55 protein-coding genes and 1 pseudogene are annotated in these 56,098 nt (G+C 62.5%); 12 read left to right on the plus strand and 44 right to left on the minus strand.

Annotated features, from left to right (window positions below; all coding sequences use genetic code 11):
- Positions 1 to 1,385: NAD(P)(+) transhydrogenase (Re/Si-specific) subunit beta (locus tag AACY13_RS12100; RefSeq protein ID WP_339461832.1), on the plus strand; the 1,385-nt coding region annotated here is incomplete at its 5' end.
- A 271-nt stretch (positions 1,386 to 1,656) separates the two neighbouring features.
- Positions 1,657 to 3,693 carry an NADPH-dependent 2,4-dienoyl-CoA reductase gene (locus tag AACY13_RS12105; protein WP_339461834.1) on the plus strand — a complete coding sequence of 679 codons (2,037 nt, stop codon included), beginning with the start codon at positions 1,657 to 1,659 and terminating at the stop codon, positions 3,691 to 3,693.
- Positions 3,694 to 4,249: 556 nt separating this feature from the next.
- Here the strand turns inward: AACY13_RS12105 and AACY13_RS12110 are convergent.
- From AACY13_RS12110 to AACY13_RS12120, 3 genes and pseudogenes are all read right to left on the minus strand, one after another.
- Positions 4,250 to 4,366: pseudogene (locus tag AACY13_RS12110) on the minus strand (radical SAM protein); the annotation flags it as partial.
- A gap of 27 nt (positions 4,367 to 4,393) precedes the next feature.
- Positions 4,394 to 5,362, minus strand: a complete 969-nt coding sequence (locus tag AACY13_RS12115) for a GTP 3',8-cyclase MoaA (RefSeq protein ID WP_339461836.1) — start codon at positions 5,360 to 5,362, stop codon at positions 4,394 to 4,396.
- Between the two features lie 79 nt (positions 5,363 to 5,441).
- A complete protein-coding gene (locus AACY13_RS12120; protein ID WP_339461838.1) occupies positions 5,442 to 6,080 on the minus strand; it encodes a TetR/AcrR family transcriptional regulator in 639 nt (212 codons plus the stop codon).
- Between the two features lie 75 nt (positions 6,081 to 6,155).
- Here AACY13_RS12120 and AACY13_RS12125 point away from each other — a divergent pair, with 75 nt between their 5' ends.
- On the plus strand, positions 6,156 to 7,289 hold the full coding sequence (locus AACY13_RS12125; protein WP_339461839.1) for an aminotransferase class V-fold PLP-dependent enzyme: 1,134 nt from the start codon (positions 6,156 to 6,158) through the stop codon (positions 7,287 to 7,289).
- A 244-nt stretch (positions 7,290 to 7,533) separates the two neighbouring features.
- On the opposite strand, the gene AACY13_RS12130 is transcribed toward AACY13_RS12125, so the two are convergent.
- From AACY13_RS12130 to AACY13_RS12190, 13 genes are all read right to left on the minus strand, one after another.
- On the minus strand, positions 7,534 to 8,316 hold the full coding sequence (locus tag AACY13_RS12130; RefSeq protein ID WP_339461841.1) for a TatD family hydrolase: 783 nt from the start codon (positions 8,314 to 8,316) through the stop codon (positions 7,534 to 7,536).
- Between the two features lie 92 nt (positions 8,317 to 8,408).
- On the minus strand, positions 8,409 to 8,765 hold the full coding sequence (locus AACY13_RS12135; protein ID WP_325510092.1) for a PilZ domain-containing protein: 357 nt from the start codon (positions 8,763 to 8,765) through the stop codon (positions 8,409 to 8,411).
- 35 nt (positions 8,766 to 8,800) lie between these two features.
- Positions 8,801 to 9,787, minus strand: a complete 987-nt coding sequence (locus AACY13_RS12140; RefSeq protein WP_339461845.1) for a DNA polymerase III subunit delta' — start codon at positions 9,785 to 9,787, stop codon at positions 8,801 to 8,803.
- The gene (gene tmk, locus AACY13_RS12145) at positions 9,780 to 10,415 is read right to left on the minus strand and encodes a dTMP kinase (protein ID WP_339461846.1); all 636 of its coding nucleotides are present in this window, start codon (positions 10,413 to 10,415) and stop codon (positions 9,780 to 9,782) included. The genes AACY13_RS12140 and tmk overlap by 8 nt, the downstream gene beginning before the upstream one ends.
- A 9-nt stretch (positions 10,416 to 10,424) precedes the next feature.
- Positions 10,425 to 11,477, minus strand: a complete 1,053-nt coding sequence (gene mltG, locus AACY13_RS12150) for an endolytic transglycosylase MltG (RefSeq protein ID WP_339461847.1) — start codon at positions 11,475 to 11,477, stop codon at positions 10,425 to 10,427.
- Positions 11,478 to 11,480: 3 nt separating this feature from the next.
- Positions 11,481 to 12,296, minus strand: a complete 816-nt coding sequence (gene pabC / locus AACY13_RS12155; RefSeq protein WP_339461848.1) for an aminodeoxychorismate lyase — start codon at positions 12,294 to 12,296, stop codon at positions 11,481 to 11,483.
- On the minus strand, positions 12,296 to 13,540 hold the full coding sequence (gene fabF, locus AACY13_RS12160) for a beta-ketoacyl-ACP synthase II (RefSeq protein ID WP_339461849.1): 1,245 nt from the start codon (positions 13,538 to 13,540) through the stop codon (positions 12,296 to 12,298). Before fabF ends, pabC begins: the two co-directional genes overlap by 1 nt.
- A 106-nt stretch (positions 13,541 to 13,646) precedes the next feature.
- The gene (gene acpP / locus AACY13_RS12165) at positions 13,647 to 13,880 is read right to left on the minus strand and encodes an acyl carrier protein (protein WP_058066290.1); all 234 of its coding nucleotides are present in this window, start codon (positions 13,878 to 13,880) and stop codon (positions 13,647 to 13,649) included.
- A gap of 197 nt (positions 13,881 to 14,077) precedes the next feature.
- On the minus strand, positions 14,078 to 14,821 hold the full coding sequence (gene fabG / locus AACY13_RS12170) for a 3-oxoacyl-ACP reductase FabG (protein WP_339461850.1): 744 nt from the start codon (positions 14,819 to 14,821) through the stop codon (positions 14,078 to 14,080).
- A gap of 15 nt (positions 14,822 to 14,836) precedes the next feature.
- On the minus strand, positions 14,837 to 15,775 hold the full coding sequence (gene fabD, locus AACY13_RS12175) for an ACP S-malonyltransferase (RefSeq protein WP_339461851.1): 939 nt from the start codon (positions 15,773 to 15,775) through the stop codon (positions 14,837 to 14,839).
- Between the two features lie 104 nt (positions 15,776 to 15,879).
- Complete coding sequence (gene plsX, locus AACY13_RS12180; protein ID WP_339461852.1) at positions 15,880 to 16,890, minus strand: phosphate acyltransferase PlsX; 1,011 nt, start codon at positions 16,888 to 16,890, stop codon at positions 15,880 to 15,882.
- Positions 16,891 to 16,893: 3 nt separating this feature from the next.
- Entirely contained in the window at positions 16,894 to 17,076 is a 183-nt protein-coding gene (gene rpmF / locus AACY13_RS12185; RefSeq protein ID WP_305624858.1) for a 50S ribosomal protein L32, read from the minus strand.
- Positions 17,077 to 17,089: 13 nt separating this feature from the next.
- Positions 17,090 to 17,617, minus strand: coding sequence for a YceD family protein (locus AACY13_RS12190; protein WP_339461853.1), 528 nt, complete (start codon positions 17,615 to 17,617; stop codon positions 17,090 to 17,092).
- 205 nt (positions 17,618 to 17,822) lie between these two features.
- Here AACY13_RS12190 and AACY13_RS12195 point away from each other — a divergent pair, with 205 nt between their 5' ends.
- The gene (locus tag AACY13_RS12195) at positions 17,823 to 18,401 is read left to right on the plus strand and encodes a Maf family protein (RefSeq protein ID WP_339461854.1); all 579 of its coding nucleotides are present in this window, start codon (positions 17,823 to 17,825) and stop codon (positions 18,399 to 18,401) included.
- A gap of 49 nt (positions 18,402 to 18,450) precedes the next feature.
- Here the strand turns inward: AACY13_RS12195 and AACY13_RS12200 are convergent, their stop codons facing one another.
- From AACY13_RS12200 to rluC, 3 genes are read right to left on the minus strand one after another with little or no spacing between them, the layout of a single operon-like run.
- The gene (locus tag AACY13_RS12200; protein WP_339461855.1) at positions 18,451 to 19,431 is read right to left on the minus strand and encodes a S49 family peptidase; all 981 of its coding nucleotides are present in this window, start codon (positions 19,429 to 19,431) and stop codon (positions 18,451 to 18,453) included.
- A complete protein-coding gene (locus AACY13_RS12205; protein ID WP_339461856.1) occupies positions 19,421 to 20,116 on the minus strand; it encodes an HAD-IA family hydrolase in 696 nt (231 codons plus the stop codon). The genes AACY13_RS12200 and AACY13_RS12205 overlap by 11 nt, the downstream gene beginning before the upstream one ends.
- Positions 20,109 to 21,062 (minus strand): 23S rRNA pseudouridine(955/2504/2580) synthase RluC, encoded by a 954-nt coding sequence (rluC, locus tag AACY13_RS12210; protein WP_339461857.1) that lies wholly within the window; start codon positions 21,060 to 21,062, stop codon positions 20,109 to 20,111. Before rluC ends, AACY13_RS12205 begins: the two co-directional genes overlap by 8 nt.
- Before the next feature lie 576 nt (positions 21,063 to 21,638).
- On the opposite strand from rluC, the gene rne reads away from it, so the two are divergent.
- Positions 21,639 to 24,788 (plus strand): ribonuclease E, encoded by a 3,150-nt coding sequence (gene rne, locus AACY13_RS12215; RefSeq protein WP_339461858.1) that lies wholly within the window; start codon positions 21,639 to 21,641, stop codon positions 24,786 to 24,788.
- A gap of 99 nt (positions 24,789 to 24,887) precedes the next feature.
- Here the strand turns inward: rne and murB are convergent, their stop codons facing one another.
- From murB to AACY13_RS12255, 8 genes are all read right to left on the minus strand, one after another.
- Entirely contained in the window at positions 24,888 to 25,907 is a 1,020-nt protein-coding gene (murB, locus tag AACY13_RS12220; protein WP_339461859.1) for a UDP-N-acetylmuramate dehydrogenase, read from the minus strand.
- Positions 25,904 to 26,368 (minus strand): low molecular weight protein-tyrosine-phosphatase, encoded by a 465-nt coding sequence (locus AACY13_RS12225; protein ID WP_339461860.1) that lies wholly within the window; start codon positions 26,366 to 26,368, stop codon positions 25,904 to 25,906. The genes murB and AACY13_RS12225 overlap by 4 nt, the downstream gene beginning before the upstream one ends.
- On the minus strand, positions 26,368 to 27,132 hold the full coding sequence (gene kdsB, locus AACY13_RS12230; protein WP_339461861.1) for a 3-deoxy-manno-octulosonate cytidylyltransferase: 765 nt from the start codon (positions 27,130 to 27,132) through the stop codon (positions 26,368 to 26,370). Before kdsB ends, AACY13_RS12225 begins: the two co-directional genes overlap by 1 nt.
- A complete protein-coding gene (locus tag AACY13_RS12235; protein WP_339461862.1) occupies positions 27,133 to 27,318 on the minus strand; it encodes a Trm112 family protein in 186 nt (61 codons plus the stop codon).
- Positions 27,319 to 27,341: 23 nt separating this feature from the next.
- Complete coding sequence (gene lpxK, locus AACY13_RS12240) at positions 27,342 to 28,382, minus strand: tetraacyldisaccharide 4'-kinase (protein ID WP_339461863.1); 1,041 nt, start codon at positions 28,380 to 28,382, stop codon at positions 27,342 to 27,344.
- Positions 28,383 to 28,395: 13 nt separating this feature from the next.
- Positions 28,396 to 28,824, minus strand: coding sequence for an ExbD/TolR family protein (locus AACY13_RS12245; protein WP_339461864.1), 429 nt, complete (start codon positions 28,822 to 28,824; stop codon positions 28,396 to 28,398).
- A complete protein-coding gene (locus tag AACY13_RS12250; protein WP_339461865.1) occupies positions 28,821 to 29,453 on the minus strand; it encodes a MotA/TolQ/ExbB proton channel family protein in 633 nt (210 codons plus the stop codon). Before AACY13_RS12250 ends, AACY13_RS12245 begins: the two co-directional genes overlap by 4 nt.
- A gap of 72 nt (positions 29,454 to 29,525) precedes the next feature.
- Positions 29,526 to 31,751, minus strand: a complete 2,226-nt coding sequence (locus AACY13_RS12255) for a DNA internalization-related competence protein ComEC/Rec2 (RefSeq protein WP_339461866.1) — start codon at positions 31,749 to 31,751, stop codon at positions 29,526 to 29,528.
- A 135-nt stretch (positions 31,752 to 31,886) separates the two neighbouring features.
- Between AACY13_RS12255 and AACY13_RS12260 the strand changes: the two genes are divergently transcribed.
- On the plus strand, positions 31,887 to 32,420 hold the full coding sequence (locus tag AACY13_RS12260; RefSeq protein ID WP_339461867.1) for a DUF2062 domain-containing protein: 534 nt from the start codon (positions 31,887 to 31,889) through the stop codon (positions 32,418 to 32,420).
- 51 nt (positions 32,421 to 32,471) lie between these two features.
- Here AACY13_RS12260 and AACY13_RS12265 read toward each other — a convergent pair whose 3' ends face one another.
- Genes AACY13_RS12265 through AACY13_RS12275 form a run of 3 tightly spaced genes read right to left on the minus strand, consistent with a single transcriptional unit; the run spans position 32,472 to position 35,657 of the window.
- Positions 32,472 to 33,716 carry a lipoprotein-releasing ABC transporter permease subunit gene (locus tag AACY13_RS12265; protein WP_339461868.1) on the minus strand — a complete coding sequence of 415 codons (1,245 nt, stop codon included), beginning with the start codon at positions 33,714 to 33,716 and terminating at the stop codon, positions 32,472 to 32,474.
- On the minus strand, positions 33,716 to 34,399 hold the full coding sequence (gene lolD / locus AACY13_RS12270; protein ID WP_339462338.1) for a lipoprotein-releasing ABC transporter ATP-binding protein LolD: 684 nt from the start codon (positions 34,397 to 34,399) through the stop codon (positions 33,716 to 33,718). Before lolD ends, AACY13_RS12265 begins: the two co-directional genes overlap by 1 nt.
- A gap of 7 nt (positions 34,400 to 34,406) precedes the next feature.
- On the minus strand, positions 34,407 to 35,657 hold the full coding sequence (locus AACY13_RS12275) for a lipoprotein-releasing ABC transporter permease subunit (protein ID WP_339461869.1): 1,251 nt from the start codon (positions 35,655 to 35,657) through the stop codon (positions 34,407 to 34,409).
- 94 nt (positions 35,658 to 35,751) lie between these two features.
- Between AACY13_RS12275 and AACY13_RS12280 the strand changes: the two genes are divergently transcribed.
- The 3 genes from AACY13_RS12280 to AACY13_RS12290 are packed head-to-tail and all read left to right on the plus strand — an operon-like array spanning position 35,752 to position 37,363.
- Positions 35,752 to 36,333: a PilZ domain-containing protein gene (locus AACY13_RS12280; protein ID WP_339461870.1), complete on the plus strand. Its 582-nt coding sequence runs from the start codon at positions 35,752 to 35,754 to the stop codon at positions 36,331 to 36,333.
- On the plus strand, positions 36,333 to 36,647 hold the full coding sequence (locus tag AACY13_RS12285) for a phosphodiesterase (protein ID WP_445262575.1): 315 nt from the start codon (positions 36,333 to 36,335) through the stop codon (positions 36,645 to 36,647). Before AACY13_RS12280 ends, AACY13_RS12285 begins: the two co-directional genes overlap by 1 nt.
- The gene (locus AACY13_RS12290) at positions 36,644 to 37,363 is read left to right on the plus strand and encodes a glycerophosphodiester phosphodiesterase (protein ID WP_339461871.1); all 720 of its coding nucleotides are present in this window, start codon (positions 36,644 to 36,646) and stop codon (positions 37,361 to 37,363) included. The genes AACY13_RS12285 and AACY13_RS12290 overlap by 4 nt, the downstream gene beginning before the upstream one ends.
- A gap of 212 nt (positions 37,364 to 37,575) precedes the next feature.
- On the opposite strand, the gene sthA is transcribed toward AACY13_RS12290, so the two are convergent.
- The 9 genes from sthA to AACY13_RS12335 form a co-directional block, all read right to left on the minus strand.
- Positions 37,576 to 38,970: a Si-specific NAD(P)(+) transhydrogenase gene (gene sthA / locus AACY13_RS12295; RefSeq protein ID WP_339461872.1), complete on the minus strand. Its 1,395-nt coding sequence runs from the start codon at positions 38,968 to 38,970 to the stop codon at positions 37,576 to 37,578.
- 126 nt (positions 38,971 to 39,096) lie between these two features.
- The gene (gene nqrM, locus AACY13_RS12300; RefSeq protein ID WP_339461873.1) at positions 39,097 to 39,327 is read right to left on the minus strand and encodes a (Na+)-NQR maturation NqrM; all 231 of its coding nucleotides are present in this window, start codon (positions 39,325 to 39,327) and stop codon (positions 39,097 to 39,099) included.
- On the minus strand, positions 39,324 to 40,349 hold the full coding sequence (locus AACY13_RS12305) for an FAD:protein FMN transferase (protein WP_339461874.1): 1,026 nt from the start codon (positions 40,347 to 40,349) through the stop codon (positions 39,324 to 39,326). The genes nqrM and AACY13_RS12305 overlap by 4 nt, the downstream gene beginning before the upstream one ends.
- Positions 40,350 to 40,351: 2 nt before the next feature.
- On the minus strand, positions 40,352 to 41,578 hold the full coding sequence (nqrF, locus tag AACY13_RS12310; RefSeq protein WP_339461875.1) for an NADH:ubiquinone reductase (Na(+)-transporting) subunit F: 1,227 nt from the start codon (positions 41,576 to 41,578) through the stop codon (positions 40,352 to 40,354).
- 15 nt (positions 41,579 to 41,593) lie between these two features.
- Positions 41,594 to 42,202, minus strand: a complete 609-nt coding sequence (nqrE, locus tag AACY13_RS12315; RefSeq protein ID WP_318949225.1) for an NADH:ubiquinone reductase (Na(+)-transporting) subunit E — start codon at positions 42,200 to 42,202, stop codon at positions 41,594 to 41,596.
- Positions 42,202 to 42,876, minus strand: coding sequence for an NADH:ubiquinone reductase (Na(+)-transporting) subunit D (locus AACY13_RS12320; RefSeq protein ID WP_339461876.1), 675 nt, complete (start codon positions 42,874 to 42,876; stop codon positions 42,202 to 42,204). Before AACY13_RS12320 ends, nqrE begins: the two co-directional genes overlap by 1 nt.
- Positions 42,873 to 43,661 (minus strand): Na(+)-translocating NADH-quinone reductase subunit C, encoded by a 789-nt coding sequence (locus tag AACY13_RS12325; RefSeq protein ID WP_339461877.1) that lies wholly within the window; start codon positions 43,659 to 43,661, stop codon positions 42,873 to 42,875. Before AACY13_RS12325 ends, AACY13_RS12320 begins: the two co-directional genes overlap by 4 nt.
- Positions 43,654 to 44,865 carry an NADH:ubiquinone reductase (Na(+)-transporting) subunit B gene (locus tag AACY13_RS12330; protein ID WP_339461878.1) on the minus strand — a complete coding sequence of 404 codons (1,212 nt, stop codon included), beginning with the start codon at positions 44,863 to 44,865 and terminating at the stop codon, positions 43,654 to 43,656. The genes AACY13_RS12325 and AACY13_RS12330 overlap by 8 nt, the downstream gene beginning before the upstream one ends.
- Positions 44,866 to 44,868: 3 nt before the next feature.
- A complete protein-coding gene (locus AACY13_RS12335; RefSeq protein WP_339461879.1) occupies positions 44,869 to 46,206 on the minus strand; it encodes a Na(+)-translocating NADH-quinone reductase subunit A in 1,338 nt (445 codons plus the stop codon).
- 272 nt (positions 46,207 to 46,478) lie between these two features.
- Here AACY13_RS12335 and AACY13_RS12340 point away from each other — a divergent pair, with 272 nt between their 5' ends.
- Positions 46,479 to 47,039 (plus strand): chalcone isomerase family protein, encoded by a 561-nt coding sequence (locus AACY13_RS12340; protein ID WP_339461880.1) that lies wholly within the window; start codon positions 46,479 to 46,481, stop codon positions 47,037 to 47,039.
- 95 nt (positions 47,040 to 47,134) lie between these two features.
- Here AACY13_RS12340 and AACY13_RS12345 read toward each other — a convergent pair whose 3' ends face one another.
- A complete protein-coding gene (locus tag AACY13_RS12345; RefSeq protein WP_339461881.1) occupies positions 47,135 to 48,601 on the minus strand; it encodes a glyceraldehyde-3-phosphate dehydrogenase in 1,467 nt (488 codons plus the stop codon).
- Between the two features lie 146 nt (positions 48,602 to 48,747).
- Between AACY13_RS12345 and mfd the strand changes: the two genes are divergently transcribed.
- On the plus strand, positions 48,748 to 52,185 hold the full coding sequence (gene mfd, locus AACY13_RS12350; RefSeq protein ID WP_339462340.1) for a transcription-repair coupling factor: 3,438 nt from the start codon (positions 48,748 to 48,750) through the stop codon (positions 52,183 to 52,185).
- Positions 52,186 to 52,196: 11 nt separating this feature from the next.
- Positions 52,197 to 52,736, plus strand: coding sequence for a CsiV family protein (locus tag AACY13_RS12355; RefSeq protein ID WP_339461882.1), 540 nt, complete (start codon positions 52,197 to 52,199; stop codon positions 52,734 to 52,736).
- A gap of 54 nt (positions 52,737 to 52,790) precedes the next feature.
- On the opposite strand, the gene AACY13_RS12360 is transcribed toward AACY13_RS12355, so the two are convergent.
- From AACY13_RS12360 to AACY13_RS12375, 4 genes are all read right to left on the minus strand, one after another.
- Positions 52,791 to 53,528, minus strand: a complete 738-nt coding sequence (locus AACY13_RS12360) for an S-methyl-5'-thioinosine phosphorylase (protein WP_339461883.1) — start codon at positions 53,526 to 53,528, stop codon at positions 52,791 to 52,793.
- Positions 53,529 to 53,538: 10 nt separating this feature from the next.
- Entirely contained in the window at positions 53,539 to 54,537 is a 999-nt protein-coding gene (nagZ, locus tag AACY13_RS12365; RefSeq protein WP_339461884.1) for a beta-N-acetylhexosaminidase, read from the minus strand.
- A 21-nt stretch (positions 54,538 to 54,558) separates the two neighbouring features.
- On the minus strand, positions 54,559 to 55,083 hold the full coding sequence (locus tag AACY13_RS12370) for a L,D-transpeptidase (protein WP_339461885.1): 525 nt from the start codon (positions 55,081 to 55,083) through the stop codon (positions 54,559 to 54,561).
- A gap of 95 nt (positions 55,084 to 55,178) precedes the next feature.
- Entirely contained in the window at positions 55,179 to 55,886 is a 708-nt protein-coding gene (locus AACY13_RS12375) for a TetR/AcrR family transcriptional regulator (protein WP_339461886.1), read from the minus strand.
- Between the last annotated feature and the right edge of the window lie 212 nt (positions 55,887 to 56,098).

The following is a 56,098-nucleotide window of genomic DNA, read 5'->3' on the forward strand; positions in this document are numbered from 1 at the left end:
TCCAGGCGCTCAAGGGCCTGTCGCACCCGACCTCGTCGCGGCGCGGCAACCTGTTCGGCATGCTCGGCATGGGCCTGGCGATCATCACCACCGTCGGCCTGGTGTACAAACTGGGCAGCGAGCTGGCCACCCAGGGCCTGGGCTTCGTCATCCTCGGCCTGCTGGTCGGCGGTAGCGTCGGCACCGTGATGGCCAAGCGCGTGGAAATGACCAAGATGCCCGAACTGGTCGCCTTCATGCACAGCATGATCGGACTGGCGGCGGTGTTTATCGCCATCGCCGCGGTGGTCGAGCCGCAGTCCCTGGGCATAGTCGCCAGCCTCGGCGATGCCATTCCGGCCGGTAACCGCCTGGAGCTGTTCCTCGGTGCCGCCATCGGTGCCATTACCTTCTCCGGTTCGGTGATCGCCTTCGGCAAACTCTCGGGCAAGTACAAGTTCCGCCTGTTCCAGGGCGCACCGGTACAGTTCAAGGGCCAGCACTGGCTCAACCTGGCGATCGGCCTGGCCATCCTCGGTCTGGGTCTGGTGTACACCTTCACCGGTGACCTCAGCGCCTTCGCTATCCTCCTGGCCCTGGCCTTCGTCATCGGCGTGCTGATCATCATCCCCATCGGCGGCGCGGACATGCCGGTGGTGGTGTCGATGCTCAACAGCTACTCGGGCTGGGCGGCGGCCGGTATCGGCTTCTCGCTGAACAACTCGATGTTGATCATCGCCGGTTCCCTGGTGGGTTCGAGTGGCGCGATCCTCTCCTACATCATGTGCAAGGCGATGAACCGCTCGTTCTTCAACGTCATCCTCGGTGGTTTCGGTGGCGCAACTGACGCGGCCGGCCCGGCTGGCGCTCAGGAAGCCCGTCCGGTCAAGTCCGGCTCGAGCGACGACGCGGCCTTCCTGCTGACCAACGCCGACACCGTGATCATCGTTCCGGGCTACGGCCTGGCGGTGGCCCGTGCCCAGCACGCGCTGATGGAGCTGGCGGAGAAGCTGACCCACCGTGGTGTCACTGTGAAGTACGCGATCCACCCGGTTGCCGGGCGTATGCCGGGCCATATGAACGTGCTGCTGGCCGAGGCCGAAGTGCCTTACGAGCAGGTGTTCGAGATGGAAGACATCAACTCCGAGTTCGGCCAGGCCGACGTGGTGCTGGTGCTGGGGGCCAACGACGTGGTCAACCCGGCGGCGAAGAACGATCCGAAGTCGCCAATCGCCGGCATGCCGATCCTCGAGGCCTACAAAGCCAAGACCGTTATCGTCAACAAGCGCTCGATGGCCAGCGGCTACGCCGGCCTGGATAACGAACTGTTCTATATGGACAAGACCATGATGGTCTTCGGCGACGCCAAGAAGGTCATCGAAGATATGGTCAAGGCCGTCGAATGACGGCAGTAGCTCACACTCAGAGCAATAGTTACGTTTATGTGTCGCTCACGAGCAGCGCGATATTGAGGGCTGCTAAGAAGTAGGCGCTTCCCCCATTGCATCGTTAGCAGCGGCCTGCAGCCCTGAGCTCTAGCCGAGTATTTGTTCGCTGTGATCATTTACGTGTCATTTTTGATCATTGATCACGACTCTGGCCGGGGCTAACGTGGCTCACAAACCTATCAGTGCAAAGATAAATTGCCGTAATCCTCAAGCCTGGAGAAAAACTGCCATGACATCCTCGCTCTACCCGCACCTGCTGGCCCCCCTCGACCTGGGTTTCACCACCCTCAGGAACCGCACCCTGATGGGCTCCATGCACACCGGCCTGGAAGAGAAGCCCAATGGCTTCGAGCGCATGGCTGCCTTCTTCGCTGAGCGGGCGCATGGTGGCGTTGGTCTGATCGTCACCGGCGGTATTGGACCGAACGAGGAGGGCTGCGTATATGCCGGCGCGGCCAAGCTGACCACCCCGGAAGAAGCCGAGAAACACAAGATCGTCACCCGTGCGGTACACGAGGCGGACGGCAAGATCTGCATGCAGATCCTCCACGCCGGGCGCTATGCCTACAGCCCGAAATCGGTTTCGGCCAGCGCGATCCAGGCGCCGATCAACCCGTTCAAGCCGCGCGAGCTGGACGAGGAAGGCATCGAGAAGCAGATCCAGGATTTCGTCACCTGCTCCGTGCTGGCCCAGCAGGCCGAGTACGACGGGGTCGAGATCATGGGCTCGGAAGGCTACTTCATCAACCAGTTCCTAGTGACTCACGTCAACCAACGCAGTGACCGCTGGGGCGGCAGCTTCGAAAACCACATGCGCCTGCCGGTGGAGATCGTGCGTCGGGTGCGCGAGGCCGTCGGCCCGAACTTCATCATCATCTATCGCCTGTCCATGCTCGACCTGGTGGAGAACGGCAGCACCTGGGACGAAATCGTCCTGCTGGCCAAGGCCATCGAACAGGCCGGTGCGACCATCATCAACACCGGTATCGGCTGGCACGAGGCACGCATCCCGACCATCGCCACCAAGGTGCCGCGCGCGGCCTACGCCAAAGTTACCGCCAAGCTCAAGGGCGAGGTGAACATCCCGCTGGTCGCCACCAACCGCATCAACACCCCAGAAGTGGCCGAGCAGGTGCTGGCCGAAGGCGACGCCGATATGGTCTCCATGGCCCGTCCCTTCCTCGCCGATCCGGACTTCGTCAACAAGGCCGCGCAAGGTCGTAGCGACGAGATCAACACCTGCATCGGCTGCAACCAAGCCTGCCTGGATCACACCTTCGGCGGCAAGCTGACCACTTGCCTGGTCAACCCGCGCGCCTGCCATGAAACCGAGTTGAACTATATCCCTACCCAGCAAGTTAAGAAGATTGCGATTGTGGGTGCCGGTCCGGCCGGGCTGGCTGCTGCAACCGTGGCCGCCGAGCGCGGTCATAGCGTGACCCTGTTCGATGCGCAGGCCGAGATCGGTGGCCAGTTCAACGTGGCCAAGCGTGTGCCGGGCAAGGAAGAGTTCTACGAAACCCTGCGCTACTTCAAGCGCAAGCTGGAAACCACCGGCGTCGAGCTGCGTCTGAATACCCGCGTATCCGCCGACGAGCTGAGCAAGGGTGGCTATGACGAGGTCATCCTGGCGACCGGCATCGCGCCGCGTACCCCGGCGATTCCGGGCATCAACAACCCCAAGGTGATTAGCTACCTGGATGCCATCCTACAGCGCAAGCCGGTTGGCCAGAAGGTTGCGGTGATCGGTGCCGGCGGTATCGGTTTCGATGTCTCCGAGTTCATCACCCATCAGGGCGAGTCCACCAGCCTCAACCGTGACGAGTTCTGGAAGGAGTGGGGCATCGATCGCGCGCTGGAAGCCCGCGGTGGCGTGGCTGGCGTCCAGGCGCATCCGCACCCGGCGGCGCGTCAGGTATTCCTGCTGCAACGCAAGAAATCCAAAGTCGGCGACGGCCTGGGCAAGACCACTGGCTGGATTCATCGCACCGGGCTGAAGCACAAGAATGTGCAGATGCTCAACTCGGTCGAGTACCTCAAGGTCGACGAGGCCGGCCTGCACATCCGCATCGCCGAAGGTGAGCCGCAACTGCTGCCGGTGGATACCGTAGTCGTCTGCGCCGGCCAGGACCCACTGCGAGAACTGCACGACGGCCTGGTCGCCGCCGGCCAGCGCGTGCACTTGATCGGTGGTGCCGACGTGGCCACCGAACTGGACGCCAAGCGTGCCATCAACCAGGGCTCGCGCCTGGCTGCCGAGCTCTGATGCTTCTACCGGAAAAACAATAGCCTCGAGGAAAGCGAAATGTCCGAACTGAAACTGCATCCCCAGGCTGCCGCCTCCCTACAACGCTGGGTAAGCGCTTCATAAACCCCATCTACAAATGACCTGTAGCACCCTTGATGCTGAGCTCTAGCGCCGCAACTCAACTCAATGCAGTTACTACCACCTAGCAGAGCGGCGTTTACTCAAGATTTCTGTCCGCGTCAGTCCAAAGCAATTAGCTCATCTACGTAGGCTGCACTAATTGTGCGTAAGCCGGATCAGATGGTCAGCGAGAGGACAACCGCGGTCAGCACCACTGTCAGGCGATGCTACCTCTGAGGTTTATCGCTCCTGGCCGGTTCTGATGCGACCTAAGCGACCTGGCTCCTACGCTATGACTTTAAGCTCATGCGATTTTGGAAAACGTGTACTTTTCTGGGATAACTATTACAGGGGGCGGGACAGGCCAACAGGCCATGGGGTCCAGAATTAACCTCCAAACCGCAAGGAACTGGAGTTTTTCGGTGATTTCTAGGGGCTTACTTAGGTATAACTAATCGCAGAAGGTACAGTGATTCCAGGAACAGCCGTTGGTCACCGGCAGAATCAGCGAATGGGCTTCACTGGGCGGACGGAATACCGGTTCGATATAGCTGATGGGGAAATCGTGCATGGTTCCTACTCAAAGCCGATGGCGGCCTCAGCCGCCAATAATCTTCATCACGGTCGCGCCGCCGGAAAACGCCACCTCCTGCTTGTCGCCCAGGGCCTTGACCAGCAGCCCCTGCAGGGCCGGCAGAGCCTGATGGCGCGGTTTGTCGAGCAGGTCGCCGACATAGTGACGGTTGCTCGACGACAGACAGCCATGCAGCCAGCCGGTGGAGGACAGGCGCAGGCGCGAGCAGGTGCGGCAGAACGGCACGCTTTCGTTGGCGATCACGCCGAAAAAGCCCCGCCCGGGGATTTCATAGCGCAGCGCCGTGGCATCCAGCGGTGCGGCCGCCTGGGTATAGGCATGGTGTTCGCCAATCATGCTCAGTAGCTCCGGCATGCCGACAAACTGGCGCAGAAAGCCATTGCCATCGCGAGCCAGGTGGCCCATGCGCATCAGTTCGATAAAACGCAGCTCGAAGCCGTTGGCCAGACAGTAGTCCAGCAGCGGCAACACCTGATCGAGGTTCTGCCCACGCAACGGCACCATATTGATCTTGATCTGCATACCCGCCGCCCGCGCCTGCTGCAGGCCATCGAGCACAGTCGCCAGATCGCCGCCGCGGGCAATCGAACGGAACGCCTCGGCATCCAGGGTATCCAGGGAGATATTCAACCGGCGCAGGCCGCACTCCAGCAGCAGCGGCAGCTTGCGTGCCAGCAGTTGGCCATTGCTGGTCAGGCTGATATCGGCCAGACCGAGCTGGCTGACGCCGCGCAAAAAGCTGTCCAGCTTGGGACTGACCAGCGGCTCGCCACCGGTGATGCGCAGCCGTTCAATACCAGCCGCCTCGATCAGATAGGCCACGCCGCGCAGCATGGCTTCGGCCGACAGTTCATCCTGCGCCGCCACCAGGCGCTTGCCGTCGGGCACGCAGTAGGTACAGGCATAGTTGCAGGCAGCCGTGAGGCTGATGCGCAGATTGCGAAAGCGTCTGCCCTGGCGATCAACGATCATGCAAGACTCCAGCGAAGGTGAGCGCCGAGTATAGGGTCGCCGCCAGCACAGCAGATTCGTTATCGAACAGCTGAATACCTCAGCTAAGCGAGACGTCGCCGTCGCGCTTGCGCTTGTTGCCCATGCGCACGCCGATATCCATCAGAAACTGGAAGAAGCCTTCCTGATCTTCCAGCACATTGCTCCAGAACGGCGAGTGATACAGCGCCACTGCGCCATGCACCAGGGCCCAGGCCGCACAGTAGTGGAAGTACGGCGGCACGTCCTCCAGCTTGCCTTCGGCGATACGGCCCTTGATCAGCTGGGTCAGACGCTCGAAGTTGGAGGCGCGGATCTTGTGCAACTCCTCGACCATCTCCGGCACCTGGTTGCCCTTGACCACCTTTTCTTCCAGGCGGTCGAACAGGCGGTAGCGCTGCGGGTCACGCATGCGGAACTCGAAGTAGGCACGCGACAGGGCTTCCTTGTCGCGGTCGATATCGGCCGAGTGCAACAGCTCGTTCAGGTCGCGCTCGTAGTCGAGCATCAGGCGCAGGTAGATCTCCGCCTTGGACTTGAAGTGCTTGTAGATGGTGCCTTTGCCAATACCAACGGCGTCGGCAATCATCTCCACGGTCACGCTGTCTTCGCCCTGTTCGAGGAAGAGCTTCAGCGCTGTATCGAGAATTTCCTGTTCGCGGCGGCGAAACTCACGGACCTTACGGGGTTCTTTATGCATAAAGGGACTAGAGGGTCGAAAATCGAAGGCGGGTATTATGCCTAACTAACGGCAAATTGCACGGATCATCCGACCATGTACGCTGTTCATGACGAGTTTCCGCAACTTCCCGGCCTGCGTTACCTCAACCACGCAGCCGTTTCACCCTGGCCACAACGGGCGGCCGAGGCCGTCACTCGCTTTGCCCGGGAAAACGCCCAGAGCGGGGCCCGTGACTATCCAGACTGGCTGAAAACCGAGCAACGCCTGCGCGAACGCCTGCAGCGCCTGCTCAACGCCCCCTCATGCAGCGACATCGCCTTGGTCAAGAGCACCTCGGAGGCGCTGTCCTTTGTCGCCTTCGGCCTGGACTGGCGAGCCGGCGACCAGGTGGTGATCAGCAACGAGGAGTTCCCTTCCAACCGCGTGGTGTGGGAGGCACTCAACCGCTTTGGCGTTGAGGTGGTACAGGTCAGCCTCAAGGGCCACGCCCCTGAAGACGCTCTGCTCGCCGCCTGCGGCCCGCGCACCCGATTGCTGTCGGTCAGCGCAGTGCAATACGCCAGTGGCCTGCGCCTGGAGCTGCAGTGCCTGGGTCAGGGCTGCCAGGAGCGCGGCGTACTGTTCTGCGTCGACGCAATCCAGCAACTCGGTGCCCTGCCCTTCGACGTGCAGAGCAGCCAGTGCGCCTTTGCCATGGCCGACGGCCACAAATGGCTGCTCGGCCCGGAAGGGCTGGGCGTGTTCTATTGTCGCCGCGACCTGCGCGAACAGCTCAAACTGCACGAATACGGCTGGCATATGCTCGAACACGCCGGCGACTACCAGCGCACGGAGTGGCAAGCGGCACGCAGCGCCAGACGCTTCGAGTGCGGCAGTCCGAATATGCTCGGCACCATGGCCCTGGAGGCCAGCCTGTCGCTGCTGGAAGAGGTCGGCATGCCTCAGGTCGAAGCCGCCCTGCAGGAGCGTATGCAATGGCTGCAGGGCGGCCTGCAAACGATTCCAGGCTGCAACCTGCACAGCCCGCTGAATCCGCTGCGGCGCGCCGGCATTCTTACCTTTAGCCTCGACGGCTGGAGCAATCAGGCGCTGTACCAGCAGCTGAGAGATGAACAGGTGATCTGCGCCCAGCGTGGGGCGGGCATACGCCTGTCGCCTCATTTCTATACGCAGGACCAGATCATAGAAGAAACCCTGCAGCTGCTGCACCAGCTGGCAACAACTTGAGGACTCAAGAACGCGGTGGGTATTCCAAATACGTTTAAGAATGCCGCCAAATGGCCTGGACTATCGGCAATCTTCACCAATACTGGGGAGTACTGGTGTGCGGTGTACCCCCCAAGCGCCCCGCCAGGCAAGGTACCGTGGACCGCGTATCTTGATTTACTCCTAATGGTCTTAACCCGGACTCATCCCCCAGAGCCCGGGTTTTTTTTGCGTCAAATTTAGCGTAGGGCGCAGGCGGCCTGCCTTAGCCCACTCGAGCCAGAGGAAAAAGGCGCTTAAAGTTGCTTGTGGTCTGTTCGGCAAACTGCTCGAAACCAACCCCGCGCAATGTCGCCAGGTACTCGGCCACCTCGCGTACATATTCCGGCAGGTTCGGCTTGCCGCGGTGCGGCACCGGGGCCAGATAGGGCGCGTCTGTTTCCACCAGCAGGCGGTCGGCCGGCACCTGACGCGCCACTTCGCGCAGCGCCTCGGCATTGCGGAAGGTGACGATGCCGGACAGGGAAATATAGAAACCAAGATCCAGAGCGGCCTTGGCCATGTCCCAGTCCTCGGTAAAGCAATGCAACACACCGGCCTGCGGCAAGGCGGCCTCGCGCAGCAGGGTCAAGGTATCGGCCCGGGCTTCGCGGGTGTGCACGATCACCGGCTTGCCGGTGACCTGAGCGGCCTGCAGGTGCAGGCGGAAGGCTTGCCGCTGCAGTTCGGCCGCCTCCGGCTCATAGTGGTAGTCCAGGCCGGTTTCGCCAATCGCCACCACCCGCGGATGGTTCAGCTCGGCCAGCAGCCAGTCCAACGCCGGCGCGGCACCGGGCTCGAGATCCAGGGGGTGCACGCCCACCGAGCAGTCGACGTCGGCATAGCGCTCGGCCAGGCCCTTGACCGCTGCGGCGTTGTCGGCGCTGACACCAATACAGAGAAAATGACCGACGCCGCGCGCCCGCGCAGCAGCCAGCGCCGCGTCGAGCGAACCGCCATGGGCGGCCAGATCGAGACGATCGAGGTGGCAGTGGGAATCGATAAGCATGGGAGCCTCAAGCTTTGGACCGCGAGCACCAAGCCACAAACTCAGAGCCTGTCGCTTCCAGCTTGCAGCGGGTGGCTTGTCGCTTACGGCTATTACATCGTATGGGTCGGGCGATCCGAGGTCAGCGCACCGGCCAGGTAGGTTTCGATCTTGTTGCGCGCGCTGTTGTCACCGTCATTGAACTGCACGCCGACACCCGCGGCGCGGTTGCCCTGGGCACCCTTGGGCGTGATCCAGACCACCTTGCCGGCGACCGGGATCTTTTCCGGCTCATCCATCAGATTGAGCAGCATGAACACTTCATCGCCGAGCTTGTAGTTCTTGTTGGTCGGGATAAACAGACCGCCATTCTTGATAAAGGGCATATAAGCGGCATAGAGCACGGACTTGTCCTTGATGGTCAAGGACAAGATCCCGTTACGCGGGCCCAAGTTAGGAGGCAGACTCATGCGGCATTCCTGAATGTATGACTCAATGACCGATTCTAGCCCGGTCCGGGCAGGCTTGCCCACTGCACCAGCAAGGCTTCGAGAAGCAAGACACGGTTGAGATTGGCCTTGCTCATGACTTTCTGCCGTTGCGCCAGCAGCCAGTCCTGGATCTTCAGCACCTTGGCCTGCGGGGTCTTGTCCGCCAGGTACTGCACCACCTTGCGCATATCGGCATGGCCAAGCCCTTCCTCATCGCGGGTCAACTGATAGCGCAACATCAATTGCGACCACTGGCTGAACCAGTCGAACAGCAACTGCAGGGACACCGCATTCCAGCTTTCCGCCAGCTGGCTGGGGGCGATCTGCTGTTTGAGCAGCTTCTTCACCCCGTCCACCACCTGCGCACGCTGGGCACTGACGCCCTGCTCATGCATCTTTACCGCCGCCAGCGGCGAGCCGGCGGCCAGGAACAACAATTCGCGATGCTCTTCGCCGCTACAGTCCGGCAACGCCTGCTGCAACCAAGTCAGGCTCATCGCCTCGCTGGGCAACGGACAGGCCTGCTGCACGCAGCGACTCTTCACCGTCGGCAACAGACGACTGGGCTGGTGACTGATCAATAGCAGCACGGTATTGCCGGAGGGCTCCTCCAGGCTTTTCAGCAAGGCGTTGGCGGCGTTGACGTTCATCGACTCGGTTGGCTCGACCAGCACCACCTTGCGGCCGGCCAGTTGCGCAGTCTGCACCACGAAACCGACCAACTCGCGCACCTGATCGACCTTGATCGCCTTGTCGGCCTCCTCCGGCTCGAGGATGTAGTTGTCCGGATGGGTACCGGCGGCCAGCAGATGGCAGGACTTGCACTGACCGCAGGCGTCCAGCCCGGCGGGCTGCTGGCAGAGCAGACGCGCCATCAAGCGTTCCGCCAGGGCACGCTTGCCGATACCGGCCGGCCCATGCAGCAGGTAGGCGTGGGCATGTTGCGTGCGCCCGGCCAACTGCTGCCAGAGCGCATCCTGCCAGGGGTAGGCTTCAGCCACGGTGCAGCTCCAGCAATTCCGGCAACAGGGCATCCAGAGCATGCTGCACCTGGCTCAGCGACTGCGCGGCATCCAGAATTCGGTAGCGCTGCGGTTGCTCAGCGGCACGACGCAGGTAGGTGCCGCGCACCGCATCGAAGAATTCGCGCCCCTCCTGCTCGAACCTGTCCAGTCGCCCACGGGCGGCCGCCCGCGCCAGCCCCACCTCGATCGGCAGATCGAAAATCAGGGTCAGATCCGGGCGCAACGCGCCCTGGACAAAATCTTCCAGCGCGGCGATACGCGCGGTGGACAAACCGCGGCCACCGCCTTGATAGGCATAGGTGGCGTCGGTAAAGCGATCGCAGAGCACCACGCAGCCCCGCGCCAGCGCCGGGCGGATAACCCGCGCCAGATGCTGGGCGCGCGCCGCGAAGACCAGCAGCAACTCGGTGTCGGCGGCCATGTCCTCGTCGTCGCTGGGGGTGAGCAGCAGCTCGCGAATCCGCTCAGCCAAGGGCGTGCCGCCCGGCTCGCGGGTCAGCAACACATCGATGCCCTGTGCCCGCAAGCGCTCGGCCAGGTAGTCGCGATTGGTACTCTTGCCCGCACCTTCGGGACCTTCCAGGGTGATAAACAAACCGCTCACAGAACGTCCTTACTGATTATTGGGTGCAACGGGAGCAGGGCTCGAACGGTAGTCGGCACGCCGCTTGATCTGATACTCGCGCACCGCCCGATTATGCTGTTCGAGGGTGCTGGAAAACACATGACTGCCATCGCCACGGGCAACGAAATACAGGCTGCGGCCGTCGACGGGGTTGAGCGCGGCATTGATCGCCTCGCGGCCGACCAGGGCAATGGGGGTCGGCGGCATGCCGTCAATGGTGTAGGTATTGTAGGCGGTCGGCTCACGTAAGTCGGCGCGGGTGATTCTGCCGTTGTAGCGCTCACCCATGCCGTAGATCACCGTGGGATCGGTCTGCAGACGCATGCCGATACGCAGACGCCGCACGAAGACTCCGGCGATCTCGCCACGCTCCTCGGGTACGCCGGTCTCCTTCTCGATCATCGAGGCCATGATCAAGGCGTCGTAAGGCTCGCGGTACGGCAAGCCTTCGGCGCGCTGCGCCCACTCCTCGGCCAGCACCTGTTCCAGGCGGGCGTGGGCCTGCTTGAGCAGGTCGAGGTCGCTCATACCGCGGACAAATCGGTAGGTATCGGGAAAGAAGCGACCCTCCGGATTGAGCCCAGGCAGGCCGAGACGCTCCATCAGCTGCGCATCGCTCAGGTCCCTCAGGGTCAGATCGAGGCGGGTCTCCCGGGCCAGGGCAGCCCGCACCTGGCGGAAATTCCAGCCTTCGACCAGGGTCAGGCTGTACTGCAGCACCTCGCCACGCCGCCACATGCCCAGCATATCGAACGCCTTGAGGCCTGGCGTCAGCCGATATTCACCACTGTGCAGCGGCTGGTTGCGCAGATTGAAGCGCCAGTACAGCCGCAACCAGAGAGCACCGTCAAGCACGCCATCGGCCTCGAGGCGGTTGAGTACCCCGCCAGGCGTAGCGCCAGCCGCCACCTCGACCAGGTACTCGTCGGCCAGCGTCAGAGGCTGGTGCAAGGCCGTATGCTGCTGCCAGGCGATAAACGCCACAAGCAGACCAGCCAACAGCACCGCGCCTTCCAGCAGCAGCAAAAGTTTGCGTATCACGAATCAGCAGTCCAGTAGATCGCGGGCAATAACCTGCAGTTTACGGGTGAGCGGGCCGAGCGGCCAGTCATGCGTGAGCAGGCTGCGAACCGGCCAGACGCCGTAGAGGCTGTTGCAGAGAAATACCTCGTCGGCGGCCAGCAGCTCGGCGTAACCGATCTCTCGCACCTGGCACTCGATGCCACGCGCCGCGGCCTGGGCCAGCAACTCGGCGCGCATCACCCCGGCCACTCCGCAGCGCGACAGGTCCGCGGTGATCAACACCCCATCCCTGACGATAAACAGATTGCTGTAAACCCCCTCGATCACCCGCCCGGCCCCATCCAGCATCAGGCCTTCGGCATGCTCGGCGTCGCGCCACTCGTTGCGCGCCAGCACCTGCTCGAGACGATTGAGGTGCTTCAAGCCGGCCAGCACAGGCTGATCGGCCAGACGTGTAACGCAGGGAAACAGGCGCACACCCTGCACAGCATGGGCGGCCGGATAGCTCGGTTTGGGATTGCCCAGCAGCAGGCGTCGCGGCTGCGCCGGCTGTGGCGGCGCATAGCCGCGCAAGCCGTCGCCCCGAGTCAGGATCAGTTTGGCCACGCCATCGCCGAGCTGCCGACTGAACGCCAGCAACTCGGCCCTCAGCACAGTCATATCCAGCGGGATATGCAGACGCGCGCAACCTTCACTCAGCCGCGCCAGGTGACGTTCCAGCAGCGAAGGTTGACCCGCCGTAATGGCGATGGTCTCAAACAGACCATCGCCATAGGCCAAACCGCGATCCTGGATGGATAGCAGCTCGGCCGGCCGGCCGTCGATCCAGCTCAGCATCAGTCGACGAACCGACGGAACACCAGCGAGCCATTGGTACCGCCGAAACCGAAGGAGTTGGACAGTACCACCTCGATCGGCATGGCCTTGGCCTGATGCGCCACGAAGTCGAGATCGCATCCCTCGTCCGGTGTGTCCAGGTTGATGGTCGGCGGAGCGACCTGGTCGCGGATGGCCAGCACGCTGAAAATGGCCTCCACCGCGCCGGCAGCACCGAGCAGATGGCCGGTCATCGACTTGGTCGAGCTGACCGCCAGCTGGTAGGCATGCTCGCCGAACACCGACTTCACCGCCGCCACTTCCGCCTTGTCGCCGGCCGAAGTCGAGGTGCCATGGGCATTGATGTATTGCACCTGCTCGGGATTCAGCCCGGCATCGCGCAAGGCATTGACCATGCAGCGCGCCGCACCTGCGCCGTCTTCCGGCGGCGAGGTCATATGGTAAGCATCGCCACTCATACCAAAGCCGATCAGCTCGGCATAGATATGTGCGCCACGGGCCTTGGCATGCTCCAGCTCTTCCAGTACCAGGGCACCGGCACCGTCGGACAGGACAAAGCCGTCACGCTCCTTGTCCCAGGGACGACTGGCCCGGGTCGGATCATCATTGCGGGTCGACATCGCCCGCGCGGCGGCGAAGCCACCCAGACCCAGACCGCAGGCAGCCATTTCGGCACCGCCGGCCACCATCACGTCGGCCTCGCCGTACATGATGTTGCGCGCCGCCATGCCAATGCAGTGGGTACCGGTGGTACAGGCCGTGGCGATGGCGTAGTTGGGCCCCTGCAAACCGAGATGGATCGACAGGAAGCCGGAAATCATATTGATGATCGAGCCTGGCACGAAGAACGGCGAAATGCGCCGCGGCCCTTGCTCGATCAGCGACTTGCAGTTGTTCTCGATATTGGTCAGGCCGCCAATACCCGAGCCCATGGCCACGCCAATGCGTTCGCGATTGGCATCGGTCACTTCCAGCCCGGAATCGCGCATCGCCTGAAAGCTCGCGGCCAGACCGTACTGAATAAACAAATCGAGCTTGCGTGCCTCTTTGGCGGACAGGTATTGCTCAACATCGAAGCCCTTGACCGAGCCACCGATACGGGTGGAAAAGGCCGAAAGGTCCATATGATCGAGCAGGCCGATACCACTGCGCCCGGCCAAAATGCCCTGCCAACTGCTCGGCACATCGTTACCCAGCGGCGACAACATGCCCATACCGGTAACCACGACGCGTCTACGCGACACAGCAATCTCCTTTATCTAGTTTGCAACGCTTGCAATGCGCTTAAAGAAAAGCCGCACACCCGAGAAGGGAGTGCGGCTTTTCCGAGTCGGGAAACGACGATTGCGTTTACGCGTGTGCGGTAACGTAGTCGATGGCTTCCTGAACGGTGGTGATCTTCTCGGCTTGTTCGTCCGGGATTTCGGTCTCGAATTCCTCTTCGAGAGCCATCACCAGCTCAACGGTGTCAAGAGAGTCGGCACCCAGGTCTTCGACGAAGGAAGCGCTGTTGGTTACTTCCTCTTCTTTGACGCCAAGCTGCTCGGCAACGATTTTCTTGACGCGTTCTTCGATGGTGCTCATACCTTGTTCTCACTCCTAATGGGACAAATCCAGGCCACTGGTCTGCGGCCAAGTGTATAGAAAGGGTTTTTAGCATTTCAAGCTGAATGCCGGGGAGCCCCCAAGAACACTTCAACGACCTGCCTATAAACCTGTTGCAGCTTTATAACGGATTTTAGACAGCATCTATGACAGTTTTCTGAAGGCATCCGTCACATTTAACTCATGTACATCCCGCCGTTCACAGGGATAGTAGCCCCTGTGACGTAAGCTGCGCCATCGGAAGCAAGGAAAGCGACCACTTTTGCGATCTCTTCGGCCTGCCCCAAACGGCCCAGCGGAATCTGGGTAAGCAGCGCATCACGCTGCGCTTCCGGCAGTTCGCGGGTCATATCGGTGTCGATAAACCCTGGCGCTACGGCATTCACGGTAATCGCCCGCGAACCCACTTCACGCGCCAGCGCACGACCGAAGCCTTCCAGCCCGGCCTTGGCCGCAGCATAGTTCACCTGGCCGGCGTTGCCCATGGCTCCGACCACCGAACCGATGTTGATGATGCGCCCGTAACGCGCCTTGGTCATGCCACGCAGCACCGCCTTGGTCAGCCGGTACAGGCTGCTCAGGTTGGTATTGATAACATCGAACCATTCGTCGTCTTTCATCCGCAGCATCAGGTTATCGCGGGTGATACCGGCGTTGTTGACCAGGATCAACGGCTGACCAAGATGTTGCTGGATATGCTCGAGGGTGCTGGTAACCGACTCGTCATTGCTGACGTCCAGCACCAGGCCGGCACCTTCGATGCCATTGGCTTTCAGGGTTTCGGCGATACGCTCGGCCCCCGAAGCGGAGGTCGCGGTGCCTATTACCACAGCGCCTTGACGACCCAATTCCAGGGCAATCGCCTGACCAATGCCACGGCTCGCACCGGTGACCAATGCAACCTTACCTTGCAGGCTCATAGCCTTTCTCCTTAATCAGACCAGGGCCGCCCGCGCGGCGGCGAAGGCGTCCGGGGTGTCCAGGTTATGGGTATTGATACCTTTGACGCAGCGCTTGTTCAAACCGGACAGCACCCTGCCCGGGCCGCACTCGACCAGATCGGTGACACCCTGGCCCGCCAGGCAGACCATGGACTCGACCCAACGTACCGGACTGTACAGCTGCGCCAGCAAATCGCGCTTGAGACTCTCAAGGTCGGTCACCACCGCAGCGCTGACATTCTGCACCAGGGCAATCTGCGGAGACTGCCAGTCGATGGCCGCCACCGCCTCGGCAAAGCGCTCGGCCGCCGGGCGCATCAACGCACAGTGCGAAGGCACACTCACCGGCAGCGGCATGGCACGCTTGGCACCGCGCGCCTTGCAGGCCTCGATGGCGCGCGCCACGGCGGCAGCACCACCGGCGATCACCACCTGCCCCGGCGCATTGAAGTTCACCGCACTGACCACTTCACCTTGCGCCGCTTCGGCACAGGCGGCCAGCACATCGGCATCGTCCAGCCCGAGAATAGCAGCCATGCCGCCCTGCCCGGCCGGCACGGCCTGCTGCATCAACTGCCCACGGTGCTCGACCAGCTTCACCCCGGCCGCCAGAGACAGGCTACCGGCGGCGACCAGGGCGGAATACTCACCCAGGCTGTGACCGGCGACAAAAGCCGGGCGCGCACCACCCTCGGCCAGCCACAAGCGCCAGAGCGCTACGGAGGCAGCCAGGATCGCTGGCTGGGTCTTGTCGGTCTGATTGAGTTGCTCTTCTGGGCCCTGCTGAGTCAGCGCCCAGAGGTCGTAACCCAGAGCCTCGGAGGCCTCGGCAAAGGTGTCGAGAATCAACGGCTGCTGTGCGCCGTGATCGGCCAACATAGCCAGGGACTGCGAGCCCTGGCCCGGAAAGACGAATGCGAGAGATGCAGACATGGAAACCTGTTCCTAATGATCTTGATCGTCGAAAATGTACACTCGGCCTAGCCAAGCGCAACAAACTGACAGTTGGATGACAGGTCGACCGTCGCGGTCACATCCTAAAGCAAGTGTTCGCCCAGGCGACCATGCAAGCGTTGCGGCAAATTTTCCTCAATCTCCGCCAAAGCTCGGCGAATGGCGCTTTTAAAACCATCGGGCCCGGCAGAACCATGGCTCTTCACCACGATGCCCTGCAAGCCGACAAAACTCGCCCCATTGTGCTGCGCAGGGGCCAGTTCGCCCCGCAGGCGACGCAGCAGCGGCAGTGCCAGCAAGCCAACCAGACGCGCCGCCGGACTGGATTTGAACAGTGTTTCGATGCGCTGGGTAATCATGCTGGCCAACCCCTCGCTGGACTTGAGCAGGATATTGCCAACAAAGCCGTCGCAGACCACCACGTCGGCCTCGCCGCGGTACAAGCCGTCGCCTTCGATAAAGCCGATATAGTTCAGGCCTTCGGCCGCCTGCAGCAGGCTAGCCGCCAGCTTGACCTGCTGATTGCCCTTGACGTCTTCAGTACCGATATTGAGCAACGCCACCCGAGGACGCACCGCGCCCAGGGCCTCAGCGGTGACCGAACCCATCACCGCGAACTGATAGAGGTGCTCGGCGCTGCAGTCGACATTGGCACCCAGATCGAGCAGATGGCAAAAACCCGTCTGCGTTGGAATAGCCGTCACCATGGCCGGACGATCGATACCGGGCAGGGTCTTCAGCACATAGCGCGACAGGGCCATCAAGGCACCAGTATTGCCGGCACTGACGCAGGCCTGGACCGCGCCGCTGCGCAACAATTCCAGGCTCACCCGCATCGACGAGTCGGGTTTGCTGCGCAGGGCCTGCGCCGGCCGCTCATCCATCTCGATCACCTCAGCCGCCGGCTCGACACGCAGGCGCGCGCGATCGACACCCGGGTAGCGGGCAAGCAATGGTTCGAGAAGAGAGGGTTGGCCGACGAGGACCAGATGCAGCGAGGGGTATTCGGCCAGACAGGCGATGCAGGCCGGAACAATGCAGTGGGGACCGAAGTCCCCACCCATTGCATCAATCGCGATGATCGGAGCGGACAAGACTTACTCGTCTGCGCCCTTGTCGATCACTTTACGACCACGGTAAACGCCTTCTGGCGATACGTGGTGACGCAGGTGAACTTCACCGGTGGTTTTCTCGACGGACAGGGTGCTGCCTTCGAGAGCATCGTGGGAGCGACGCATGTCACGGGCGGAACGGGATTTTTTGTTCTGCTGAACAGCCATAACTAATTAACTCCTAAACGTTTGGGTCACGCTTTAACTGCGCCAATACATTGAACGGGTTGGACCGCGTTACCTCGTCCTCGCTCGACTCGGGCTCATCGAGCCCAGCCGGTTGCTGGCAATCTTTAGGGTCATGAGCCGGGACAATGGGCAAGGCGAGCAACAGCTCCTCCTCGACCAGCGCCAGCAGATCCAATGGGTCTTCACCCAGCTCCAGCACGTCATAGCCTTGCGGCACGGACTGGGTATTCGCCCCCTCTTTCACCACGGCGTAATCACACTCGCTATGGATCGGCAGAGCGACCAGTTCCAGACAACGCTGGCATACCATCCTGACCTCAACCGCAAGCTCGCTATGGATAACCACGGCATTACGCTCGTCACGCTCGAAGAAAAACTTCGCACGCACCACGCCTTGGTTATCGGCAAGTGGGTCGCAGAGTCGCGGCAAATCGGCCAGCAGCAAATCACCTTCAAGGGTGGCGCCACGATCAGCAAGTTTGCGCGGATCAACGTGAGGTGGAATCGGTGCATTTGACATAGGCGGCGCATTCTAGGGATGCGACCCGCCGCTGTCAAAGGAAATTCGGCCTGTCCAGCATCTGCCGCCACCGTTAAAATCGCCTCCTTATAACGTGAAGTCGCGCAGCGACGATCTCCCTAATGCCTTCTCCCCGCAAGAGACCATGGTGCGATGCGCCGAACGAGGGGGACGAACGCGTCCGCAACCCTGAAAGGAAATCAATATGCCGCCTCTGGTGCTCGCCTCCAGCTCACCCTACAGACGTGAGCTGCTCGCCCGCCTGCGCCTGCCCTTCAGCTGGTGCGCCCCGGATATCGACGAGTCACGCCGGACGGACGAAACCGCAGACAGCCTGGTACGCCGCCTGTCCCTGGAAAAAGCCCAGGCCCTCAGCAACAGTCACCCACAACACCTGATCATCGGCTCGGACCAGGTCGCCGTGCTCGGCCAGCAGATTCTCGGCAAGCCGCACAGCTTCGAGCGCGCCCGCGAGCAACTGCTCGCCGCCAGCGGCAACAGCGTCACCTTCCTCACCGGCCTGACCCTGCTCGACAGCCGCAGCGGTGCCAGCCAGACCGACTGCATCCCCTTTACCGTGCACTTTCGCCCGCTCAGCGAGGCCCAGATCACCCGCTACCTGCACGCCGAACAGCCCTATGACTGCGCAGGCAGCTTCAAGGCCGAAGGTCTGGGCATCAGCCTGTTTCGCCACACCGAAGGCAGCGACAGCAACAGCCTGATCGGCCTACCCCTGATCCGCCTGGTGGACATGCTGCTGGCCGCCGGAATCGACATCCCATAAACGCACAGGCCCGATCAAATGACCGGGCCTGTTCGGAACACAGTAGCAATCAGCGCAGCGACGGCCCCTGAAAGCCCATCCACAACGCCACATGCTCGGCAACGCTGGCACCCAGGGTCTTCGCAAAGCGATCCAGCGGCGACTCCTTCACCGTGAAGTCGACCAGCTCTTTCTCACCGATCACCTCACGCGCCACATAGCTGGTGTTGCCCAGCGCATCGACCAGACCCAGCTGCAGGGCCTGCTCGCCCGACCAGACCAGACCGGAGAACAGCTCCGGGTGCTCGGCATCCTTCAAGCGCTCACCGCGCCCCTGCTTGACGCTGGCGATAAACTGGCGATGCGTGGTTTCCAGCACGGTTTTCCAGAACTGCGCCTCATCCTCCCGGGGCGGCTGAAACGGGTCGAGAAACGCCTTGTGCTCGCCCGAGGTATAGACGCGGCGGTCCACACCCAGCTTCTCCATCACCCCGACAAAACCGAAGCCCGCCGCCGTCACACCAATCGACCCCACCAGGCTGGCCTTGTCGGCATAGATCTCATCGGCCGCACTGGCGATGTAATAGGCCCCCGAAGCCCCCAGGTCGGCGATCACCGCATACAGCTTGATCGCCGGATACTCGGCGCGCAGCCGGCGAATTTCGTCATAGACATAACCCGACTGCACCGGGCTGCCACCCGGACTATTGATACGCAGAATCACGCCCCGGGTATTGGCGTCCTCGAAGGCAGCCCGCAGGCTGCCGACAATATTGTCGGCGCTGGCCGACTCCTTGTCGGCAATCATTCCGCGCACCTCGATCACAGCGGTATGCGCGGTAGCGCCTCCCGCACCCTTCTTCATATCGAGCAGCGGCAAGAACAGCGCCAGGGCACCGAACAGGTAGATAAAGGTCAGCAGCTTGAAGAAAATCCCCCAGCGCCGCGCCCTGCGCTGCTCCTGCACGCCCGCCAACAGGGTTTTTTCCAGCAGTTTCCAGCTTTTACCATCGCCATCCGCCGTAGCCGATGCCTTCCATTCATCCGACATGATCTCTCACCTCAACTGATTGCCCAACCACACGCCGCTCCAGCCAGGCGCGCAATTCGGTAAAACATTCTATCGCCAACGTCGGCCCGTGCTCGCGCAGAACATGCAATGGCTGAGCACCATAACCGACCGCCACACAGTCCATGCCGGCGCGCTGCGCCATCTGCAGATCAAAGGACGAATCCCCCACCATCAGCGCCTGGCTGGCCACCACGCTACTCTGCTCGAGAATCTCATGCAGCATCAGCGGGTCCGGCTTGCTGGCCGTTTCATCCGCGCAGCGACTGTAGTCGAAATAATCCAGCCAACCACGATCAGCCAGCACCCGCTGCAAACCGTGCCGCCCTTTGCCAGTCGCGACCGCCAGACGATAGCCCTCGGCACGAAACGCTTCCAAACCTTCAGCCACCCCATGGAACAGAGCCGAGGGCTCGGACTCCAGTGCCAGATAGTTTTCGCTGTAGCTATGGCGCAAGCGCTGGGCGCGAGCCAGATCATGCAGACCCGGATAGAGGCAACGAATAGCCTCAGGCAACCCCAGACCAATAATCCCGCGAACCTGCTCATCGCTGCAGCGCGCCAACTCGCAGGCATCCGCCGCCAGGTGCATGGCCGTGACGATGCGACCGATGGAATCGACCAGCGTTCCATCCCAATCGAAGATCAGCAATCGATAATCACGCACCGAGACGCTCCACGGTACGCGCCCACATCTCATCGACCGGAGCCGCCAGCTTCAATTGCCCGCCATCCGGCAGCGGCACCACCAGCTCATAGGCATGCAGAAACAGGCGTTTGCCACCCAGGCCACGAATTTCCTTAGTAAAGTCGTCGTCGCCATACTTGCTGTCGCCGGCGATGCAATGCCCGGCATGCTGGGCATGCACACGGATCTGGTGGGTACGCCCGGTCACCGGCTTGGCCTCGACCAGGGTGGCAAACTCGCCGAAGCGGCGCAGCACGCGGAAGATCGTCAGCGCCTCCTTGCCTTCAGGGTTGACCTCGACCATGCGCTCGCCGGAGCGCAGATTGCTTTTCAGCAAGGGCGCATTAACCTGCTTCTTGGCGGTCGCCCAATGACCCCGCACCAGGGCCATATAACGCTTGTCCACGCCATCGCCGCGCAGCGCCTCATGTAGGTGACGCAACATGCTGCGCTTCTTGGCGATCATCAGCAGCCCGGACGTATCGCGATCCAGGCGATGCACCAGCTCCAGATCCTTGGCATCGGGACGCAACTGACGGAAGGCTTCGATCACCCCGTAATTGAGGCCGCTGCCGCCATGCACGGCGATCCCGGCGGGCTTGTTGAGCACGATCAGGGCCTTGTCCTCGTAGACAATGGCCGCCTCCAGACGCTGCAACAGCCCCTGCGCCAGGGGCTCTGGCTCGTCACGCTCGGCCAGGCGCAGCGGCGGCACGCGAATGATGTCGCCGGCCTGCAGCTTGTACTCGGGCTTGATCCGGCCCTTGTTCACCCGCACTTCGCCCTTGCGCAAGATGCGGTAAATCAAGGTCTTGGGCACGCCTTTGAGCTGAGTGCGAAGGAAGTTATCGATGCGCTGGCCGGCAAGTTCCGGCGCAACCTCAAGTAGCTGAACGCCAGAGGTTGGAGAGGTAGGAGTCGTCATCGCGCAATCATAACAATTTTTTATGGATTTGAAGCACTTAATCATTGCTGCTATAGTCGGGACGCCGCCAAAAGCGGCCTGGTTTGCGGATGATCGCCAAAACTGCCATCCCCAACCAACGCAACCCTTTCTGGACGCGAGGCCGTCCGACGGGTTATTCGCAGAATAAAGGTCGCCAAGACCGCGAATAACTCGGAAATAAAGCCTTCAAGCCATGATGCGCGACCTTCCCCTTTGGACGGCCGCGATATTAGTTAACCCGCTGCGGATTTTCGCGAGCGGCACCCGATTTTCAGCGATACGTGTAGGGTGGAGATGCACAACTGTCGGTCCGCGTAGCAATTGCTTTACCAAGACGCTTTATCTCGTCCGCTACCGACAGCTGATTCCTCCTCCTGACTTAGTGCTTTCTGTCACAACAGCGAGCAGGAGACGTCCGTCGCGGCCCAGCCCAACTGGCTGACTGCCGCTCGACAATGGAACGCTTTACGACCGTTCTAGACGCGCCTGACACCGACCCTGAAGTCGTGTGTGCCGAACGCCGCTTCCGCCAGCACCGGAAACCGACGGTACTACATGAAAAGAATGCTGATTAACGCAACTCAACCCGAAGAGTTGCGTGTCGCCCTGGTAGATGGGCAGAAACTCTACGACCTGGACATCGAGTCCGGTGCCCGTGAGCAGAAAAAATCCAACATCTACAAAGGTAAGATCACCCGCGTAGAACCCAGCCTCGAAGCCGCTTTCGTCGATTTCGGCTCGGAACGCCACGGCTTCCTCCCGCTCAAAGAAATCTCCCGCGAATACTTCAGCAAGGCTCCCGAAGGCCGCGTCAATATCAAGGACGTGCTCAGGGAAGGCCAGGAAGTCATCGTCCAGGTCGAGAAAGAAGAGCGTGGCAACAAGGGCGCAGCCCTGACCACCTTTATCAGCCTGGCCGGTCGTTATCTGGTGCTGATGCCGAACAACCCGCGCGCCGGCGGCATCTCGCGCCGCATCGAAGGCGAAGAGCGTAACGAACTGCGCGAAGCACTGAACGGCCTGGTCGCCCCGAGCGATATGGGTCTGATCGTGCGCACCGCCGGTCTCGGCCGCTCCAGCGAAGAAATGCAGTGGGACCTCGATTACCTGCTGCAACTCTGGACCGCCATCAAGGAAGCCTCCCTCGACCGCGCCGCTCCCTTCCTGATTTACCAGGAAAGCAACGTGATCATCCGCGCCATCCGCGACTACCTGCGCCAGGACATCGGCGAAGTGCTGGTCGACAGCGTCGAAGCGCAGCAGGAAGCCCTGAGCTTTATCAATCAGGTGATGCCGCAGTACGCCAGCAAGATCAAGCTGTATGAAGACAGCGTGCCACTGTTCAACCGCTTCCAGATCGAAAGCCAAATCGAAACCGCCTTCCAGCGCGAAGTGAAACTGCCATCCGGCGGCTCCATCGTCATCGACCCGACCGAAGCCCTGGTGTCCATCGACATCAACTCGGCGCGCGCCACCAAAGGCAGCGACATCGAAGAAACCGCCCTGCAGACCAACCTGGAAGCGGCCGAAGAAATCGCCCGCCAACTGCGCCTGCGCGATATCGGCGGCCTGATCGTCATCGACTTTATCGACATGACCCCGGCCAAGAACCAGCGCGCCGTGGAAGAGAAAGTCCGCGAAAGCCTGGAAGCCGACCGCGCCCGCGTCCAGGTCGGTCGCATCTCGCGCTTCGGCCTGCTGGAAATGTCCCGTCAGCGCCTGCGCCCGTCCCTGGGTGAAACCAGCGGCATCGTCTGCCCGCGCTGCAACGGTCAAGGCATCATCCGCGACGTCGAGTCGCTGTCCCTGGCGATTCTGCGCCTGATCGAAGAAGAAGCCCTGAAGGACCGCACCGCCGAAGTCCGCGCCCAGGTGCCGATCCCGGTTGCCGCCTTCCTGCTCAACGAGAAGCGCAACTCGATCACCAAGATCGAACTGCGCACCCGTGCGCGTATCGTCATCGTGCCGAACGACCACCTGGAAACCCCGCACTTCGAAGTGCAGCGTATCCGTGACGACAGCCCGGAAGCCCAGTCCACCCAGTCCAGCTATGAAATGGCTGTGGTTGAAGTGGAAGAAGAAAAGCAGGCCGCCGCCACCCGTACCCTGGTTCGCCAGGAAGCCGCGATCAAGACCGCGCCGCAGCGTACCGCACCAACACCGACCCCGACTGAAGCCGTTGCCGCTCAGCCAGCTCCTGCAGCCGCCGAACCCAGCCTGTTCAAGGGCCTGGTCAAGTCGCTGGTCAGCCTGTTTGCCAGCAAGGAAGAAGAAAAGCCGGTCGTTATCGAGAAGAAAACCAGCGAGCGCCCGCAGCGCAGCGACGAGCGCCGTAATGGCCGTCAGCAGAACCGCAGCCGCGGTGGCCGTCGCGACGAAGAGCGCAAGCCGCGTGAAGAGCGCGCCCCCCGTGAGGACCGCGCCCCGCGCGAAGAGCGTCAGCCACGTGTAGCCCGTGAAGAGCGCGCGCCGCGCGAAGAGCGTGCACCGCGTGAAGAACGCAGCCCGCGTGAGGCCGTCGAGGTTCGCGAGCCACAGGAAGTGCGTCAGTCCCGTCCGCCGCGCGAAGAGCGCCAGCCCCGCGAGCGCAAGCCACGTGAAGAGCGCCAGCCGCGCGAATTGCGTGAGCCGCTGGATGCCGCCCAAGGCGACAGCCCAACCGTGAGCGAAGAAGCCCGTGCCGAACGCCCACAACGCGAACCGCGCCAGCCACGTCCGCCGCGTGAAGAGCGCCAGCCGCGTGCCGAGCAGGCTGCAGCTGCCGCCGACGAAGAAGTACTCAACACGGAAGAAGCCCAGCAGGACGATGAGCAGGAAGGCAGCGAAGGTGGCGATCGTCCACGTCGCCGCTCCCGTGGCCAGCGTCGTCGCAGCAATCGTCGCGAGCGTCAGCGTGATGCCAACGGCAACCTGATCGAAGGCAGCGAAGAAGCCGGCGAAGAAAGCAGCGAAGAAGCTGGCACTCCGACACTGGTAACCGCAGCAGTCACGGCCGCAGTTGCCGATGCCGCGACTAGCAGCGCAGAAACCAGCCAGAGCGCAGCCAACGAGCAGCCAAGCGAAACCACCCAGGTCGTCGCAGAAGCCGCAGCAGCCGAAACCGCAACAGAAGCTTCGCAGGTTAGCGAAGTCGCTGAAGAGGCTAAAGCAGCTGAAGTGACTGCTGAAGTGGCTGAAGTGGCTGAAGTAGCAGCCGAAGCTGTCGACAGCCCGATCGTCGAGGCGCAGGCACCTGCCGCGAGCAGCGAAGTCGAGCCCACTGTCGCAGCACCCGCTGCCGCAGAGGAAACGGCTCCACTGAACGTGGAACAGGCTGAAGCAGCCGCCGCACCGGCGAACAGCGTGGAAGCCGAAGCAGAAGCCGACACGCCTGCAGCAGCCCCGGCCGCCGAAGAAGCACCGAGCGTGGCCGTCAGCAGCAGCGGCCGAGCGCCCAACGATCCACGCGAAGTGCGTCGTCGTCAGCGCGAAGCCGAACGTCTCGCCCGCGAAGCGGCCGCAGCTGCAGCTACGGCTCCAGAAGCCGCAGAGCCCGCGGTCGAGCAGCCTGCCAGCAACGAAGCGGTTGAGCCGCAGCCTGAAGCGGCCGTCGAAGCACCTGCCGAGCCGCTTGCCGAGCAAGCCCCGGAGTCCCCGGCAGACGCTGTAGCTGAAGATGACACCGAAGAGCAGCAGGACAAGAAAGCGGTCAAACCGCAGATCTGAGGCCATTCGGCGCAATAAAAAAGGGGATGCTTTCGAGCATCCCCTTTTGCGTTATGGCGAATCAACTGTCCCGCCAGCACCGCCAACACCAGCCATCTATCAAAGCACGTTCGGCTCGATCTCCAGTTCGACGGCGAAACGCTGGGCGATATCCGCCTGAATACGCCGAGCCAGCGCCAGCAATTGTGCACCCGTGGCCTTGCCGTAATTGACCAGCACCAGTGCCTGTAGGCAATGCACCCCGGCATCTCCCTCGCGGAACCCCTTCCAGCCGGCCTGCTCGATCAGCCAACCGGCAGCCAGCTTGACCTGGCCATCGGTCTGGGGATAAGCCACCAGGCCGGCATGCTCGGTGCACAAGCGCTGCGCCAGTTCGGTGGACACCAGCGGATTCTTGAAAAAGCTGCCAGCATTGCCCAGCACGGCCGGATCCGGCAACTTCTCGCTGCGGATCGCGCAGATCGCCCGACTCACATCCAGCGCCGTCGGCGCATCGATGCCCTGCTCCGCCAGGCGCTGGCGCACCGGGCCGTAATCCAGATGCAGCGCAGCGGCGCGACTCAAGGCGAAGCGCACGCGCAGAATCACCCAACGCCCGCTTTCACGCTTGAACAGGCTGTCGCGGTAGGCAAAGGCGCAGTCCTGCAGGGAAAACTCGCGCAGCTCGCCGCTCAACCGGTCAAGCGCCGTCAACCCGGCAAACAGATCTTTCAGCTCGACCCCGTAAGCACCGATATTCTGCACCGGGGCCGCGCCCACGGTGCCGGGAATCAGGCTGAGGTTCTCCAGCCCGGCAAAACCCTGGGCCAACGTCCATTGCACAAAGGGGTGCCAGGGCTCGCCGGCTTCGGCCTCGACCAGCACCTGCTGACCATTATCGTTCAGCACGCGAATGCCGCGACTGGCCATGCGCAGCACCAGGGCATCGACATCACCAGTCAGCAGCAGGTTGCTGCCACCGCCGAGCAACAACACCGGCAGTTGCTGCGCCTGGGCGTAAGCCAGGGCCTCGACCACCTGCCGATCGCTGCACGCCTCGACAAAATGGCTGGCAGATGCCTCGACAGCAAAGCTGTTGCAGGGTTTCAGCGAAATCTGCCTGTGCACCCGCAGCGTCATAGCCGCCCCCGAAGCTCGACCAGCAAGGCATCGCAGGCCTGTTCGAGCAGGTCCAGCACCTGCTCGAAGCCCTCCTCGCCGCCGTAATAGGGATCGGGCACCTCATCCAGGGCCAACTGGTAACGGCGCAACAGCAGATCCAGCTCCGCCGCCTGCGTAGCCGGCCGCACACCCTCGAGGTGAGCGAGGTTGCTGCTGTCCATGGCCAGGATCAGGTCGAAGCGGTGGAAATCCGCCGCCGCCACCTGCCGTGCGCGCAAGGCGGAGAGGTCATAGCCACGCTGTTGCGCAGCCTGACGGGTGCGGCTATCCGGGGCCTTGCCCACATGCCAGTCGCCGGTACCGGCAGAGTCGACTTCGATACGTCCTTCCAGCCCGGCTTCACGCAGCTTGTGGCGCAAGATGCCTTCCGCCGTGGGCGAGCGGCAGATATTGCCCAGACAGACGAACAGGACGCGCATCAGGCCCCCAGCAGGCGACGAACGCGCTCGAGGTCTTCCTGGGTGTCGACCCCAGCCGGCGGTGCCTCAAGGGCATCGGCGACATGGATCCGCACACCATGCCAAAGCGCGCGCAGCTGCTCCAGGCACTCGGTGTCCTCCAGCCAGCACGGGCCCCAGGCGACGAAGTCATGGAGAAACTGCGCGCGGTAGGCGTAGATGCCAATATGGCGGCGGTACGGCACGCCTGCCGGCAACTCGTCACGACGTTGGGCGAAGGCGTCCCGCGCCCAGGGCAGCGGCGCACGGCTGAAGGTCAGGGCCAGGCCCTGCAGGTCGCAGGCGACCTTGACCACATTGGGGTTGAACAGCGCCGCCACATCCTCGATCGGTTCGGCCAGGGTGGCGATCGCCGCTTGCGGGTTGGCCGCCAGGTTGGCCGCCACCTGATCGATGATGGCCGGCGGAATCAGCGGCTCGTCGCCCTGCACGTTGACCACTATGGCATCGCCGGCCAGCCCCAGGGCCGTGGCCACTTCGGCCAGACGGTCGGTTCCGGAATTATGCGCGGCATCGGTCAGCACGACTTCGGCACCGAAACCGCGACAAACCTCGACGATGCGCGCATCGTCGGTGGCCACCACCACCTGCCGTGCACTGCTCTTGCAGGCTTGCTCCCAGACATGCTGGATCATCGGTTTGCCGGCAATATCCTGCAACGGCTTGCCCGGCAGGCGACTGGAAGCAAAGCGCGCCGGGATCACAACGGTAAAGGCTGTATTCATTTACTTGTCCAGGCGCTCGTCGACGGTCAGGGCGCGGGCTTCGCTCTCCAGCATCACTGGAATCCCGTCACGCACGGGAAAAGCCAGGGCATCGGCCTTGCAGATCAACTCGCTCTTGTCCGCGGCAAGTTTCAGCGGGCCCTTGCACAGCGGGCAGGCGAGGATATCGAGTAGTTTCGGGTCCATGGGAAATCCTTGAGGTAGAGCGGCTACACGGGGCGAGACGGGCTCGCGGGATCGGCGCAGTGCCAGCGATGCGGCAGCAAACCCTGCAACTGCCCATCGAGCCAGTCGACAAATGCGGGCGAAGGCTGGCCATCGACCGCCAGGTACCACCAGTCGGGCGCGGCAAAGGCCCGGCACTTGACCGCATCCTTTTCCGTCATCACCAGCGGCAGCGCTGGGCTGAAATCCAGCACCTCGGCGCTGTACGGCGCATGATCGGCGAAGGCATGCCTGACAGGCCGCCAGTGTAGCCCTTCGAGGGTGTTGAAGAAACGCTGCGGGTTGCCGATACCGGCCACCGCGTGCAGGCTCTGACCCGGAGGGAAATGATCGAGGGGGCGGACTTCGCCGCTGCGCAGATTGATCAGGGCGCGGGGCTGCAGATTGAAAGCGTAGCCACCCTGGGGCTCTTCGCTTGCGCCGTTGTACAGCAGCGCATCGACGCTGTGCAGGCGCTCCAGCGGCTCGCGCAGGGGGCCGGCCGGCAGGCAGCGGCGATTGCCCAGACCGCGCGCCGCATCGATCAGTACCAGCTCCAGATCACGGGCCAGACGATAGTGCTGCAGACCATCATCGCTGAGGATCAGGTCCAGCGGCTCGGCGAGCAACAGGGCCGCCACGGCGCGAGCGCGATCCGGGTCGATCATCAGCGGCACGCCACTGCGCTGCACGATCAGCAGCGGCTCATCGCCGGCGACGCCGGCCGGGTCGTCCGCCCCGACCCGCCAGGGCAGGCTGGGCGGCTGCGCGCCATAGCCGCGACTGACCACCCCCACACGCAGGCCACGACTACGGCAATGCTCGACCAACCAGAGAATCAGCGGGGTCTTGCCGGTGCCACCGACGGTGATATTACCCACCACCAGCACCGGCACCGGTGCCCGGTAGATAGCCCCCTCACCCGCCAGAAAGCGCGCGCGCTTGCGCTCTACTACCGTGCGGTAGAGCCATTCCAGCGGCCGCAACAGCGCCAGCGCCGGATGACCGGCATACCAGGCAGCTGTCAGACGCTCGGCCAGGCTCATAAACGGGTAACCCTCAAGGCGCGGCCTGAGCCTCGACCGTGGTGATGCGCAGATGGGCAAAGCCCAGCTTGCCTGCGGCGTCCATGGCGGTGATCACGGCCTGATGCGGGGTCTGGGCATCGGCGCTGATAATCAGCGGCAGGCTGTTGTCGCCTGCCGACTCTTTGCGCAGCGCCGCCATCAGGCTGTCCAGGTCACTTTTCAGCAAGGCCTTGGCGTTCAGCGAATAACTGCCGTCGGCCGCGATCAGCACCTCCAGCTGTTTCAGCTCGGTCTGTTCCGGCGGCGTGCCACTGGCGGCCTCCGGCAGATCGACCTTGAGCTGGGTCTCGCGGGTAAAGGTGGTGGTGACCACGAAGAACAGCAGCAGGATAAACACCACGTCAATCAACGAGGCCAGGTTGATTTCGACGTTTTCCCGCGGTTTGCGCCGGAACTTCACGCCTTGCCCTCACCCAGATCGACGTCACGGTCACCCTGCACCACTTCCACCAGCTTGATCGCTTCCTGCTCCATCCCGACCACCAGCTCGTCGACCCGACGCTGCAGGTAGCGGTGGAAGAACAGCGCCGGAATAGCCACCATCAGACCTGCCGCCGTGGTGATCAGGGCCTTGGAAATACCGGCGGCGAGCAGCGGCGCGTTGGCCATGCCCGAGCCCATAAAGGAGCTGAAGATCTCGATCATGCCCAGTACGGTGCCGAGCAGGCCCAGCAGCGGCGCGATGCCGGCAATGGTACCCAAGGCATTGAGGTAGCGCTCCAGATCATGGATCACCCGCGCCGCGGCTTCCTCGATGCACTCCTTCATGATCTCGCGACCATGCTTGGAGTTGGCCAGCCCCGCCGCCAGAATCTGCCCCAGGGGCGAATTGGCGCGCAGTTCCTTGAGCCTCTGGTTGTTAAGTTTCTTGTCCTTGATCCAGCGCCAGACCTGCCCGAGCAGGCTGGGCGGGGTGATGCGACTGGGTCGCAAGGTCCACAGGCGCTCGGCAATAATGCCGGCCGCTGCGATAGAACACAGAATGATCGGCAGCATCATCCAGCCGCCAGCTTTGACCAGTTCCCACACGGTGGCAGATCCCCTTCACAAAAGTGGCAGCACTCTAGCATAGGGTCGCTGCCGCGCCGACCGCTGCGGTTCTCATTTTTCCCGCCAGAAACGTGCGCGATGGCGCAAACCCTCAGCCGGCGCGAAAGCCCCCAGGCGAATCCGTACAGCGCCCTGCTCGACACTGTCGTACAGGCGCGCGGAAACCGCCCGATAACGCGCCAGCACCTCGGCATGGGGGTGACCAAAGGCATTGTGCTGGCCGCGGGAAATCAGCGCCGCGCGAGGCGCAACCTGCGCCAGCAACGCCTGCGATGAGGAACCGCGACTGCCGTGATGGGGAGCCAGCAGCCACTCGGCGCGTAGCGCCATATCGCTGGCCAGCAGCGCCCGTTCGGCGCGGCTGTCGATATCGCCGGTCAAGAGCAGACGCTCGCCAGCGGCCTCGATCCGCAATACGCAGGATGCCTGGTTGCCGTCGCCGGCCGCGGCCCACCGCCAGAGACTGAACTGCACACCATCCCATTCCCAGCGCTGTCCGCTGACGCAGGCCTCGGCCTGTAGCCGTCCGGGCAGGCGTCCAGGCTCGCCACTGACGAGCCGCTGGACCGGCATCCCGCGCTGAATCGCCGGCGCACCACCGGCATGATCATTGTCGCCATGGCTGAGCAGCAGCAGGTCAAGCCCGCGCACCCCCAGGGCCCGCATGGATGGTAAGACCACCCGCTCGCCGGTGTCGAAATCGCCGAAGCGCGGCCCGGCGTCGTAGAGCAGCGTGTGCTCCCGGGTGCGCACCAGCACCGCCAGGCCCTGCCCCACATCCAGCATCCACACCTCGGCCTGGGCGTAATCCGGGCGCGGCTGCGGGCTGAACAGCAGCGGCAACAGCAGCACCGCGCCCAGGCTGCGCCCGGGAAGGCCAGCCGGCAGCAGTAACAGCCAGGCCCCCAGCAGTACCAGCAGCCAGGCCCACAGGGGCAATGTGCCGGGCAACCAGGCCGGCAACCAGGTGGCCATCTGCCCGAGTAACATAAACAGCAAATCGAGCGTGGCCCCGGCCAACCAGAGCACGCCGCCGCCCAACCAGGGCAGTGGCAGCAACAGACTGCCGAACAGGGCCAGCGGCACCACCAGCATACCCACCACGGGCACCGCAATCAGATTGGCCAGCGGCCCGCTGACGCTCACCGGCAACCCCAGCGCCAATAACAAGGGCAACAAGCCGATGGCCATGGCCCACTGCGCTCGCCCCAGGCTCCGCCACCAGGGCCATGCACCGAGCCGGCCACTGAAGATCAGAATCAACAGCAACACCGCGCCAAACGACAGCCAGAAACCGGGCTGCAGGCTGGCCAGGGGTTCCAGCAGCAGAACCGCGACCAATGCCAGCAACAGCGGCAGCCAGACGCCAAGGTGGCGAAAGCGCCAGCGCCAGAGCAGCACCAGACCGACCATCACGCAGGCGCGCCGCACCGGCACCTCGAACCCCGCCAGCAGCCCATAGCCCAGGGCACCGGCAAAGGCCAGAGCACAGGCCCAGGGTAGCCATGGCAGGCTCCGCGGCCACCAGCCCAGCCGCGCCAGACCGGCCACCAAACCATACAGCAAGCCCGCCAGCAGGCCGATATGCTGTCCGGAAATCACCATCAGGTGCACGGTACCGGTGCTCTGCAGCACCTGCCAGTCGGCCGTCGACAAGCCCGAACCGTCCCCCAGCACCAAGGCCGCCAGCGCCCCCTCACGGCCTTGCGCCGGGGTGGCCAGCAGGCGCTGGCGCAGGCTGTCGCGCCAGCCCGCCAGACCATTGGCGGCGCGCAGCAGCTCGCCACTTTTCACCGTGCCGGTAGCGCCCAGGCGCTGCGCCAGCAACCAGGCCTCGTAATCGAAGGCCTGCGGATTGACCAGGCCATGGGGGCGCTTGAGGCGCACCGCCAGCCGCCAGGTTTGTCCCGCCTGCAGCGCCGGCCCGCCATACCAGGCCAGACGCATGCGGGCGGGCAGCTCGGCCCGCCGTGAGTGCGCGCCCTGCAGCTGAAAGCGCACCACCCCCGCGCCCCGCTCGGGCAAGCCCACCACCTGCCCCTGCAGCCACAGGGTGCGACCATCGAGCTCGACGGCCAGACGGTCATCCAGCGCCCACTGCGCCGAGATGCAGGCCCAGCTCAAGCCGAACAGAAAGAAACCCAGGGGGTAAGCGCGCGAGGGCAACAGCAGCACGCCCAGCACCGGCAACAGACACAGCAGCCAGAACGGCGGCAACGCCGGCAGAAAGCGCAACGCAAGCAATCCCGCCGCCAGCGCCAATATCCCTATGCGCATAGACTCGCTCCATCAGCCGATACCGGGCACTGACCCCGCGCTCAGCTTTTGCATATTTGCTGTCACAAAGTGTGAAAGCAGGCCGCCATTAAACTGTGCATAATATCGGCGCTTTTTCCTCGTCCGAGAGCCTTCATGCCGCGTCGTTTATTCAAGCGCTACATGCCCAACCCAGAACGCATCAAGGGCAGCAAGTCCTTGCGCTTTCTCGGGGCCTTGATTCACGACCCCAACCTCTGGCACCTCAACCGTCACTCTGTTTCCCGAGCCATGGCCATCGGCCTGTTCTGGGCCATGATCCCCATGCCCATGCAGATGCTGGTGGCCGCCGTGGTGGCCATCCCCGCCCGGGCCAATATGCCGATCTCGGTGGGCCTGGTCTGGCTGACCAACCCGGTGACCATGCCTGCGGTGTTCTATTGCAACTATAAAGTCGGTGCCTGGCTGACCAGCACGCCGGCCATGCAGATGCCCGAACACATGAGCCTGGGCTGGATCGGGCATATGCTGCAGACCCACTGGCAACCGCTCTATCTGGGTTCCCTGGTGCTGGGCATTGTGCTGGCGGTGATCGCCTACTTCGCCACCAACGCCTACTGGCACTGGTGGGTCAGGCGCAGCTGGCGCAAGCGCCAGGAAAAACGCCGCCTGCGCGACACGCAGAACTGAAACGAAAAAGCCGTTACTGAGTAACGGCTTTTTCGTTTCAGGCAGCTTAGCCTACTCGTAGCGCAGCGCATCGGCCGGTTGTATCCGCGCCGCCCGCCAGGAGGGGTAAAGGGTCGCCAGAAAGCTCAGGGCGAATGCCGCGCCGCAGATCAGCAGCACATCGGAGAACAGCAACTGCGACGGCAGGTTGCTGATGAAGTAGACATCCGAACTCATGATCTGCTGACCGCTCAGGCCCTCGATCCAGCTCACCAGCTGACTGACATTCAAGGCGGCGAGAACGCCCAGCAGCGCACCGATCAGCGTGCCGGTGACGCCGATCACCGTGCCCTGGACCATAAAGACCCCCATGATCTGCCCGGGCGTGGCCCCCAGGGTACGCAGAATGGCGATATCACCGCCCTTGTCCGCCACCACCATGATCAGCGTGGCGATGATATTGAAGGCCGCCACCGCCACGATCAGCAGCAACAGCAGACCGATCATGGTCTTTTCCATCTTCATCGCACTGAACAGGCTGCCCTGGGTCAGGGTCCAGTCGCTGGCCTTGTAGTCCGCACCCAAACCGGCAGCAATGCTCGCCGCCACCTGCGGGGCCTGATACAGGTCCTGCAGCTTCAGGCGCACGCTCTGCACCTGGCCCGGCTGCATGCGCTGGATATGCGCGGCATCGGCGACATGGATCAGGGCCAGGGAGCTGTCCAGCTCGGCACCGACCTTGAACACCCCGACCACGTTCAGGCGCTGCATGCGCGGGCTGATACCGCCCGGTACGCTGCTCAGCTCCGGCACGATCAGCGCCAGCTTGTCGCCCACCTGCAAGCGGAAGCGCCGCGCGGTGATCTCGCCGATCACCACGCCGAACTCGCCCTCGCGCAGATCGCTCAGGCGGCCTTGCTGCATATGCGTATCGATGATCGACACCTGGGGCTCCAGCGCCGGGTCGACGCCCTGCAACTGGATCGGCTGCATAGCCCCGCGGAAGGACAACATGCCTTCCAGTTCGGCAAAGGGCACCGCCGCGACCACCTGTGGATTGTTCTTCGCTGCCGCAGCGACCTGCTGCCAGTCATCCAGCGGCTGCACCCCGGCGATACTGGCGTGCGGCACCATGCCGAGGATGCGCGTGCTCATTTCCTTCTGGAAGCCATTCATCACCGACAGCACCACGATCATGGCCAGCACACCCAGGGCCAGACCGATCATCGAAGTCATCGAGATAAAGGAAATAAAGTGGTTGCGCCGCTTGGCCCCGGTATAGCGGATGCCGATAAAGATACTCAGCGGACGGAACATCAGGCGGCCACCAGCTTGCCGTCTTCCAGACGCAGGATGCGATCCATCTGCCGGGCCAGCTCCATGTCGTGGGTCACCACCAGGAACGCCGTCTGCGAAGAGCCGCTCAGCTCCTTGATCAGCTCCTGGATACTCTGGGCGGTGTGGTGGTCGAGGTTGCCGGTGGGCTCATCGAGCAGCACCAGCCCCGGCTTGTTCACCAGCGCCCGGGCAATCGCCACGCGCTGGCGCTCGCCGCCGGACAACTCGGACGGTTTGTGCGCCAGGCGATGGCCCAGGCCGACCCGCTCGAGCAGCGCGGTGGCCCGCTGACGGGCCTCGGGGATCGGCGTGCGGCCGATCAGCAGCGGCATGCAGACGTTTTCCAGGGCGGTGAATTCCGGCAGCAGGTGATGGAACTGATAGACGAAGCCCAGGGCGCGGTTGCGCAGCAGGCCCCGTTCCTTCTCGTTCAGCGCCGACAGCTCTTCGCCCGCCAGCCAGACACTGCCGGTACTCGGCGTATCCAGGCCGCCGAGCATATTGAGCAGGGTGCTCTTGCCCGAACCGGAACTGCCGACGATGGCCAGACGCTCGCCGGGATGCAGTTCGAGCTGCAGATCTTCCAGCACCACCACCGACTGCGGGCCTTCGACATAACTCTTACCGAGGTTGCGACAACTCAAAACTGCCTTGTCTTGCATAAGCCGATCACTCATAACGTAGCGCCTCCGCGGGCTGAGTACGGGCCGCGCGCCAGGCTGGATAAAGGGTGGCGAGAAAACTCAGGAGCAGAGCCGCGGCACACACCAGCAGCACATCCTGGAGCATCAGTTGCGAGGGGATATAGTCGATAAAGTAGACATCGGCATTGAGAAACTGCATGCCCAGCAGCGACTCCAGGGCGGCGATGGCGGCGCTCACATTGAGCGCGGCGAAGATGCCCAGGACAGCGCCTATGGCGGTACCGAACACCCCGATCACCGTACCCTGGACCATAAAGATCGCCATGATCTGCCCCGGCGTCGCGCCAAGGGTGCGCAGAATGGCGATATCGCCCTTCTTGTCGGTGACCACCATCACCAGGGTGGAGATGATATTGAAGGCCGCCACCGCCACGATCAGCAGCAGCAGCAGGCCGATCATGGCCTTTTCCATGCGGATCGCCTGATACAGGTTGCCATGGGTGCGGGTCCAGTCGCGGGCATGGTAATCGCCCTCGCCGAGGGTCTGCGCCAGCGCCCAGGCCGTGCGCGGGGCCTCGAACAGGTCGGCGAATTTCAGGCGGATGCCCTGCACCTGATCGGCCTGCCAACGCTGCAGGCGGGCCAGGTCCTGCACATGGGTCAGGGCCAGGTGGCCGTCGATCTCGCCGGCACCGACATGGAACAGGCCGACCACGGTAAAGCGCTTGAGCCGCGGAAACATCCCGGCGGGGGTGACGGTTACTTCCGGCGCGACAAAGGTGATCTTGTCACCCAGGCCCACGCCCAGCTTGGCCGCGGCCTTGTCGCCGATCACCATGCCGAATTCGCCAGGGCGCAGGTCCGCCAGCCGGCCCTGTTGGAAGAAGTCATCGATAATCGACACCTTGACCTCTTCCTGCGGGTCAATCGCGTTGATCAGCACCTTCTGCACCTTGCCCTCATAGGTCAGCAGGCCCTGCATCTGGCTGAAGGGGGCCGCCGCCAGCACCTGGGGATTGGCCTGCGCCTGCTCGGCCAGGCCGCGCCAGTCGTCGATCGGCGTGGCACTCTCGACGGTGGCGTGCGGCACCATGCCGAGCACCCGGGTGCGCATTTCATGGTCGAAACCATTCATCACCGAGAGCACCAGGATCATCACCAGCACACCCAGTGCCAGCCCGATCATCGAAGTCAGGGATATAAAGGAAACGAAGTGACTGCGGCGTTTGGCGCGCGTGTAGCGCGTACCGATAAATACGAACAGAGGTCTGAACATGTCGGGGGCTATTCGAGGGAAAGAGGAACGTCCTTGTGGCGGGGCCTGGCCAGCGGCCTTACACTCAGACCACTACTGCTGCCATGGGTTCGCCATGTCGACTCAAGATGAAGATGATCGCCGCGAATACTATCGTATCGACGATACGATCGCACTGGAATTCACCCCGCTGTCCGGCGCGGATGCCCTGGCCAGCGAAGCGCTGCACGACAGCTCGCCGCTGTTCAACCTGCTCAGCGACCTGCACCTGATGGATTTCGAGTCGCAGCACCTGCTGCGGCATATCAGCGAACGCGACCGCACCCTGGCCAACTACCTCAAGGTGATCAACAAGCGCATCGACCTGCTCGGCCAGGCCGTGGCCCAGAGCCTGCTGCGCGATATCGGCGCACCGCGCCAGGTCAGCCTGTCCGAAGGCGGCGTCAGTTTCAACAACGCGCAGAGCATCGCCCTCGACACCCACCTGGCGATCAAGATGGTCCTGATGCCACAGGCCTTGGGCCTGCTGCTCAGAGCCAAGGTGGTGCACTGCAGTCTGCTGCCGTCACAACAGTTCGAGATCGGCACCGAGTTCGAAGCCCTGACCGATGCCCAGCGCCAGCTGCTGGCCCGACATATCCTGCAACGCCAGGCACTGGAGCGACGCCAGGCCCGCGAACTACCGGACCAGCCCTGATGAATACTCCGATGTTGCCACGTCTACTGCTATTACTCTGCCTGCTGCCCCTGGCCGCAACCGCAGAGGTCCTGCAAATCCCCATCGGCCAGCAGGGCGCAAACCAGCTCGCGCTGCCCCAGTTCGGCGAATCGCAGCGCTCGGTACTCGAACGCTTCGGCCTGGCCGACCAGGAGCACCCCAGCGTCGGTAACCCGCCGATTACCCGCTGGGATTACCGCGAATTCAGTGTCTATTTCGAACACCAGCATGTGATCAACAGCGTGCGCCATCACCAACCTGGCGCAACCCGAGTCGACAAGGAGCAGCAGTGACGGTCATTTATGGGCACCGTGGGGCCAAGGGCGAAGCACCGGAAAACACCCTCGTCAGCTTCCAGAAATGCCTGGAGTACGGCGTAAGCCACTGCGAACTGGACCTGCACCTGTCGCGCGATGGCGAACTGATGGTCATTCACGACCCCAGCCTCAGGCGTACCACCGGCCACCGCGGCAAGGTGATCGAGCACGACGCCGCCGAACTGGTCGGTTACGACGCGCGCAAGGGTGGCCCTGGCTGGGTCCACCCCTGCCCGATCCCGCGCCTGGAAGAGCTGTTCCAGCAGTGCCCGTTCGAGCATTGGCAGCTGGAAGTCAAAAGCGCCTCGAAGACCCGCGCTGCCCAGACTGTCAAAGCCATTGCCGAGCTAGCCGAGCGCTATCGGCTAAGCGACCAGCTCACCGTCACTTCCAGCTCCCGGGAGGTGCTCGCGGCCCTGCTGCAGCTGGCTCCGCAGCTCAAACGCGGCCTGGTGGCCGAATATGCCTGGCTCGACCCGCTAAAGGTGGCCCAGCACTACGACTGCCACCTGCTGGCCCTGAACTGGACCCTGTGCACTCCGGAACGCCTGCTCAAGGCCCAGAAGAATGGCCTGCATGTCTCGGTGTGGACGGTCAACGAACCGGCACTGATGCGTCGGCTGGCGGATTTCGGCGCAGACAGCATCATCACCGACTTCCCGGGCCTGGCCGTGCAGACGCTCAAGGCCTAAGTGCCGTAGCCGGGCTGTCATTTGCGACCTGGCGGCCGGTTGTACCCGCCCTATATACCGACAGCACCCACCCAGCACGCATAAAAAAACCGGCCACCAGGGCCGGTTTTTCGTTAAGCCTGTTCAGAAACTCTCCCGATTTGGCCAGCGCCAGTGACGGGAGTCGCTGAGCGGGTCCTCCCCGACCGGTTCAGGCCACCGGCCGGAGCCGCTCAAAAAAGCCGGTTGAGGCCGTCGAACGCCGCCACCCGATAGGCTTCCGCCATGGTCGGGTAGTTGAAGGTGGTGTTGACGAAGTACTTGATGCTGTTGGCCTCGCCCTTCTGGTTCATGATCGCCTGACCGATATGCACGATCTCCGAAGCCTGGTAGCCGAAGCAGTGCACACCAAGCACTTCCAGGGTCTCGCGATGGAACAGGATCTTCAGCATGCCCACCGGCTCATGGGAAATCTGTGCCCGGGCCATGCCCTTGAAGAAGGCCTTGCCCACTTCGTAGGGAATCTTCGCCTGGGTCAGTTCGCGCTCGTTCTTGCCGATCGAACTGATCTCCGGAATGGTGTAGATGCCGGTCGGCACATCATCGACAAAGCGCCAGCTGCCGTTATCGACGATGCTGCCGGCCGCCGAACGGCCCTGGTCGGCAGCCGCACTGGCCAGGCTCGGCCAGCCGATCACGTCGCCTGCAGCGTAGATGTTCGACACCTCGGTGCGGTAACTCTGGTCGACTTCGATCTGGCCACGGCCGTTGACCTTGATGCCGATATTCTCCAGGCCCAGCTGATCGGTATTGCCGGTACGGCCATTGCACCAGAGAAAGGCGTCGGCCTTGATCTTCTTGCCGGACTTGAGGTGCAGAACCACACCGTTATCCACGCCTTCGACACTTTCGTACTCTTCATTGTGGCGAATCAGCACGTTGTTATTGCGCAGATGGTAGCTCAGCGCATCGGAAATCTCGGCATCGAGAAAGCTCAACAACTGGTCACGGTTGTCGATCAGATCGACCAGCACGCCCAGGCCGCTGAAGATCGAGGCGTACTCGGAGCCGATCACCCCGGCACCGTAGATGATGATGCGGCGCGGGGTATGGCCGAGACTGAGAATGGTGTCGCTGTCATAGATGCGCGGGTGCTGGAAGTCGACATCGGCCGGGCGATAAGGCCGCGACCCAGTGGCGATGACGATCTGCTTGGCCACCAGTGTTTCCACCACGCCATTGGGGCACACCACTTCGACGGTCTGCTCATCGGCAAAGCTGCCGGTGCCGAAGAACACATCAATACGGTTGCGGGCGTAGAAACCGGTACGCGAGGTCACCTGCTTGGCGATCACCCGCTCGGCACTCTTCAGCACGTCGGGAAAGGAGAACCAGCGCGGCTCGCCGATCTGGCGGAACATCGGGTTGGTGTTGAATTGCATGATCTGCCGCACCGAGTGGCGCAGCGCCTTGGACGGAATGGTGCCCAGGTGGGTGCAGTTGCCGCCGACTTCGCGACGGCTGTCGACCACGGCCACCTTGCGCCCGGCCTTGGCCGCGTTCATTGCCGCACCCTCACCCGCCGGCCCCGAACCCAGCACCACCACATCGTAGTTGTAGACCGCCATGTTTACTCCTTCAGATCACACCGGAGCACTTGTACCGCACTCTCGGCAGGGCCAGCACTGCACCGGGCAGCCTGACAATCGATGCTTTAGCTGCAGCAGCCTAACCTGCGGGCTGCTGCGAGACGATTAGCGTTTGGTCGCGTCATAGGCCAGCGCACTGGGGCTGGTCTCGTCGGCACTGCCATTGATCTCTTCACATTTCTCGCGACTGCCGCCGCAGATCGAGCATTCCTTTTCAATGCCCAGGTTGGCGATGCCCCCGCAGGAGCCGGCGATGGGTTTGCGGCCCATGATCACCCCTACCGCCATCAACGACACCACCAGCATCATGGTGCAAAAAACGATTAACCAGATCATTGCTCTTCTCCTGCAGCGAATAGCTGCTCGAAAGCCTGAGTACTCTGTGTGACGAATGCCTCGCCCTCACGGGTCACGAAAAACGCCGCGATACCCTGCTGCTCGGCAAATGCCAGACCGCGCTCGGTGCCCATCACCATCAATACGGTAGACAAGCCATCGGCGCGCAAGGTCGATTTATCGGCCACGGTCACCGCGGCCAGCTTATGGGTAATGGGTGCCCCGGTTGCCGGATCGAGGGTATGGGAATAGCGCTGGCCGTCCTCCTCGAAATAGTTGCGGTAATCGCCGGAGGTGGAAATGCCATAGCCATCCAGCTCGAGCACCCGCTGCGCGACGCGCTGGCCGTCCTGAGGAGCCTCCAGACCGATCCGCCAGTGCTCACCATCGGGCTTTCTGCCCGCCGCCTTGAGCTCGCCGGTCACCTCCACCAAGTAACTATCGATGCCCAGTTCGTTGAGACGCTGGACGATACGGTCCACCGCATAACCGGCGGCGATGCTGTTGAAGTCGACCTGAACATCGACCGCCTTGCACAGCTGGCCCGCCTCGATACGCAGATGCTGCATGCCCATGCGCTCACGCGCTGCGGCCAGCAACTGCGGGGTGGGAACCTTCTCGGCGCGCGCCTTGGGGCCAAAGCCCCAGAGGTTGAGCAGCGGCTCCAGGGTCAGGTCGAAGGCCCCCTGGCTCTGCTGATTGAGCACTTGCCCGGCGGCGACCAATTCCAGCACCCCAGCCGGCATGGCCTGACAGCTGCCTGCGGGAGCCTGATTGAATTGCTCGATAGCGGAATCATCGCGGTAGGTCGACATCTGCTGGTCAACGTCGGCCAGGATGTTATCGGTCTCGCGCTTGAGTAGCTCAACGCTCGGCGAATCCTTGCCGCGCACGTATTTGATCGAGTAGGTGCTGCCCATGGTCGGGCCGGCGAACTCCTCCACCCGCTCCGAAAACCAGCAGCCCGTTAGGGCTGCCAGCAAGCTGGCAGCGATAACGGGCCGTAGTACCGCATAGTTCATGCTTAGCCGCCGAAGTCGTCGAGCAGGATGTTCTCCTCCTCCACACCCAGATCGACCAGCATCTTGATCACCGCCGCGTTCATCATGGGCGGGCCACACATGTAGAACTCGCAATCCTCCGGAGCCGGGTGGTCCTTCAGATAGTTCTCGTACAGCACGTTGTGGATAAAGCCCTTGAGACCGGTCCAATTGTCTTCCGGCAACGGATCGGACAGTGCTAGATGCCACTTGAAGTTGTCGTTCTCGGCCTGCAGTTGGTCATACTCTTCGACGTAGAACGCTTCACGCATGGAGCGTGCGCCATACCAGAAGCTGATCTTGCGCTTGGACTTCAGGCGCTTGAGCTGATCGAAGATATGCGAGCGCATCGGTGCCATACCGGCACCGCCACCGATAAAGACCATCTCGGCGTCGGTGTCCTTGGCGAAGAACTCGCCGAACGGACCGTAGACGTCGATCTTGTCGCCCGGCTTGAGACTGAACACGTAGGAGCTCATCTTGCCCGGCGGCAGGTCGTCCTTGCCTGGGGGCGGCGAGGCGATACGGATATTGAACTTCACCAGGCCCACTTCTTCCGGGTAGTTAGCCATGGAGTAGGCACGAATCACGGTCTCTTCGACCTTGGACACGTACTTCCACTGGTTGAACTTGTCCCAGTCGCCGCGGTACTCCTCCTGAATGTCGAAGTCCTTGTAGTGCACGGTGTGCGGTGGGCACTCCAGCTGCACATAGCCACCGGCGCGGAAGTCGACGTTCTCGCCTTCCGGCAACTTCAACGTCAGCTCCTTGATAAAGGTGGCCACGTTGGGGTTGGACTCGACGGTGCACTCCCACTTCTTCACGCCGAACACTTCTTCCGGCACTTCGATCTTCATGTCCTGCTTGACCGGAGTCTGGCAGGACAGACGCCAGCCAGCCTTGGCTTCGCGGCGGGTGAAGGCGGCCTCTTCGGTCGGCAGCATTTCGCCGCCGCCATGTTCGACCACGCACTTGCACTGGGCGCAGGTACCGCCGCCGCCGCAAGCCGACGAGAGGAAGATATTGTTGGCCGCCAGGGTCTGCAGCAACTTGCCGCCGGCCGGGACCACAATGGTTTTTTCGCCGTTGATCTCGATGCTCACGTCACCGCTGGAAACCAGCTTGGCGCGCGCCGCGATAATGACCAGCACCAACGCCAGCACGATGCCGGTGAACATGCCGATCGCGATAAAAATCTCGAAATTGATCATCTATTCATCCCTTCCTTACAACTGCACGCCGGAGAAGGACATGAAGCCCAGAGACATCAGACCGATGGTGATAAAGGTGATGCCCAGCCCCTGAAGGCCTGCTGGCACGTCGCTGTACTTGAGTTTCTCGCGAATCCCCGCCAGAGCGGCAATCGCCAGGGCCCAGGAGACACCGGCACCCACGCCATAGACGGTACTTTCTGCCAGGTTGTAGTCACGCTCGACCATGAACAGCGAGCCACCCATGATCGCGCAGTTCACCGTGATCAATGGCAGGAACACGCCGAGGGCGTTGTACAGCGAAGGCACGTACTTATCCAGGGTCATCTCGAGGATCTGTACGATTGCCGCGATCACACCGATAAAGGTCAGCAAGCCGAGGAAGCTCAGGTCGACCTGCGGGTAGCCGGCCCAGGCCAGCGCACCATCTTTAAGCAGATTGGTGTAGATCAGGTTGTTCACCGGCATGGTGATACCCAGCACCACCACTACGGCGATGCCGAGACCGATGGCGGTTTCGACCTTTTTCGAGATGGCGATAAAGGTACACATGCCGAGGAAGAACGCCAGGGCCATGTTCTCGACGAACACCGCACGGACGAACAGGCTGATGTAGTGTTCCATTAGTAGGCCTCCTTTTTGGATACCTGAGGTGCCATCTTGAAGCTGGGCTTCTCCACCTGGTCTTTCTTCCAGGCGCGAATACCCCAGATAAACAGACCGATCAGGAAGAACGCCGAAGGCGGTAGCAACAGCATGCCGTTGGGCTGATACCAGCCGCCGTCGTTGATCACCGGAATGATCTCGTACCCCATCAGCTTGCCGGCACCGAACAGCTCACGAATGATGCCCAGGGCGATCAGCATGGCGCTGTAACCGAGACCGTTACCGATGCCGTCGAAGAACGACAGCACTGGCGGATTCTGCATGGCGAAGGCTTCTGCTCGGCCCATCACGATGCAGTTGGTGATGATCAGTCCGACGAACACCGACAGCTGCTTGGACAGGCTAAAGGCGTAGGCCTTGAGCACCTGATCGACCACGATTACCAAGGACGCGATGATCACCATCTGCACGATCATGCGGATCGAGCCCGGAATCTGGCTGCGAATCATCGAGATAAACAGGTTGGAGAACCCGGTTACCAGAGTCAGCGCGGCGGACATCACCAGCGCGGTTTTCAGGTTCGAGGTCACCGCCAGGGCGGAGCAGATCCCGAGGATCTGCAAGCCAATCGGGTTGTTGTTGAAAATCGGATTGAGCAGAACTTCTTTAATAGTCGGCTGCGTCATGATCAAGCCTCCCCTGCGCGCAGGTTCGCGATAAACGGACCGAAGCCATTCTGGCCGAGCCAGAACTTCAGCAGGTTGTCCACCCCATTGCTGGTCAGGGTAGCGCCCGCCAGGCCATCAACCTGATGCACGGCCTTGGGGCTCTGTGCATCGACACCACCCTTGACGATTTGCACGGCCAGTTTGCCGTCCTCATCGAACAGGGTCTTGCCCGGCCATTGGCCTTTCCACTTCGGATTGTCGACTTCGCCACCCAGACCCGGCGTTTCGCCGTGCTGGTAGAAGCCCATGCCGACCACGGTATTGAGGTCGCCCTTGACCGCGATAAAACCATGCAGGGTCGACCACAGGCCGTAGCCGCGCACCGGCAGGATCAGGGTTTCGACCTGACCCTCCTTCTCCACCACATACACGGTGCTGAAGCGTTCCTGACGCTTGATCCCGGCAATATCTTCATTGCCCGGCAGCACGCTGGAGAGCTTCGGATCCTTCGAGGCTTTTAACGGATCGAAGGTGACCGGATCATGAGCATCGGAGAACTTGCCGGTTTCCAGGTCCACCAGCTTGGCGCTGATGGTGCTTTTGAACAGGTCTTTGACCTCGCGCGCCGACATCTTCGCTTCGCCCAGCCCGGCAATCGCCAGGATGCTGCGTTGCTTGTCCAGCAGACGATTGTCCACCTGGGTCGGCTTCAGCGCCACCGCTGCACCGGCAACGAACACCGAGCACACCAGACACACCAACAGGGCCACCACCAGCGTACGGACGGTGGATTCTTTTTGACTAGACATTGCGTGCCAGCCTCCGCTTGATATTGGCTTGAACGACGAAATGGTCGATCAGCGGTGCGAACAGGTTGGCGAACAGAATCGCCAGCATCATGCCTTCCGGGAACGCCGGGTTGACCACGCGGATCAACACCACCATCACGCCAATCAAGGCACCGAAAATCCACTTGCCGGTATTGGTCATGGATGCCGACACCGGATCGGTGGCCATAAACAACATGCCGAAGGCAAAACCGCCAACCACCAGATGCCAGTACCAGGGCATGGCGAACATCGGATTGGTGGTCGAGCCCAGGGCGTTGAACAGCAGGCTGAGGCCGACCATGCCGAGCATCACGCCGGCGACGATGCGCCAGGAGGCGATCTTGGTGATCAACAGCACACCACCGCCGAGCAGGATCGCCAGGGTGCTGGTTTCACCCAGGGAACCGTGAATGGTGCCGACGAAGGCGTCCATCCAGGTAATGCCCTGACCGATCACATTTTCGATCCCGCCGGATGCGGCCAGGCTCAGCGCGGTGGCACCGGCGAAGCCGTCGACCGCGGTCCAGACCGCATCGCCGGACATCTGCGCCGGGTAGGCGAAGAACAGGAAGGCACGGCCGGTCAGCGCCGGGTTGAGGAAGTTCTTGCCGGTACCGCCAAACACTTCCTTGCCGATCACCACGCCGAAGCTGATGCCCAGCGCCACCTGCCACAGCGGAATGCTCGGCGGCAGAATCAGGGCGAACAGCACGGAGGTAACGAAGAAGCCTTCGTTGACTTCATGCTTGCGGATCGAGGCGAACAACACCTCCCAGAAACCGCCGACGATGAAGATCACCCCATAGACCGGCAGGAACCAGGCGGCTCCCTGGACAAAGTTGTCCCACAGGCTGTTCGGGTCGAAACCGGCCAGCGCACTGATCAAGGCAAAGTGCCAGCCTTCCTGAGCCGCCAACAGCTCAGGGCTCTGGGCGAAGATCAGGTTGGCCTGGTAACCGGTGTTCCACATGCCGAAGAACATGGCCGGGAAGGTGCACAACCAGACGGTGATCATCATGCGCTTGAGGTCGATGCCGTCACGCACGTGAGCGGTGGTCTTGGTTACGCTGCCGGGGCGATAGAAGAAGGTGTCGATGGCTTCATACAAGGCATACCACTTCTCGTACTTGCCGCCTTTTTCGAAGTTGTGCTCGATTTTATCGAGGAATGCACGGATACCCATGACTTAACCCTCCTTCTCGATGCGGGCGAGGTTATCGCGCAGGATCGGGCCATATTCGTATTTGCCGGCGCACACATAGGTGCACAGTGCCAGGTCTTCTTCGTCGAGTTCGAGGCAGCCCAGCTTCTGAGCCATCTCGGTGTCGCCGACGATCAGGTAGCGCAGCAGTTGGGTCGGCAAGATATCCAGCGGCATCACTTCTTCGTAGTTTCCCACCGGCACCATGGCACGCGGGCTGCCATTGGTCGTGGTGGAGAAGGCAAACTGCTTCGCCGCCATCAACTTGGACACGAACACATTGAGCACCGAGTGCTTGTTTACCCCTGCACGCAGGTAATGCAGCATCTCGCGGTCATTGCCTTCAGCCAGGCAGGACACCTGCAGGTGGTAACGACCGAGGAAGGCAAAGGCCCCCTGGGCAGTACGACCACCCAGCACCGAACCGGAAATCACCCGATTGAACCCCGGCTGCAGCTGACCCGCGGTCAGCTCGGCGAGGCTCGCGCCCAGGCGGGTGCGCAGCAGACGTGGCTGTTCGACCACCGGACCGGCCAGCGCGACCACGCGCTCGGTCCAGAGCTGCCCGGTAGTGAACAGCTTGCCAATGGCAATCACGTCCTGATAGTTGATCGTCCACACGCTCTTGCTGGCGTTGACCGGATCGAGGAAGTGGATATGGGTACCCGGCAACCCGGCAGGGTGCGGCCCGGCAAAGGTTTCGCTGTGCACGTGAGCCAACTGCTCGCCGGGCAACTTGGCCCCTTCCGCCTTGCACAGGAAGATCTTGCCCAGGTTGCCAAGGACCTGCAGACCATGCTCAAAGTCTGCGGCGTACTCGGCAATCACTACAGCCGGATCGGCTGCCAGCGGGTGAGTATCGATCGCGGTTACGAAGATCGAGCTGGGCTGCGCATCCACGGCCGGCACCTTGCTGAACGGGCGCGCCCGAAAAGCGGTCCACAGACCCGATTGTTGCAGGGTTTCACGCACGCCGGCATCGCCGACAGCACCCAGCTGATCGGCTGGGAAATGAGCAAAGGTAACCTGCTCATCGCCGTCGACATCGATCACCACGGACTGCAGCACACGCTTCTCACCACGGTGAATAGCGCCGATCACACCGGCTGCGGGAGCCGTGTAAAACACCCCCGGAGTCTTCTTGTCAGAGAAGAGGATCTGGCCAAGTTTGACCCGATCACCGACCTGAACCTCCATCGTAGGCTTCATACCGTGATAATCGAAGCCTATGACGGCGACACTACGTACCGGCCTTGCAGCCTCGATACGTTGCGCCGGCACGCCTGTTATGGGCAAGTCGAGCCCATGTTTAATTTTGATCATAGGTTTGCCTAACCACTGATTTATAAGCTTTTTTAGAATACGGGCGACATCGGCATGCTTAATATGCAGAACAGCGCCGCTGGGATTATAGGCGCTGTTTATGATGTCGAACGCGGGAAAAAAATCCGTTTGATTATAAAGACCCCCCCTGCCACTGACCACCCAAGCGCTTGCTTTTTTTGACTTTTCGGTAACAGATGGCTACAGATGCCTACTTGACTGAAACAGCCGCTGGGGCGACACAGGATTACCCCATCCGCAGGAGTCAAACCATGCGCCGAATACTGGTATTTGCCACCTTGTTACTGCTCAGCGGCGAACTGCTGGCCAACACCGGCGAGCGCCTGCAAGAAGCCAACTTTGCCGCCCAGCGCACACTCAGCGAGGAGCGCCTGGAGCGGAAAAACCAGAGCGTGCTCACCTACCTGTGGATCGATGTCTACGCCGCGGCCTTCTACGCCCCAGCCCAGGTCAGCGCCAACCAGGCCTTCAGTCGCTCGCTCAAGCAGCGCCTGGAGCTCTACTACTTTCGCAAGATCGACCGCGAAGACCTGATCAAGGCCGCCTGGACTACCCTCGCCCGGCAGCACCCCGCCACCACCCTCGAGCGCCTGCGCACCGATCTCGAGGCCCTGCATGACAAATTCGAGGACATCCGACCCGGTGACCGCTACGCCCTGAACTTCACCCCGGATAACGGCCTGAGCCTGGAACGCAATGGCGAAGTCGCCTTCACCAGCCAGGACCCGGAGCTGGCCAGGGCATACCTGGGCATCTGGCTGGCCCCCAACGGCCTGTCGGACACACTGCGTAGCCAACTGTTCGCACAGTAACGCCCCAAGGCCAGCGAGTCCGCTAGACCAAGGTATTTTCTGCAGCAATAAAAAACGGGAGCCGAAGCTCCCGTTTCTTGTTCTACCGCTGGCGTTTAACGCGGGAAAGCTGGCGGGTTGACCCCGGCCATGTCTTCCATCACGCGCACCACCTGGCAGCTGTAGCCGAACTCGTTGTCGTACCAGACATAGAGCACGACCCTGTTGTCGTTGGCGATGGTGGCCTCGGCATCGACCACACCGGCGTGACGCGAGCCAACGAAGTCGGTGGATACCACTTCCTGGGAGCTGACGAAGTCGATCTGCTTCTGCAGGTCCGAGTGCATGGCCATCTGGCGCAGATACTCGTTGACCTCCTCACGGGTGGTAGCCTTCTCAAGATTGAGGTTGAGAATGGCCATCGACACGTTCGGCGTCGGTACGCGAATGGCATTGCCGGTCAACTTGCCTTTCAGCACCGGCAGGGCCTTGGCGGCGGCAGTGGCGGCACCGGTTTCGGTGATCACCATGTTCAGCGGCGCGCTACGACCACGGCGGTCGCCCTTGTGGAAGTTGTCGATCAGGTTCTGGTCGTTGGTGTACGAGTGAACCGTTTCCACGTGACCATTGATGATGCCGTACTGATCATTGATCGCCTTCAGCACCGGCACGATGGCGTTGGTGGTACAGGAAGCGGCCGAGATGATCTTGTCGTCGGCGGTGATTTCGCTGTGGTTGATGCCGTGCACGATATTCTTCAGCGCGCCTTTGCCCGGCGCGGTGAGCACCACGCGATCGACACCCGGGCAGGCCAGGTGCTGGCTCAGGCCATCGGCATCACGCCACACACCGGTGTTATCCACCAGCAGTGCGTTCTTGATGCCGTACTGGGTGTAGTCCACTTCGGTCGGCGACTTGGCGTAGATCACCTGAATCAGGTTGCCGTTGGCGGTGAGAGTACTGTTCTCTTCGTCAATGGTGATGGTGCCATCGAACTTGCCATGCACCGAGTCGCGGCGCAGCAAGCTGGCACGCTTGACCAGGTCGTTGCTCGCACCCTTGCGCACGACGATGGCGCGCAGACGCAGGCCGTCGCCGCCACCGGTTTTCTCGATCAGGATGCGTGCCAGCAGGCGACCGATACGACCGAAGCCGTACAGCACCACGTCGGTGCCTTCACGAGCTTCGCTGTTTTGCTTGCCAGCCACTTCAACCAACTCGTCTTTGACGAACTGCTCGATGCTGCGAGCCTGGCCTTCAGCTTTGAACTTGCTGACCATCTTGCCCAGGTCCACCGAGGCTGCGCCCAGCTTGAGCTCGCTCATGGCCTTGAGCACCAGGAAGGTATCGTGCACCGACAGTTCGCTGTCGCCGACCAGGCGGTGACGGGCGAAACGGTGGGCCTTGAGAATATCGATCACCGAACGGTTGATCAGACCACGTCCGAAGATCGAGGTGACCACGTTGTTGTTACGGTAGAGCTGGCCAATCATCGGAATCATCGCTTCCGCAAGGGCTTCTCGATCGATCCACTCACCGAGACACTGGTCGGGCTTCTGAGTCACGGGCAGTACCTTCCACATGTAGGGGCTGAAAAAAGGGGCTACATTATGACGGCGCATGCCTGCATGAGCAATGCACGACTGTCGCAACTGACACCGGACATAAACGCCCGCTACAATCGGCGACTTCGTTCCACGACTGTGAGCCGCCCGTGTCTGAACCGACCGTGCCCGTACTGCGTCTGCCGTCCCTGCCGGCCACCGCCGGAAAACAACACTGGGGCAACCTGCCCGGTGCCGCACTGAGCCTGGCGATTGCCGAAGCCGCCAGCGCCGCCCGTCGCTTCACCCTGCTACTGACCGCCGACAGCCAGAGCGCCGAACGCCTGCAGGAAGAGCTGAGTTTCTTCGCCCCGAGCCTGCCGGTGCTGCACTTTCCCGACTGGGAAACCCTGCCCTACGACCTGTTCTCGCCGCACCAGGACATCATCTCCCAGCGCATTTCAGCCCTCTACCGTCTGCCCGAACTCAAGCACGGCATCCTGGTAGTGCCGATCACCACGGCCCTACACCGCCTGGCCCCCAAGCGCTTCCTGCTCGGCAGCAGCCTGGTCATGCAGGTCGGCCAGCGCCTCGACGTCAACCAGATGCGTGGCAACCTGGAAGCCGCCGGCTATCGCTGCGTGGATACGGTGTACGAGCACGGCGAGTTCGCGGTACGCGGCGCGCTGATCGACCTGTTCCCGATGGGCAGCGAGCAGCCGTATCGCATCGATCTGTTCGATGACGAAATCGAGACCCTGCGCACCTTCGACCCGGAGACCCAGCGCTCGATCGACAAGGTCGAGTCGATCAAACTGCTGCCGGCCAAGGAGTTTCCCCTGGAGAAAAAGGCCGTCACCGATTTCCGCGGGCGCTTTCGCGAGCGCTTCGACGTGGATTTCCGCCGCTGCCCGATCTATCAGGACCTCAGTACCGGCATCACCCCGGCCGGTATCGAGTACTACCTGCCGCTGTTCTTCGAAGAAACCGCCACCCTGTTCGACTACCTGCCCCAGGACACCCAGGTGTTTTCCCTGCCGGGGGTGGAAAAGGCCGCGGAACACTTCTGGAGCGACGCACGCAACCGCTATGAAGAGCGCCGGGTCGACCCCGAGCGCCCACTGCTGCCACCGGCCGATATCTTTCTGCCGGTGGAAGACTGCTTCGCCCGCCTGAAAGACTGGCCGCGGGTGGTGGTCAGCCAGGACGATATAGAGGAAGGAGTCGGCCGCACCCGCTTCAGTGCCCAAGCACTGCCAGACCTGGCGATCCAGGCCAAGGCCAGCGAGCCCCTGGCCTCGCTGCGGCGCTTTGTCGAGGACTACCCCGGCCGCGTGCTGTTCTGCGCCGAGTCGGCGGGACGCCGCGAGGTACTGCTGGAACTGCTGGCGCGGCTCAAGCTCAAGCCCAACGAGTTCGACAGCTGGCCGGCGTTTACCGCCAGCAAGCAGCGCCTGGGCATCTGCATCGCACCACTGGACGACGGCCTGCTGCTCGAAGACCTGGCTCTGGTGGCGGAAAGCCCGCTGTTCGGCCAACGAGTGATGCAGCGCCGGCGTCGCGAAAAATCCCGCGACGGTGGCGATAACGTCATCAAGAACCTCACCGAGCTGCGCGAAGGTGCGCCGGTGGTGCATATCGACCATGGTGTGGGCCGCTACCTGGGCCTGATCACCCTGGAAATCGAAGGCCAGGCCGCCGAATTCCTCGCCCTGATGTACGCCGAGGAAGCCAAACTCTATGTGCCGGTGGCCAGCCTGCACCTGATCGCGCGCTACACCGGCAGCGACGACGCCCTGGCCCCGCTGCACCGTCTCGGCTCGGAAATCTGGCAGAAGGCCAAACGCAAGGCCGCCGAACAGGTGCGCGATGTCGCCGCCGAATTGCTCGACATCTACGCCCGCCGCGCCGCCCGCGAAGGCTATGCGTTTGCCGACCCAATGGCCGATTACGCCACCTTCAGCGCCGGCTTTCCCTTCGAGGAAACCCCCGACCAGCAGGCCGCCATCGAGGCCGTGCATGACGATATGCTGGCCGCCAAGCCAATGGATCGCCTGGTCTGCGGCGACGTCGGTTTCGGCAAGACCGAGGTGGCCATGCGCGCCGCCTTTATCGCCGTGCATGGCGGCAAACAGGTGGCGGTGCTGGTGCCAACCACCCTGCTCGCCCAACAGCATTACAACAGCTTCCGCGACCGTTTCGCCGACTGGCCGGTGAAGGTCGAGGTAATGAGCCGCTTCAAGAGCGCCAAGGAAGTCGCCGAGGCCATGCAGCAACTGGCCGAGGGCAAGGTGGATATCGTCATCGGCACCCACAAGCTGCTGCAGGGCGACGTCAAGTTCAGCAACCTGGGCCTGGTGATCATCGACGAGGAACACCGCTTCGGCGTGCGCCAGAAGGAACAGCTCAAGGCCCTGCGCAGCGAAGTCGACATCCTCACCCTCACCGCCACACCGATCCCGCGCACCCTGAACATGGCGGTGGCCGGCATGCGCGACCTGTCGATCATCGCCACGCCGCCGGCGCGCCGTTTGTCGGTACGCACCTTCGTCATGGAGCAGAACAACCCGACGATCAAGGAAGCCCTGCTGCGCGAACTGCTGCGCGGTGGCCAGGTGTACTACCTGCACAACGATGTGAAAACCATCGAGAAATGCGCCAGTGAGCTGGCTGAACTGGTGCCGGAAGCGCGTATCGGCATCGGCCACGGGCAGATGCGCGAGCGTGAGCTGGAACAGGTGATGGGCGATTTCTACCATAAGCGCTTCAACGTGCTGATCGCCTCGACCATTATCGAAACCGGCATCGACGTGCCGAGCGCCAACACCATCATCATCGAGCGCGCCGACAAGTTCGGCCTGGCCCAGCTGCACCAGTTGCGCGGCCGCGTCGGCCGTAGCCACCACCAGGCCTACGCCTACCTGCTGACCCCGCCGCGCAAGCAAATGACCGACGACGCGCAGAAGCGCCTGGAGGCCATCTCCGGTGCCCAGGACCTCGGGGCCGGTTTTCTGCTGGCCACCCACGACCTGGAAATCCGCGGTGCCGGCGAACTGCTCGGCGACGGCCAGAGCGGGCAGATCCAGGCGGTGGGCTTTACCCTCTATATGGAAATGCTCGAACGGGCGGTGAAAGCCATCCGCAAGGGTGAGCAACCCAACCTCGACCAGCCCCTCGGTGGCGGCCCGGAGATCAACCTGCGGGTCCCCGCGCTGATTCCCGAGGACTACCTGCCGGATGTGCACACCCGCCTGATCCTCTACAAACGCATCGCCAACGCCGCCGATGAGGATGGCCTGAAAGAGCTGCAGGTGGAGATGATCGACCGCTTCGGCCTGTTGCCGGAGCCGACCAAGAATCTGGTGCGCATCACCCTGCTCAAGCTGCTGGCAGAAAAACTCGGAATCAAGAAGGTCGACGCCGGCCCGCAAGGCGGCCGTCTCGAATTCGCCGCCGACACCTGCGTCGACCCGCTGACCTTGATTCGCCTGATCCAGGGCGCGCCGACCCGCTACAAGTTCGAAGGAGCCACCCTGTTCAAGTTCCAGGTACCCATGGAACGTGCACAAGAACGCTTCAACACCCTCGAAGCGCTGTTCGAGCGCCTGACACCCTCTACCTAAAGGATCGACCCATGCGCGCACTCCGCACCCTGGCCCTGCTGCCGCTTATCCTGCTTAGCCTGTTGGGCAGCAGCGCGGCACTGGCCGAGCGCCTCTATCAGGTGGAGGTGATCGTCTTCCGCCAGTCCGGCGAAAATGGTTCAGGCGGCCAACTGCCGCCGGACGACTGGGCTCAGAACGCCCTGCCGGTCGATGCCAGCAGCAGTCGCGCCCCAGCACTGACTAGCGAGGCGAGCAAGCTCAACCCTGCCAACGGTTATCAGGTGCTGCTGCACCAGGCCTGGTCACAGAGCCTCGGCGACTCGACCAGCAGCGTCGCCATCAGCACTGGCAACGAGCAGTTCGGCCACTACCCGGTACAGGGCCGCATCAGCCTTAGCGGAGATAGCCTGATCGAGCTCGACAGCGATATCTGGGTCAACCAGTTCGACCAGAGCGGCCTGCTCAGCGAAAGCGAACGAATCAAGCAGAGCCGCCGCCTGAAAAGCGGCGAGCTGACGTTTATCGATAACGGCAGCCTGGGCCTGCTGATTCGCGTCAGCCCACTCTAAGCGCATAAAAAAGGGCCGCATTGCGCGGCCCTTGCTTACTCCATCGACACCGACTCAGCTGGTCAGCACGCGGGCCAGGACGGTCTTCACCTTGCCCATCCCCTCATCCAGGGCGCGCTCGATTTCCGCCATGGTAATCAGCGCCGCGGACTTGCCCGCCGCCGGGTTTACCACCAAAGCCAGGCAGGCGTATGGCAGAGCCAGTTCACGGGCCAGCGCCGCTTCCGGCATGCCGGTCATGCCGACGATATCGCAGCCATCGCGCTCCATGCGGGCGATCTCGGCCACCGTCTCCAGGCGCGGTCCCTGGGTGCAACCGTACAGGCCGTGACTGCTGAACCCACAGCGCTCAGCGCTCAGGGCTTGCGCCAGCTTGCCGCGCAGGCCGGCATCGTAGGGGTGGCTGAAGTCCACATGGGTCACATGCTCCAGCTCGCCCTCATAGAAGGTGTGCTCACGCCCGCTGGTGTAATCGATGATCTGGTGCGGCAGACAGAAGTGTCCGGTGACCATGGCCGGGTGAATCCCCCCCACCGAATTGACCGCAATAATCGCCTTGGCCCCAGCCTCGCGCAGCGCCCAGAGATTGGCGCGGTAGTTCACCTGATGCGGCGGTATCCGGTGCGGGTGTCCGTGGCGGGCGAGGAACAGCACCTCGCGCCCGGCATACTCGCCCTTGAGCACAGGTGCGGAAGGCGCCCCATAGGGCGTATCCAGATGCAATGCCGCAGTGATGGTCAGGCCATCCAGGCGGGTCAGGCCTGTACCACCGATAATGGCGTAAACAGTCATCCAATCTTCCTCAATCGATTAATTGCGCGGCACGCAACGCGCCAACCGCTTCCAGCCAGCGCGGGTCCCGCCGATATTCAACACCCGGAAAGGCCTGGCGACGCATGCGCGCCAATCCCTGCGGTACACACACCTTGAGGCGCTGCAGAGCTCCCAGCGCCAACTCCGCCGCAGCACGGTCATTGCAGACCAGGCCCATGTCGCAACCGGCGCTGAGCGCCGCCTCGATACGGCACGCCGCATCGCCGACCACATGAGCCCCGGCCATGGACAGGTCGTCGCTGAAAATCACCCCGGTAAAACCCAGCTCGCCGCGCAGAATATCCTGCAACCAGCGCCGCGAGAAACCCGCCGGCTGGCTGTCTACCTGAGGGTAGATCACATGGGCCGGCATCACCGCCGCCAACTGCCGGCTCAAGCGGGCAAAAGGCAGCAGATCGACTGCACGGATCTGCTCGAGGCTGCGCTCATCCAGCGGAATGGCCACATGGGAATCCGCTTCGGCCCAGCCATGGCCGGGAAAGTGCTTGCCGGTCGCCGCCATGCCCGCCGCGTTCATGCCGCAGATAAAGGCCGCGGCCAGGTCGCTGGCACGCGCCGCATCGCCTTCGAAGGCGCGACTGCCAACCACCGCACTACGCTGGTGATCGAGGTCCAGCACCGGCGCGAAGCTCAGGTCCAGACCGACCGCCAGAACCTCGCGGGCCATGATCCAGCCGCAATGCTCGGCCAGAACTTCGGCATTGGCGTTATCGGCAATCGCGCGCATCGCCGGCAGACGCACAAAGCCCTGACGCAAGCGCTGCACCCGCCCACCTTCCTGATCCACCGCCAGCAGCAGATCGGGGCGTACGGCACGGATGGCCGCAGCCAGCTCGCGCACCTGGCGCGGTTCTTCGATATTGCGCGCGAACAGAATCAGACCGCCGACTTCGGGCTGACGGAGGATCTGTCGATCCTCGGCCGTCAGCCAGGTGCCGGCGATATCCAGCATCAGTGAACCTTGCATGCTTGAACTCACAACCCATCCTTAAATAAGAGGCGCAGCCGCCCACTGCGGGCACGGGGCCTCGTCGATGCGCACGGCACAATGCACCGGCACCTGGGAAAACAATACCAGCAGGTCGCTATTGCGCAGGCGCACGCAACCATGGGAACGCGGCACCCCCATGGGCTCGGTATCCGGTGTGCCGTGCAGGTAAATATAACGGCGAAAGGTATCGACCTCGCCCAGCCGATTACGCCCAGGCTCGCAGCCACTGAGCCAGAGGATACGACTGAGAATCCAGTCGCGTCCGGGAAACTGCCCGTGCAAGTCTGCCGACCAGACCTCGCCGGTCCAACGCCGCCCACGCAGCACGGCCCCCAACGGCAAGCCCTCGCCGATCTTCGCCCGCACCTGATGCAGGCCGCGCGGCGTGCAGCCGGAGCCATTGCGCTCGCCCGGACCATTGAGCGCGGTGGAAACCTTCAGGCGCAACAACAGCTGCCCGTCGGCAAAGCCGTACAGGCACTGATCGGCCAGGGAGATATGCAGAAAATCGAGAGTTGCCATGGGCGGCTAGCTTAGGGGCTGACGCAGCATCAACACAAGCCGCGTCGCTGCCCCACAGCCCCTGGCGGATCGCCCGCCAGGCCCACCAGGCCCCTTCAGACTTTGCCGGAAGCGGCTGCCGTTTTGGTCCGCGGCTTGAGCTGGGCACTGGCCAGGGCTTCGTCGCTCAGCCCGGTTTCCGAACGCATACCGGCCGCCAGGAAAGGCACCATCAGGCGCATGACCTGCTCGATCGAGGTATTGACCCCGAAATCGGTTTCCGCCATGGCCCGCAACGCCTTGATCCCGGACATGCTGAACGCCGCAGCCCCCAGCATGAAATGCACCCGCCAGAACAGCTCCAGCGGCGGAATCCGTGGAGCGGCTTCGTGCACCAGGAGCATATAGCGACGGAATACCTTGCCGTACACCTCTTCCAGGTACTTGCGCAGATGGCCCTGGCTCTGGCTGAAAGCCAGCCCCAACAGGCGCATAAATATCGACAGGTCGTTGCCGCTGCGCGGCTTGACCGCCAAGGCCAGCTCAACCAGCAACTCAAGCAGTTCTTCCAACGGAATCTTGCTTTCCGGCTTGGCCTGGCGGCGATCCAGCTCACGCTCGAGGCTTAAGCAGAAGGGACCGAGAAAGCGTGAGAAGACCGCCTGGATCAGGGCCTTCTTCGAGCCGAAGTGGTAATTCACCGCCGCCAGGTTGACCCCGGCCTTGCTGGTGATCAGGCGCAGCGAAGTTTCGGCGAAACCTTTCTCCGCAAACAACTGCTCTGCTGCATCGAGAATGCGTTCAACGGTTTCCGACTGGGCCATGACTCTTTTCATCTGAACAAACACTTGTTTGAAACATACGTTTCAGCCGCCCGCCTTGTCAAGTCGGGCAAACCATCTTGTGGCTGAGCAGTCACGTGTGCCGAGCAAAACTGTACCGACACTGGCTAGACGAACGCCAGATCGGCCAGGTAACAGCGCCTCACTATACAAGCTCAATGGCGCTTTACTCAGTAGAGATCGGCACAGAATGA

The organism is Pseudomonas sp. EA_105y_Pfl2_R69, assembly GCF_963970915.1.
Lineage (GTDB): Bacteria > Pseudomonadota > Gammaproteobacteria > Pseudomonadales > Pseudomonadaceae > Aquipseudomonas.

What these genes read in the sequence shown, in the direction of transcription:
- acpP (WP_058066290.1), bottom strand. Translation starts at nt 13,880, where the DNA reads ATGAGCACCATCGAAGAACGCGTCAAGAAAATCGTTGCCGAGCAGCTT.
- rne (WP_339461858.1), top strand. Translation starts at nt 21,639, where the DNA reads ATGAAAAGAATGCTGATTAACGCAACTCAACCCGAAGAGTTGCGTGTC.
- AACY13_RS12225 (WP_339461860.1), bottom strand. Translation starts at nt 26,368, where the DNA reads ATGCGCGTCCTGTTCGTCTGTCTGGGCAATATCTGCCGCTCGCCCACG.
- fabG (WP_339461850.1), bottom strand. Translation starts at nt 14,821, where the DNA reads ATGAGCCTGCAAGGTAAGGTTGCATTGGTCACCGGTGCGAGCCGTGGC.
- AACY13_RS12285 (WP_445262575.1), top strand. Translation starts at nt 36,333, where the DNA reads ATGAATACTCCGATGTTGCCACGTCTACTGCTATTACTCTGCCTGCTG.
- pabC (WP_339461848.1), bottom strand. Translation starts at nt 12,296, where the DNA reads ATGCTGAGCTGGATCGACGGCCGGCCGGCCGAGCTGCTATCCATCCAG.
- nqrF (WP_339461875.1), bottom strand. Translation starts at nt 41,578, where the DNA reads ATGATCAATTTCGAGATTTTTATCGCGATCGGCATGTTCACCGGCATC.
- AACY13_RS12255 (WP_339461866.1), bottom strand. Translation starts at nt 31,751, where the DNA reads ATGCGCATAGGGATATTGGCGCTGGCGGCGGGATTGCTTGCGTTGCGC.
- AACY13_RS12200 (WP_339461855.1), bottom strand. Translation starts at nt 19,431, where the DNA reads ATGTCGGATGAATGGAAGGCATCGGCTACGGCGGATGGCGATGGTAAA.
- AACY13_RS12105 (WP_339461834.1), top strand. Translation starts at nt 1,657, where the DNA reads ATGACATCCTCGCTCTACCCGCACCTGCTGGCCCCCCTCGACCTGGGT.
- nagZ (WP_339461884.1), bottom strand. Translation starts at nt 54,537, where the DNA reads ATGCAAGGTTCACTGATGCTGGATATCGCCGGCACCTGGCTGACGGCC.
- AACY13_RS12325 (WP_339461877.1), bottom strand. Translation starts at nt 43,661, where the DNA reads ATGTCTAGTCAAAAAGAATCCACCGTCCGTACGCTGGTGGTGGCCCTG.
- sthA (WP_339461872.1), bottom strand. Translation starts at nt 38,970, where the DNA reads ATGGCGGTCTACAACTACGATGTGGTGGTGCTGGGTTCGGGGCCGGCG.
- AACY13_RS12280 (WP_339461870.1), top strand. Translation starts at nt 35,752, where the DNA reads ATGTCGACTCAAGATGAAGATGATCGCCGCGAATACTATCGTATCGAC.
- lpxK (WP_339461863.1), bottom strand. Translation starts at nt 28,382, where the DNA reads ATGAGCCTGGCCGAGCGTCTGACAGCTGCCTGGTATGCCGGTCATCCG.
- nqrM (WP_339461873.1), bottom strand. Translation starts at nt 39,327, where the DNA reads ATGATCTGGTTAATCGTTTTTTGCACCATGATGCTGGTGGTGTCGTTG.
- AACY13_RS12195 (WP_339461854.1), top strand. Translation starts at nt 17,823, where the DNA reads ATGCCGCCTCTGGTGCTCGCCTCCAGCTCACCCTACAGACGTGAGCTG.
- AACY13_RS12125 (WP_339461839.1), top strand. Translation starts at nt 6,156, where the DNA reads ATGTACGCTGTTCATGACGAGTTTCCGCAACTTCCCGGCCTGCGTTAC.
- AACY13_RS12360 (WP_339461883.1), bottom strand. Translation starts at nt 53,528, where the DNA reads ATGACTGTTTACGCCATTATCGGTGGTACAGGCCTGACCCGCCTGGAT.
- AACY13_RS12375 (WP_339461886.1), bottom strand. Translation starts at nt 55,886, where the DNA reads ATGGCCCAGTCGGAAACCGTTGAACGCATTCTCGATGCAGCAGAGCAG.
- nqrE (WP_318949225.1), bottom strand. Translation starts at nt 42,202, where the DNA reads ATGGAACACTACATCAGCCTGTTCGTCCGTGCGGTGTTCGTCGAGAAC.
- AACY13_RS12335 (WP_339461879.1), bottom strand. Translation starts at nt 46,206, where the DNA reads ATGATCAAAATTAAACATGGGCTCGACTTGCCCATAACAGGCGTGCCG.
- AACY13_RS12275 (WP_339461869.1), bottom strand. Translation starts at nt 35,657, where the DNA reads ATGTTCAGACCTCTGTTCGTATTTATCGGTACGCGCTACACGCGCGCC.
- AACY13_RS12370 (WP_339461885.1), bottom strand. Translation starts at nt 55,083, where the DNA reads ATGGCAACTCTCGATTTTCTGCATATCTCCCTGGCCGATCAGTGCCTG.
- AACY13_RS12345 (WP_339461881.1), bottom strand. Translation starts at nt 48,601, where the DNA reads ATGTGGAAGGTACTGCCCGTGACTCAGAAGCCCGACCAGTGTCTCGGT.
- fabD (WP_339461851.1), bottom strand. Translation starts at nt 15,775, where the DNA reads ATGTCTGCATCTCTCGCATTCGTCTTTCCGGGCCAGGGCTCGCAGTCC.
- AACY13_RS12115 (WP_339461836.1), bottom strand. Translation starts at nt 5,362, where the DNA reads ATGATCGTTGATCGCCAGGGCAGACGCTTTCGCAATCTGCGCATCAGC.
- lolD (WP_339462338.1), bottom strand. Translation starts at nt 34,399, where the DNA reads ATGCAAGACAAGGCAGTTTTGAGTTGTCGCAACCTCGGTAAGAGTTAT.
- AACY13_RS12260 (WP_339461867.1), top strand. Translation starts at nt 31,887, where the DNA reads ATGCCGCGTCGTTTATTCAAGCGCTACATGCCCAACCCAGAACGCATC.
- murB (WP_339461859.1), bottom strand. Translation starts at nt 25,907, where the DNA reads ATGACGCTGCGGGTGCACAGGCAGATTTCGCTGAAACCCTGCAACAGC.
- rluC (WP_339461857.1), bottom strand. Translation starts at nt 21,062, where the DNA reads ATGACGACTCCTACCTCTCCAACCTCTGGCGTTCAGCTACTTGAGGTT.
- AACY13_RS12190 (WP_339461853.1), bottom strand. Translation starts at nt 17,617, where the DNA reads ATGTCAAATGCACCGATTCCACCTCACGTTGATCCGCGCAAACTTGCT.
- AACY13_RS12120 (WP_339461838.1), bottom strand. Translation starts at nt 6,080, where the DNA reads ATGCATAAAGAACCCCGTAAGGTCCGTGAGTTTCGCCGCCGCGAACAG.
- AACY13_RS12235 (WP_339461862.1), bottom strand. Translation starts at nt 27,318, where the DNA reads ATGGACCCGAAACTACTCGATATCCTCGCCTGCCCGCTGTGCAAGGGC.
- kdsB (WP_339461861.1), bottom strand. Translation starts at nt 27,132, where the DNA reads ATGAATACAGCCTTTACCGTTGTGATCCCGGCGCGCTTTGCTTCCAGT.
- AACY13_RS12355 (WP_339461882.1), top strand. Translation starts at nt 52,197, where the DNA reads ATGCGCGCACTCCGCACCCTGGCCCTGCTGCCGCTTATCCTGCTTAGC.
- AACY13_RS12130 (WP_339461841.1), bottom strand. Translation starts at nt 8,316, where the DNA reads ATGCTTATCGATTCCCACTGCCACCTCGATCGTCTCGATCTGGCCGCC.
- AACY13_RS12330 (WP_339461878.1), bottom strand. Translation starts at nt 44,865, where the DNA reads ATGGGTATCCGTGCATTCCTCGATAAAATCGAGCACAACTTCGAAAAA.
- AACY13_RS12265 (WP_339461868.1), bottom strand. Translation starts at nt 33,716, where the DNA reads ATGTTCCGTCCGCTGAGTATCTTTATCGGCATCCGCTATACCGGGGCC.
- rpmF (WP_305624858.1), bottom strand. Translation starts at nt 17,076, where the DNA reads ATGGCTGTTCAGCAGAACAAAAAATCCCGTTCCGCCCGTGACATGCGT.
- AACY13_RS12340 (WP_339461880.1), top strand. Translation starts at nt 46,479, where the DNA reads ATGCGCCGAATACTGGTATTTGCCACCTTGTTACTGCTCAGCGGCGAA.
- AACY13_RS12305 (WP_339461874.1), bottom strand. Translation starts at nt 40,349, where the DNA reads ATGAACTATGCGGTACTACGGCCCGTTATCGCTGCCAGCTTGCTGGCA.
- AACY13_RS12135 (WP_325510092.1), bottom strand. Translation starts at nt 8,765, where the DNA reads ATGAGTCTGCCTCCTAACTTGGGCCCGCGTAACGGGATCTTGTCCTTG.